We start from the raw sequence: 57,140 nt of genomic DNA, 5'->3' as shown, positions 1-57,140 counted from the left end.
GCCACTTCCTCGCTGACGGCGCCATGGCTGTCGAGCAGTTCCTTTGGCACCCCCAGCATCTCGCTCTTGGACAGATTGGTATAGGTGACGAAGCCGCGCTCGAACCAGGCGCTGGAGCCGGCGATATCGGTGATGGCCTGGGCCACGCCGCCGCCGGTGCACGATTCGGCCGTGGCCAGCAATTGCCCCTTGGCATGCAGGGCCTGGCCGACGTCGCGGGACAGTTCAGAAAGATCGTTGTGCATGGAATTGAACGGAAGGCCGGGGGTATCCACTGTAGCACGGCGGGCCTGGCGGCGAACAGCGCACGTGATATATGAAGTTCCCCTTTTGATAGTGAAACTGCGTACACTTATTTGTATATTTGCCAGCAATTGGGTCCCGCAATTGTTGCTGTGGTCGCTAATGCCGTACAGCAATGTACTGCTGCCCGCTGGATAAACTTTTTATGATTGCTTGTCATGGCGCTTTTGAATCAAGGGCAAGACAACGGTTTTTCCAGACGCCAGCGTATGGCTGAATTGCGGCGCTTGCGCGGCGCGATGGACGCTGCCAGCGATGCCATCTTCCTGGTCGACATGTCGAGCATGGCGCTGGTCGATGTCAACCTTGGCGCCTGCCGCCTGCTGGGCTTTGCGCGCGAGGAGCTGCTGGCGCTGGCGCCCGGCGTGCTGCTGCCGGCGCCGCCCTTGCCGCCGGCCGGCATGCCTGATGCGCCGGGCCATCTGGCGCTGGAGGCCAGCGAATGCGAACTGCTGCGGCGCGACCTGAGCCTGGTGCCTGTCGAGTTGAAATGGCACTGGCATGCGCAGGCCACCGATGATGTCGACGCTGGCGACGGGCCGCTGCTGATTGCCGTGGCGCGCGATATCAGCGAGCGGCGCCAGGTGCAGGAACGCCTGAAACAGCTGGCCCATTACGACAGCCTGACGGGCTTGCCGAACCGCAGCCTGTTCTACCAGACGCTGGCGCAGGCGGTCGAACTGGCGCAGGAAAAATCCTGGCGCATCGTGGTGCTGTTCATCGCGCTGGACCGTTTTAAAAGCATCAACGACACCCTGGGCGCGGCCCTGGGCGACGAATTGCTGCGCCAGTTCAGCAACCGCCTGGTGGCCTGCGTGCGCCTGCGCGATACGGTAGGACGGCTGGGCAACGATGAGTTCGCGCTGATCCTGACCATGAGCCGCAACCAGCAGGAAGCGGTGGCGGTGGCCAACCAGGTGCGCGAAACGCTGCGTGCGCCGTTCGACCTGCGCGGCCATGCGGCAACCCTGACGGCCAGCATCGGCATCGCCATGTATCCCGACGACGCCACCGACCCCGAAACCCTGGTCAGGTACGCCAATACGGCGATGGGCGGCGCCAAGCAGGCCGGGCGCGACGGCTACCGTTTCTTCACGGCCGGCATGAACGTGCAGGTACTGGCGCGGCTGGGCCTGGAACTGGCGCTGCGCCATGCGCTCGAACACGAGCAGTTTATCCTGCACTACCAGCCCAAGGTGGACCTGCGCACCGGCCGCATCAGCGGCGTGGAAGCCCTGCTGCGCTGGCGCCGTCCCGGCTATGGCCTGGTGGCGCCGGCCGAATTCGTGCCGGTGCTGGAAGACACCGGCCTGATCGGAAGGGTCGGCGCGTGGGTGATCCAGGCCGCCTGCCGCCAGATCGCGCAGTGGCGCGACGAGGGCGTGGGGCCGGTGCGGGTGGCCGTCAATGTATCGAGCCGCCAGTTTGCCGAAGGCGATCTGGAAGCCGAAGTGACGCAGGCGCTGGCGCGCTACCTGGTGCCGGCCGAACTGCTGGAACTGGAGCTGACGGAAACGGCGCTGATGTCGAACGCCGAGCGCACCATCGTCGTGCTGGGCAAGCTCAAGAAAATTGGCGTCAAGGTGGCCATCGACGACTTCGGCACCGGCTACTCCAGCCTGGCGTATCTGCAGCGTTTTCCGATCGACAAGCTGAAAATCGATATCGCGTTCGTGCGCAACATTACCAGCAGCCCCAACGACGCGGCCATCGCGCTGGCCATCATCAGCATGGCGCACAGCCTCAAATTGAGCGTGGTGGCCGAGGGCGTCGAATCGCGCCCGCAGCTTGAATACCTGCGGCGCAACCGCTGCGATGAAATCCAGGGCTTTTACTTCAGCCGCGCCCTGCCTGCGCTGGAACTGGGCCAGATCATCGTTGCCGGTGCCGGCCTGCCGCCCGGCCACGACCCGGCCGCGCAACCGGCGCAAACCCTGTTGATCGTCGACGAAGACGTCAATGTGCTGTCGTCGCTGCACCGCTTGTTCCGCCCCGACGGCTACCATATCCTGACGGCCAGCACGCCGGCCGAAGGCTTTGAAATGCTGGCCCTGCACCGCGTGCACGTGATCGTCTGCGACCAGCGCATGCCCGGCCTCAGTGGCACCGAATTTCTCAGCAAGGTCAAGGAACTGTACCCGGAAACCATCCGCATCATCCTGTCCGGCTACACCGGCCTCGAAGCCGTGCTCGACTCGATCAACCGCGGCGCCATCTACCGTTTTTATACCAAGCCGTGGAATGACGCCCAGCTGCGCGACAATATCCGGCTGGCGTTTCAGCATTACTGGATGGTCAACCAGCCGGGGGTGGGGCGTACTGCCGTTCGCCAGGACGGGCGTTCAAGTCAATCGCTGAAATGATCAAACGAGCTGAGCCTCAGATCCAGCGCCGCGCCGTTGGCGTCTACCAGGCGCAAGCCGGGCTCGGCCTCGACGTGCCCCGCGCGCGTGACGGCGGTTTCACATTGATGTGCCAGTGCGGCAATCGCGGCGCGTGACGAGGCCGGCGCCGTGAAGCAAAGCTCGTAGTCGTCGCCGCCGGCGGCCGTGTAGCGGCGGCGCAGGCCGGTTTCCTGCAGTGCCAGGATGGGGCCGGCGGGCAGGGCATCCACGTTCAGGGTGGCGCCCACCTGCGAGGCTTTCAGAATATGGCCCAGGTCGCCCACCAGTCCGTCCGAGATATCGATGGCGGCGTGCGCCAGGTTACTTTCGGCCAGGGCGCGGCCCAGCGCCACGCGCGGCGTCGGTGTGTGCATGCGCACCGCTGCCCTCGCCAGCTGGTCGGCCGACAAGGCATGCTCCATGCGGTAGCCGGCCAGCGCCAGGCGCGCGTCGCCGACGCTGCCGCTGATCCAGATATCGTCGCCAGGCGCGGCGCGGCTGCGGCGCAGCGCCTGCCCGGGAGCCAGTTCGCCAAACACGGTGATGCAGATATTCAAGGGCCCCTTGGTGGTGTCGCCGCCGATCAATTCGCAATCGTGCGCATCGGCCAGCGCAAACAGGCCTTCGGCAAAGCCGGCCAGCCAGGCGCGGTCCGCTTGCGGCAAGGCCAGCGCCAGGGTGAACGCGACCGGGCGCGCGCCCATGGCGGCCAGGTCCGACAGGTTCACGGCCAGGCTTTTATGGCCCAGCTTGCGCGGATCGGCGCCGGCAAAGAAATGCCGGTCTTCCACCAGCATGTCCGACGAGATCGCTATCTGCTTGCCGGCCGAGGGCGTCACCAGGGCGCAGTCGTCGCCGATGCCAAGCGTGGCGCGCCCGGGCCGCTGGCGCACGAAATACTGTTTGATCAGGTCGAATTCGGAAAGGTTGTCTGGCTGGGCCATGGTCGATTGCATTAGTGTGCCGGGACTCGATTATAGGCTGGCCTACAATGCCCATCGTTTCCATTTTTGTTGAGCCGCCATGAGCACTCTCGATATCCATGCCGTGTTGCAGTTGTATCTGCGTGATGGCGTGTTGCGCGACCCCGCCGTGATGGGCTTGCACAGCTTCGCGCGCGAGGAACTCGAAGCGCGCGGTTTTGATGCCTGCGGCAATCCGGCGCAGATCTGCCTGTACGAAGACCAGCGCCGTTTCCGGCGCGCGGGCAGGTCGGTGCTGCTTGCATTCAAAGTGTTTCTCGAGCAGGGCCGCTTGTGCGCGAATGGCCTGGAACTGGGCTATCAGCTAAGGCTGGCGGGCTTGCTGCGCGCCGTGGGCAAGCCAGCCATGCCTGCGTTCAGGGTACTGCTGCGGCGCGACGCGCGCTGTGGCGCCCTGCTGTTCGACAACGGCCTGGTGTTGCAGTTCGCCGCCAATCTGCGCGGCGCGCCACGCCATTATTTCCTGACCCTTGTCGAAGGCCACGTACCGCCACAGGCCGGCAGCGAACTCGACCTGCGCGCGGCCAGCCAGGCGCATGTCGATGCCTTGTACGCCACCCATGCACCGGAGCAACTGCGGCACCTGGTGCGCCGCAATCATGCGCCATTGCAAGAGCTGATCCGCTTGCTGGTCTAGGCTTTTGCCTGCGTCATTCCCTGTAGCAGCTTGGCCAGCAGCTGGCCCAGCTGGCCCTGCTCGCGCGCGGTCAATGCCGCCAGCATGCGCTGCTCGTTGGCGACGTGCAGCAGCACCAGCTTGTCGATCAGTTCCTTGCCCTCGCTGGTGAGCGCCACCAGCACGCCACGCCGGTCGGTCGGGTGTTTCTGCCGCTCGATCAGGCCGGCCGTTTCCAGCCGGTCGATGCGATTCGTCATGCCGCCCGACGACAGCATGGCCGCCTCGTAAAGCGCGGTTGGCGTCAATGCATACGGTGCGCCTGAACGGCGCAAGGTCGCCAGCACATCGAATTCGCCGGGCTGCAGACCATGTTCGGCAAACAGGGGATTGAGCCAGTCGCGCGCCATCAGCTGCGCCACCGTGCCCAGCTGCCCCACCACCTGCATGGCGCGGGTATCGAGCTGCGGCAATTCGCGCTGCCATTGTTCCGCCGCAAACTGGGCCCGCTGGTGTTCCTGCGGAGTGTCGGTCATGCCACCGCCTTTATCTTGACGTCGAGATTGTTTTTAATCTTCATGTTAAGATACTTTTCATCGAGTTAGTTTTGATCAATTATTAAACCATGCGCCTCCCACCGAGGCAAGGACTATCCATGTCATCCCGAACCAACCCGCCGCAGCCCTCTTCCACGGCACTTCTCGTCGTCGCCATCATCTTGCTGGGACTCAATCTGCGCCCCATCCTGGCCGCCATCGGGCCCTTGCTCGGTGTCATCCAGGACAGCACCGGCATCAGCAGTGCCGACGCTGGCCTGCTCACTACGGTGCCGGTGTTTGCGATGGGCTTGTGCGCGCTGGCGGGCGCGCAATTGCAGCGCCGCCTGGGCGTGGTGCGCGGTGTGGGCTTGGGCATCGCCATCATTGCGCTGGCTTGTGCCCTGCGTTGGCCCTTGCACGGCAGCGCCGGCCTGCTCGCCACCGCCGCGCTCGGTGGCCTGGGCATCGCCCTGGTGCAAGCCCTGCTGCCGGCCTTTATCAAGCGCCACTTCCCCCAGCGCGCCGGCCAGCTGATGGGTTTTTATACCACCGGCATCATGGGCGGCGCGGCGCTGGCCGCCGCCTCGGCCTCGCCGCTGGGGCAAATCCTGGGCTGGCAAATGCTGCTGGCGCTGTGGGCGCTGCCGGCCGCCGCCGCGCTGCTGTTATGGCGGCGGGCGGCGGGCAGCCAGCGTGAGGCAGCGAGCGGCGCAGGCGCCAGCTTGCCGGTGGGCAGCGCGCGCGCCTGGCTGCTGATGGTGTTCTTTGGCATCGGTACCGGCGCCTACACCCTGGTACTGGCCTGGCTGCCGCCGTTTTATACCGAACTGGGCTGGAGCGCGGCGCACAGCGGCCTGCTGCTGGGCGCGCTGACCCTGGTGGAAGTGCTGGCCGGCCTGGTGGTATCTGGCATCATCAACCGTTTTCCCGACCGCCGTCCCCTGCTGCTGGCGGTGCTGCTGTCCGTCCTGCTGGGCCTGGCCTGCCTGATCATGGCGCCCACGCTGCTGGCGATCCCGGCCGTGATACTGCTCGGTTGCGGCATCGGCGCGCTGTTTCCGCTGTCCCTGATCGTCAGCATGGACCATGTGACGGAGCCGGCCGGCGCCGGCGCGCTGCTGGGTTTCGTGCAGGGCGGTGGCTACATTATCGCCAGCAGCATGCCATTTATTGCCGGCCTGATCCGCCAGCATTCGTCCAGCCTGGCCCAGGCGTGGCTGGTGATGGCTGCTGGGGTGGTGTTGCTGCTGCTGATCGCGCTGCGCTTTGCCCCGGGTGCTGGCGTGCGCGGGCCGCGCCCCGTGAGCTGATATATTTTGCAGTCTTGTCATCTTGGAAGCCACGCACGCATGGATATCGTCGACCATTATCTGGCAGGATTGCGCCGCGCCTTGTCAGCGACGCCATTGGCACGGCTGGACGCGACCAGCGGCGCCAGCGCACCGCAGCTGCAAACGTTGCTGCAGGCGTTTCCGGAATGCCCTGCCAGCCTGCTTTCCCTGCTGGGCCAGATCAACGGCACCCACTGGGACGATGACGACCACGGCAGCACGGCCGTGCTGATGCTGGGCGCTGACCCGGCCATGGGCAGCTATCCGTATTTTTTGCGTTCGGTCGAGCAGATACTGGAAGACCGGCAGATGTATCCCGACAGCATCGTCGAGATGTATGGCGACCCTCCGGGCGATAATGGCGTCGTGCTCGACAGCCGCATCGACGTGCATGCCAGCGGCACCAGACGGTTGTGCTTTGCGCACTGCATGAACAACGGCGGTACCTCGATGCTGTATCTCGATTTCGTGCCGGCGGCGGGCGGCGTGAGCGGACAGGTGATCCGCACTCTGCACGACCCCGATGAATACCGCGTGATTGCCGCCAGTTTTGACGACTACCTGCAATTGCAGATCAACCAGGAGTATGCCTTTGTCGACCCAGAACAATGATCCCGTCGCGCCGTCGACCGTACTTGAGCGCTACCTGGCTGGCTTGAAACAAGCGCTGCCGCAGCAGTGCATGGCCGAGCTGGCGCTGGCCAGCGGCGCGGGCAGCGAGCAACTGGCGCAGCTGCGGCTGGCCTATCCGCACTGTCCGGCCAGCCTGCTGCAACTGCTGGGCCAATACAACGGTACTTATCACCAGCAATATGCTGGCAAAACGGTGTCGGTGTATATGCTGGGATCTGATGTGTTCGAGTATCCGTATTACCTGAGCTCGGTCGAGCAGATACTCGCAGACCGGCAGCAGAACCAGCGCAGCATTGCCGATATCTATGGCCACTATCTGGAGGAAGATCCTGGCATCGTCGACACGCGCATCGACGCCACGCTTGCACAGGGCCTCCGCCTGTGCTTTTCGCACTGCATGAACAACGGCGGCAGCTCCAGACTGTACGTGGATTTTTCACCCGCGCCGGGCGGCAAGACTGGCCAGATAGTGCGTTTCCTGCACGACCCGGACAGCTACCAGGTGATTGCCGACACGTTTGACGACTACCTGCAGCTGCTGATGGATGGCGAGTATGGCTTCCTGATTGATGATTATTTTGAATGAGATTTTCCCATCACAAAAAAACATTGATATTTGAAAATCGATAGTTTTTCGTGCTGTATTGGTTTGTGCCGGTCCTCGCCTTTACAATGGCGGGTTATGCGCTTTCGTGATATCAGACTATGCTTGCGGAAAATACCTAGCTAATTGAAAGTATCGGTCTGATAAAATCGCGAACACCCCGATCGACCAAACAGGAAGGCAGCACAGCATGGATTCGTCATCTGATAAAAAAGAAGAATTGCGTCAACAATTGCGCCTCGCCGCACTCGAATATCACGAGTTTCCGCGTCCAGGCAAGATCAGCGTGACGCCTACCAAAACACTGACCAACCAGCGCGACCTGGCGCTGGCCTATTCGCCTGGCGTGGCTGCGCCCTGCGAAGAAATCGTCATCGATCCGGCCAACGCCTACAAATACACGGCGCGTGGCAACCTGGTGGCCGTCATCACCAATGGCACAGCGGTGCTGGGCCTGGGCAATATCGGCCCGCTGGCCGCCAAGCCGGTGATGGAAGGCAAGGGCGTGCTGTTCAAGAAGTTCGCCGGCATCGATGTGTTCGACATCGAAATCAACGAACTGGACCCGGACAAGCTGGTCGACATCATCGCTTCGCTGGAGCCGACCTTCGGCGGCGTGAACCTGGAAGACATCAAGGCGCCCGAGTGCTTCTATATCGAACGCCAGCTGCGCGAGCGCATGAAGATTCCCGTCTTCCATGACGACCAGCACGGCACCGCCATCATCGTCGGCGCGGCCATCCTGAACGGCATCCAGTATGTCGGCAAGGATATCAAGAACTGCAAACTGGTGGTGTCGGGCGCCGGCGCCGCCGCGCTGGCCTGCCTGGACCTGATCGTCGACCTGGGCTTCCCGCTGGAAAACATTTTCGTCACCGACTTGGCCGGCGTGGTCTACAAGGGCCGCACCGAACTGATGGACCCGGACAAGGAACGCTTCGCGCGCGACACCGCGGCCCGCACCCTGGCCGAAGTGATCCCGGACGCCGACATCTTCCTTGGCCTGTCGGCCGGCGGCGTGCTGAAACAGGACATGGTCAAAACCATGGCCAAGAACCCGCTGATCCTGGCGCTGGCGAACCCGAATCCTGAAATCCTGCCGGACGACGTCAAAGCCGTGCGTGGCGACGCCATCATCTGCACCGGCCGCTCGGACTACCCGAACCAGGTCAACAACGTACTGTGCTTCCCGTACATTTTCCGTGGTGCCCTCGATTGCGGCGCAACCACCATCACGCGTGAAATGGAAATTGCGGTGGTGCACGCGATCGCCGAACTGGCGCACGCCGAGCAGTCCGACATCGTTGCCACTACCTACGGTTTCACCAGCCTGTCGTTTGGCCCGGAATACCTGATCCCGATGCCGTTCGATCCGCGCCTGTTGATCAAGATCGCACCGGCGGTGGCCAAGGCGGCCGAAGATTCCGGCGTGGCCACGCGTCCTATCCAGGACCTGCAAGCATACGCCGACAGCCTGCAGCAATTCGTGTATCGCAGCGGCACCTTCATGAAGCCGCTGTTCCAGGTGGCGAAGAAAACCGCGATCGAATTGAAACGCATCGTCTACGCCGAAGGCGAAGAAGAGCGCGTGCTGCGCGCGGTGCAAGTAGTGGTCGACGAGAAACTGGCGCGTCCTATCCTGGTGGGTCGTCCTGCCGTGCTGGAAACGCGCATCCAGAAGTTCGGTCTGCGCCTGAAGCAGGGCATCGATTTCGACATCATCAACCCCGATTTCGACGAGCGCTACCGCGATTACTGGACCACGTATTACGAGATGACCAGCCGCAAGGGCGTCACCGAGGAATACGCGAAGCTGGAAATGCGCCGCCGCCACAGCCTGATCGGCTCGATGATGATCCACAAGGGCCATGCCGACGGCATGATCTGCGGCACCTTCGGCACCACCCAATTGCACCTGAAATATATCGACCAGGTGCTGGGCAAGCGCGCCGGCAGCAATGTCTACGCCGCCATGAACGTGCTGATCATGCCCGAGCGCCAGCTGGTGATGGTCGACACCCACGTCAATGAAAACCCGGACGCGGACCAATTGGCCGAGATCACCATCATGGCCGCCGAGGAGATGACGCGTTTCGGTTTGTCGCCGCGCGCGGCTTTGCTGTCGCACTCTAACTTCGGTTCCAGCGACAGCGCCTCGGCGCAGAAGATGCGCGCTGCGCTGGCGATCATCAAGGAACGCGCGCCGGAGCTGGAAATCGACGGCGAAATGCACGGCGATACGGCGCTGGACAGCAAGCTGCGTCACAAGCTGATGCCGAATTCGGACCTGAAACACGACGCCAACCTGCTGGTGATGCCGAACATCGAGTCGGCCAATATCGCCTACAACCTGGTGAAAACGGCTGCCGGCAACGGCATCGCGGTCGGTCCTATCCTGCTCGGCTGCGCCAAGCCAGTGCATATCCTGACGCCATCGGCCACCGTGCGCCGCATCGTCAACATGACCGCGCTGTGCGTGGTCGACGCGGTCGCTCAACGCCTGTGAGCTGAGCGTTCGCGCTGATCGAGAGCCGCCCCATCCGCAAGGAGGGGCGGCTTTTTTACATCGGCGGCATGGTGACGGGCATCGCCGTGGCGAGCGGATAACGGCGCAGGTAGTAGTGGCGGTACAGCATGATCTCGCCCCACACCAGCAGCAACACCGCCAGCGCGAACAGGCCTATGGTGATCTTGAGCGAATTGAAGTAGGTGCTGGACTGGTGCCCGATGGCGTCGATCAGGACCCTCGGCAGGGACTTGTCGAGTTTGCTCAAGTTGCGCAGGTCGGCGCCGGTCAAGGTTTCACCCAGCACGCCGGCCCTGGTAATGAGCTGATCCTGCAGCACCTCGGTCAGCAGCAAGCTGCCGCGGCGCAAGACGAATTCATTGATCCAGCGTTCTTTGCTGCGTTCCCAGTAGCTGCTTGATGTGGGCTGGTAAGCCATGCTTTGCACAAACGGCTCGATCAGGCTGCGCATGCTGACCGGCTGGTCTGGCGCCATCAGTTTTACGCGCTGCTCGAGGTAAATGCGCAGCGCCGGCGCATGGGTTTCGAACACCGGCTGCAGATCGCGCACCAGGGCCTGGTTGACCAGGCGATGCACGCTGTGCACGGCGCCAAACGCGCCGCCGAGGATGGGCAGCGCCAGCAGGATCAACACATAGCTGAACTTGGCCGCCACATGCCAGGCGCGCGGGCGGCGTACCAGCAGGCATTTCCTGGCCAGCTGGTAGCAGATGACGACCGCCACCGCAAAGCCAGTCACGCCGCAAAGCAGCATCCACGGCAGGGCCGTCCACAGCAGTTCGCTGCCGAACGGCAGCAGGCTGCTGCCCCAGTTGGCCAGTTGTGCATTCATGTGCTTTGCCTTGATGATGAATAATCAGGCAAGTATATCTTTTTCGTAATGCAACATCTGCACGCTTGAAGCGAGGTCAGTTGAACGGCGCCAGGTCGAGCCAGACGGCGTAAGACAGGCGCTTGCCATTCCACAGCCCGCCGCCGCGGATCACCGCGTCGCATGAGGTCAACTGGCCGGCCAGGTCCTGGTGGCCCAGGTTGCGGTGCAGGCGCAGCGCATCGCCGTGCGCCAGGTAACCCACCAGCTGGCCATCGATAAAGACGGCGATGGCCTTGTCCTGGAACGGGTTGGCGTCGTCGCACACCAGCAGCGCCAGGCATTTTTCATCGGCATTGCCGGGGCCATGTTCGCCGGCCAGCCTGGCGATTGCCGGCTGGTACATCGCGTCGTTTTCCACTTCCGACGCGTAGCGTCCGCCATCGGTCCAATGATGCGCTGGCGCGCCGGGAGGGATCGCCGGCACGTACTGGCGTATCGACAGCAGCGCCTTGTCCAGCGGTTTGGCCGGTGTGCGGCCGCTGAAGACGTAATACAGCAGGGCGATCACGGTCGCGATGGCAAGCAGGTAAAGCATGGTATCTCTCTGAATTCTAGGGTGGGATGGGCCGCTGGCGGCACCGCGTTGCCGACACTATAGCAAGCCGCCCCCTTGGCCGCCATGCCTGATATTGCTAGCGCTTCATCGCCATCCCCACCGACTTTGGCGCCGTGTGGGTGAAACCGAACTGCGCGTACAGCTGCTGCGCCTGGCCGTCGGCGATCAGGCTGACATACGCGCTGGGCGGCACCTGTTCGTCGATGTAGCGCATGATTTCGCGCATGATCAGCTTGCCCAAGCCACGGCCCTGGTGCGCCGGCAGCACGGCGATATCGACCACCTGGTAAAAGCAGCCGCCGTCGCCGATGATGCGGCCCATGCCGACGATGTCATCGCCTTGCAGCACCTGCACAGCGAACAGCGAGTTCGGCAGTCCTTTGGCCGCCGCTTCCGCAGTCTTCGGGCTGAGTCCGGAAACACTGCGCAGATGGCAATAGGTGGCGACATCGGGAATCGCAAGGCGGGTGGTATAAGGCGTGGACAAGGCGAGCTCCTTGAATGAGTAGGTGAAAGGCAATTATAGATGTGACTATTCGCCAGCTGCCAATTGCGCTATGGTGACGCCATCGACCTCAAGAAAGCACGCCATGTCCGCAGGATTTACCGCCACCGAAATGTCCGTCCTCCACGAGGATGACGCCCTGATCACCACCTTGGGCGCACCTGCCGCCCAAGGCGACCCCGTCTATTTGATGTTCCAGCGCGCCGACGAGTATGACGAACAGGACGTGGCGCTCGGCATGGACGAGCCGTATATCGAATACTGCGGCCAGGAATTTTCCTGGTACGGCCACATGCACGCGGTGATCCTGCACCCCAACCGTTTGTCGGTACAGATGGACGCCGAAGCCGCCATGCAGATGGACGACGACGGCCAGATCGACGTGCGTTTCAACCTGACGCCCGAGCGCTACGCCCAGCTGCAGCAGGCGCTGCGCACCACGTTCGAGGGCTGTGATTACTATCGCGAAGAAGCCTGACACCTTCAGTTTCGTACCACTTCCAGCGAACGGAACAGCCTGTGCAGCGGGCCGTTCTGCGCGCTTGACGCCTCTTGCACCGTTTCCATCAGGGCCGCGATAAAGTCGCCGATGCTGCCGTTGACGGGCGTGTTCCTGCGTGTCAGATAGCTGGTGATATTGTCCGGCATTGCCTCGCGCAAGGGCAACGGCACGATGGCGTGCCGTTCGCGAAGCGCTTCGATCAACGGCCACGGCAGGATAGACAGGATGTCGCTGCCTTCAACCAGGCTCAGCGCCATCATGGCCGAGCGCGCGTAATGGATGCGCCCGGCCTGCCCACTGACGGTAGCGGTCGGCTCCGGCGCGCGATAATGCGAGATGAAAAACTCGCGCAGCGGCGCCTTGTATTGATCGATGTCGTGGCTCAGTATCCACGATTGCCCGGCCAGCGCCGCCAGTGAGCGGGCGTTCTGGCAGGGATGGCCGCTGCGGCACACCACCGCCTGGCCGTAGGCAAACAGCGGCCGGCTGGCCAGCTCGCCGGCACCATCGTCGGCCGGTGCCAGGCCGATCGCCAGGTCGATGCTGCCCTCCCGTAACGCCGCATAGGTGGTGCCCACCGTTTCGTGGAAATGCAGGCTGACATCGGGCCGCTTCTGGACGAAGCGGCGCATGGTGGGCGACAGCAGGGTATTGGCAAACCAGGGCGTGACGCCCACCGACAGCCGGGTTTCCGTATGGCTTTGCAGGCGGTTCAGCTCGCGCATCGCCTGATCCATTTCAGCGACGATCAGCCGCGCCCGCACCAGCAGCGCGCGCCCGCCCTCGGTCAGCACCAGCCCTTGCGACTGGCGCTCGCACAGCCGCATGCCGGCCGTATTTTCCAGTTCCTGCAAACCCTTGCTGACAGCGGCCGCCGACACCCCGAGCGCCAGTCCTGCCAGGCGCAGGCTGCCCTGCTCGGCAATCGCGATCAGGTATTGCAATTGTTGCAGTTTGAATTCAGCCAGACGACTCATGGTTCACCATTAGCACCAAAATAGTGCAAAATTGCTTGAAAATGCACCAATAAAGTGCGTTTGTTTTGAATAATCAACTATTTCACGTCATGTCAACCTTTGCTTGATCCCGCTTCGAGTCAGCTATCCGCGCTGTCCGGATGCCATATTTCCCCTCTGCCCGATGTCGTTCCGGCATCGCCAACGCCATCTTTCCCGCCGCCGCCCCCTGCTGGTGCATGCCAGTTTGCTCCTGAAATGGCATGCATGCTGCAACACCAACATGGACATCGCAGCGCATGCGCCTGCATTGCATACCGATGACTTTAATGGAGACCAGCATGACAGAACACAGCATCGATTCCACCACCCAGCAGCGACTGGTGCCCGGCATTGTAGAGCACTTGGAGGCCAGCGTTGCGCTGCGCCACCAACTCCACGCCCATCCCGAACTGGCTTACCAGGAGTTCGCCACCAGCGACCTGGTGGCGCAGAAGCTCGCAGAATATGGCTACGCGCTGCACCGCGGCCTGGCCGGCACCGGCATCGTCGCAACGTTGAAAAAGGGAACAAGTCCACGCATTATCGGCCTGCGCGCCGACATGGACGCGCTGCCCATCCTGGAACAGACCGGTTTGCCCTACGCCAGCCGCACCGCTGGCGCCATGCATGCCTGCGGCCATGACGGCCATACGGCCACCCTGCTGGCGGCGGCGCGCTATCTGGCGCTTGAATCAGCGTTCGATGGCACCTTGCGCCTGATTTTCCAGCCAGCCGAAGAGGGACTGGGCGGCGCGCGGCGCATGGTCGAGGAAGGCCTGTTCCAGCTGTTTCCCTGTGACGCCATCTTTGCCTTCCACAATATGCCGGGCTTTCCGGTCGGCCGTTTCGGCATGTTGCCCAACGGCTTCATGGCCTCGTCGGACACCGTGCTGATCAAGGTGCTGGGCAACGGCGGCCATGGTTCCATGCCGCACCTGACGGTGGACGCGACGCTGGTGGCCGCGCACATCGTGGTGGCGCTGCAAACGGTGGTGTCGCGTCATATCGATCCGCGCCAGATGGCGGTGGTGACGGTGGGTTCCCTGCACGCCGGCAACGCGCCGAATGTGATCGCCGAAACGGCCGACCTGCAATTGTCGGTACGCGCCTATGCGCCGGAGGTACGCCAGCGCCTGCGCGAGCGCATCTGCGAACTGGTTGAAGCACAGGCCAAAGTGTTTGGCGCGCGCGTCGAGATCGACTACCAGTGGCGTTATCCGGCGCTGCAAAACGATGCGGCGATGACCGGGTTTGCGCGCGCCACGCTCACCGAATGGCTGGGTGAAGACGCCCTGATTCCCGATCTGCAGCCGCTCACCGGCAGCGAGGATTTCTCGTTCATGTTGCAGGCCTGCCCGGGTTGCTACTTGATCATCGGCAATGGCGAAGGCGAGCAGGGCGGCTGCATGGTGCACAACCCGCGCTATGACTTCAATGACGCCATCCTGCCGATCGGCGCGAGCTACTGGGTCAAGCTGGTGGAAAAATTCCTGTCCTGACGGCCGTTGTACCGTTAAACCCGCCCCGTTCATACCTTGTTAAACTGGAAGCCAAGCATGAGTACACACGTCAGCACCATGAACGCCACGGCAGCCGTCAAGCCGCCCTCGAAGGCGAAAAAAATCGCTGCCATCACCATCGGCAACGGTCTCGAGTTTTTTGATTTTTCGATTTATACATTTTTTGCCGCCATTATCGGCCGCCAGTTCTTTCCCGCCACTTCCGAGCTCAGCTCGCTGATGCTGTCGCTGGCGACTTTTGGCGTCGGCTTCCTGATGCGTCCGCTGGGCGGCATCATTATCGGCGGCATCGCCGACCGCAAGGGCCGCAAATATGCGATGACGCTTACCTTGTGGCTGATGGCCGCCGGTTCGGCGCTGTTCATCGTCACCCCGACCTACGCCCAGATCGGTGTTGCCGCGCCGCTGCTGGTGGTACTGGGCCGCCTGATCCAGGGCTTTGCCGTCGGCGGCGAAGTTGGCGCCTCGACCTCGATGCTGATGGAATATGCGAACGACAAGAACCGCGCCTTCTACAGCAGCTGGCAATTGTTCAGTCAGGCGCTCAGCACCCTGGTGGGTGCCGGCGTGGGCTTGAGCTTGACGTATATCCTGACCACCGAGCAGCTTGAAAGCTGGGGCTGGCGCCTGCCCTTCGTGTTCGGCATGCTGCTGGTACCGCTCGGCTATTACATCCGCCGCGTGCTTGATGAAACCGCCGACCCTTCCGCGCTGGAAGCCGACCAGGCGGGTGGCAAGCATGCGCCTTCGGCCCTGGGCGAAATCTGGCGCGATCATCGGCGTGCACTGGTGCTGGGCACGGCCATCATTATCGGCGGTACCTCGGCCAACTACATCGTCCTGCACTACATCACGACGTATGCCAAGGCGGTGCTGCACATGCCATTCGAGCTGGCGCTGTGGGCGTCCTGGATCGGCGGCCTGGCGCAGCTGCTGCTGTGCGGCCTGGCCGGCATTATTACCGACCGCATCGGCCGCAAGCCCGTTGCCACCTGGTCGCGCGTGGCGCTGATGCTGCTGGTGTTCCCTGCCTTCATGCTGATGGACTACAGCCGCAACGCGCTGGGCCTGTTTTCCGCCGTGATCATCATGGTAATTCCGCTGGTATTTACCTCGGTGTCGACCATCGTGCTGATGACCGAACAGTTTCCGCGCCGCGTGCGCGCCACCGGCCTGTCGCTGTGCTACGGCATCGGCGTATCGATCTTTGGCGGCTTTTCGCAATTGATCGCCACCTGGCTGGTAAAAGTCACCGGCTCCAACCTGGGGCCGGCCTGGTACGTCATCGGCACCGGCCTGGTATCGCTGGTGGCCGTCTCCCTGTGCCGCGAAAAAGCCGGCCAGCAACTCGACTAGTTTCCCTCTCATCCAAGAAGCATCGCGCGCAGCCAACCGGCTGCGCGTGGGACCCCTTTACCTTTTTGAAAACCGATGACGATGAAAAAAATCCTGATGGCGGCTATCCTGGGCCACGCCTTTTACGCCGCCCATGCCGGCGCGGCCGACCATTCCAGCATACACCTGTTCGGCGTGGCCGACGCCGCCGTGGCCTACAGCAACGGCGGCGACCATACGGTCAAGCTCAACAGCGGCATGGGCTCGACCTCGCGCTTCGGCCTGACCGGCACCGAAGACCTGGGCGGCGGTTATACCTTGAGCTTCCTGCTGGAAAGCGCCGTGGGTCTGGACACGGGTAGCGCCGGCGGTACCACCTTGCAGCGCGACAGCAGTCTGTTCAATCGTGAAGCCAACATCACGCTCGGCTCGCCTCACACCGGCTACCTCAAGCTCGGGCGCCAATACCCGGCCATGATGTCGCTGGCGCTCGACCCATTCCTGGGCGTGTCCGGCTTTTCGCCGTTCACCTCCATCGTCGGCGGCAATAGCGACCTCGGCAATGGTGCCTCGATGGGGGACTCGCGCATCAGCAACGCCATCTCCTACACCACCATGAACCTCGGCGGCGTCACCAGTCAGGTGCTGTACGCGCCGCGCGAGCGCACTGACGCCGGCTATCACCGGACGGCTGACTACGGCATCGAGGCGCACTTTGCCCGCGGTCCGTTGCTGTACCTGGGTGGCCAATACAATGTGGTCTACACCGACCCCACCGCGCTGGCGCCGGCCGTCAAGAATATCTGGAGCGGCGTCGGCGTACAGTACCAGCTGGGTACCTCCACACTCGGCTATTCGCTCAACGTCATCGCCCCCGAGACGGCCGGCTCGCGGGTCGCGCAAAACCACATGCTCAGCCTGGTCTACCAGCCGAAGCCCCGCCACACAGTGCAGCTGGCGCTGATGTACCGCAATGTGGCCGGCCATCATGCCCTGAACTCATTCACGGCCGGTTTCGGCTACAGCTACAACTTCTCGAAAACCGCGTCCATCTACACCCGCATCGGTGGCGTGCTCAACAACAGCGAAGGCATCTCGACCCTGGCCGCCACGCCGGTCAGCGCAGCCGGCAATGACGTGCGGGTGCTGGCGCTGGGCATACGCAGGCGGTTCTGAGCCGGCGCGCTATCATGTCCTTCCGATACCCATCACGGAAGGACGGTTCAGCACATGGATCTGGCGCAACCAACCCTCAGCGGCAGCATCGTTGCCTTGATTCCCCTGCAAGCGGAGCATGGCCCGGTGCTGCTGCGCGCGGCGCAAGACGGCCAGTTATGGCAGTCGACACTGACCAACATACCCGGTCCCGGCACCATCGACCAATACATCGCCACCGCACTGGCCGGGCGACAAGCCGGCACCGTCATGCCCTTCGTCATCGTGCACCGCGCCACCGGCACCATCGTCGGCAGTACGCGCTTGTGGAAGATCGACCGGGCCAACCGCAAGCTGGAAATCGGCCACAGCTGGCTGGCCGCCTCGATGCAGCGCACCGGCGTCAATACGGAAGCGAAACTGCTATTGCTGACGCATGCCTTCGACATCATGCAAGCTGTGCGCGTGCAGTTCACCACCGACGAGCTGAACGAAAAATCGCGCGCGGCGATCTTGCGCCTGGGCGCGGTACAGGAAGGCATCGTGCGCCATGAACGCATCATGCCGGATGGGCGCAAGCGCAATTCGGTGCGCTTCAGCATGATCGATACGGAGTGGGAGGCGGTCAGAAAGGTATTGGAGCGGCGGTTGGCAAATCACCGGTAGTTTGTTTTCCTTCAAGCGGGAACCCGCTACCGGGCTGTACCGTAAGGCACTTCTTCACAACCGGGAGAGCAAGATGCCTTACATCTATAGCAGAGTCGATGAGCTTGAAAAAACCACGATGGCAGGCAACCATCAATGTGTGGCATTGATCAGGGAGTTTGCCGGTGCGCCGCTAACCCTGGCATGGCGGCAGGGCGAGGCGGTCATGGGAAATCTACTCATCAAGAAAGGTACTGCCATCGCCACTTTTGTGGACGGCAGGTATGCGAATCGCTCGTATGGCAATCACGCCGCAATTTACCTGGGCCAGACACCTGCTGGAATACTCGTGATGGATCAGTGGGCAGGGAAACGGCTGGGTGTCATCTCGTCGCGCAGTTTACGTGCCAAGGGAAAATACAAGAATGCCCTGTATATCGATCCCAGTAACAATGCCGATGCCTTCTTCGTGATCGAATAGGAGCCGCGATGCAGAACCATTGCTTCCAAGTGTGCAAGATCATTCTTGCTGGCACGGCCTGCGGTATTTTTCCTGCATTGGCTGGCGCCGCCTCCTCGCCCATTTGTCCCACCAGTATTCCAGAGACCTCCATCAAGCTCGAACCGATTCCTGCGGGCTGGACCTCATATATCGCCAGCCCGCTCTATCTGAACTCGGCGGCGCCTGTCGACGGACCACCGCAGCGTAAAGGAGAACTGGTTCCCACGGCACAGCGCAAGGCAAAAGGACAAACCATTTTTGCCTATCAACTTGATGGCACTTTTCCTGAGGGGAAATGGCTGCAGTGCAGTTATGGCGAATATGGTCAAGTGGCATTGTCGAAAAGAATCGATGACAGCATCAGGCGTTGCGAGGTCAGCTACAGGCAAGGCAGCAAGGCGGGGCAGAACGAGATTGGCATCGATTGCCGTTAGCGCAACAACAAAAAACCCGCCTTCATCTGGAGATGGGCGGGTCTGAGTGGTGCTGCTGAAACTTGATCTTGGTGCCGGGAGCCGGAATCGAACCGGCACGCTGTTTCCAGCGCGGGATTTTGAGTCCCGTGCGTCTACCTATTCCGCCATCCCGGCAACGCGAGACGCATTATTACTGATTTATCCGGTTCCGGCAAGTTTTTTGCTTGGCCTATCATTTATATCGTTTGCAACCCACCCGTACCAGCCAAGAAAAACGCCGCCTCAGGTGCGAACCTGGGCGGCGTTGTGTCGGCTACAGCAGCTTAAGCCGGGTTATGCACCGAGCTCAGCTGACGCGCGATGATGTCGTGGTTGAGCCAGATGACCGGCGCTTGCGGGTCCGACATGGTGTGGAACATCAGCGGGCCGGTGCCTTCCAGGACCAGCGAACTGAGGTGGTCGGTGATCAGTTCCTTGCGGTCTTTGTGCAGCTTGGTGATGTCGTCGGAGGTGCCGATCATGACTTCGGCCAGTTCCGGCGTGTTGTCCATCGGCCAGGCGGCGAAGTTGCGGAAATGGACGCTGGTGGCGTCGCCGTTGTAGGCGGCGATGCGGTCGAGCAGGTCTTGCAGCGAGGTGCCGTCTTCCAGCAGGGCCTGGCAGGTTTCCCATTGCTGTTCGGCCCAGGCGCCGCCGCCTTCTTTTTTCAGCGCGTCGAGCAGGGGGAACAGCGACAGTTCCACGCCGACGAAAATGTCGGACGAGTTGGTGCGGATTTCCGGGCAGTTGAAGACGGTGGCCTTGATGCCTTTGTCCCACGCGGCCTTGGCGACGTTTTCCAGGCGCATCTTGGCCAGGCCCTGGGTGTAGTTGCTGTAGGTCTGCCACTGGTACTTGCCGTCGATCAGGATCTCGGTGCCGTGGTAGCCGTAGGCGCTGTAGCGCACCTGGCCGCCGGCCTGTTCGATGCGGTTGCGGATGGCGGCGCTGCCGTCGATCAGGTGCTGCAGCGTGTTGGCGGTGACTTCGTCGAAGTTCATCAGGATCAGCTTGCCCAGGTCGCTGTCGAGCAGGGCGCGCGAGGACATGAAGCGCTCGCCGCGGCCTTTGTAGATGCGGTTGGCGATCGCCAGGAAGACTTTCACCTTCGGAATGCCGCCAGCCATGGTGTGGGCGAAGTAGACATTGCTGCCGTCAGGAATCAGGGTGTCGAGCTCGGCCATGGCTTTCGCTACCGAGGCGGTGAAGCGGGCCGTGCCGGCTGCGCGCGAACGCTCGATTTTTTCCCAGTCCAGCTTGTCTTCCTGCCAGCTTTTCAGGCTCAAGCCCGACAGCAGCGCGGTCGGCGTCGGTTCGCCTTCCGGCGCGTCGAGGTCGAAACCGGCCATCAGCGGCACATTGATGATGCGCCCACCCAGGTTGGCTTCGGCTTCGGCCAGCTCTTCCGCGTTCAAGGGGCGCAGCGCCAGGTTTTCATCGCGGCGGCCCACCGTCATGCCGACGATGTTCATGCCTGCCTTGCGCGCCTCGTCCAGCAGGCCATTGACATAGCCCCGGCCGAACAGCTCGCCAAACAGCACAAAGGTATCGCCTTTGCGGAAAATGTTTTTTTGCGGAATGTCTCTTAAGGACGTGATCTCGGTCATGGTGTATTCAATCTAAAAATAACAGGCAAGGGGCAAGCGAGGCCGCCGTGCTTGCAGGTTCAACATCGGTGCAGTATGCGCCACTTCAGCCGTGTCATCCCGGCCGGGGCGCATCTTCTTGTCACTGGTACAGCTCTTGTTCTTTCGCCATGGCGTATTTTACGCCTGTGCAGGCTTTGATGCCGTTGGCCGAGGCCGGGCAGGCGCCGATATTACCTCATGGCCGGGGCAAGGCAAGCAAAATCGTTTCAAAATAGGTTGTGCTGGCGTGAAATCAGCTTGGAAAAGTCGTCGCCAAGGAAGGGCAATATGGCGTCGGCCACCGGTTGCAGCTGCTTGCCCAGGTAATGTTCATAGTCGATGGGCGAGCGCTGCGTCTCCAGCGGTTCGGGGCCGGCCACCGTGATCACATAGCTGATCCAGCCGCCGTTCTGGTATTGCAAGGGGCGCCCTTGCGCCAGGTTGTAGGCGTCGGCCGTGCGCGCGGCGCGCACATGGGGCGGCACGTTGCGCTGGTAGTCGTCGAGCGGGCGGCGCAGGCGCTTGCGGTAGACCAGCAGCGCGTCGAATTCGCCGGCCAGGGTGCGCTCGACATAGTCGCGCACGTAATCCTGGTAAGGCGTGCGCTGGAAGATGCGCAAATACAAGGCTTGCTGGAATTGCTGGGCCAGCGGGGTCCAGTCGCTGCGCACCGTTTCCAGGCCCTTGTAGACCATCTGTTCGCTGCCGTCGGGCTTGCCTACCAGGCCGGCATAGCGCTTCTTGCTGCCTTCTTCCGAGCCGCGAATGGTCGGCATCAGAAAGCGCCGGTAATGGGTTTCGAATTGGAGTTCCAGCGCGCTGTCGAGGCTGAATTCCTCGCGCAGATAGCGCGTCCACCAGGCGTTGACGTGCGCCACCAGCGCGCGACCGATCTTGCCGGCCGCCTCGTCGTCATGCGCGCTATTGAGCCAGACAAAGGTGGAATCGGTGTCGCCATAGATCACCTGGTAGCCCTGTTCGGTGATCAGTTCGCGCGTGCGGTGCATGATGTCGTGGCCGCGCAAGGTGATTGAGGAGGCCAGGCGCGGATCGAAAAAACGGCAGCCGCTCGATCCCAAGACGCCATAAAAGGCGTTCATGATGATTTTCAGCGCTTGCGACAGCGGCCCGTTGCGTTCGCGCTTGGCGACCTCGCGGCCTTGCCATACCTGCTTGACGATGGCGGGCAAACAATGCTTTTCGCGCGAGAACAGCGCGCCGCGATAGCCGGGCACGGGATTGACCTCGCCCTCGCGCGTGCCCACCACCAGCCCCACCGGGTCGATCAGGAAGGTGCGGATAATCGACGGGTACAGGCTTTTGTAGTCGAGCACCAGCACCGAGTCGTACAGGCCCGAGCGCGAATCCATCACGAAGCCGCCCGGGCTGTTGTCGCCCTGCACGTCGCCGAGGTTGGGCGCCACATAGCCTTGCCGGTGCATCAGCGGCAAATACAAATGTTCGAACGCGGCCACCGAACCCCCGCTGCGGTCGGCCGCCAGGCCCGTCACGCTGGCCCGTTCCAGCAAAAAGGTCAACAGTTCGGTTTTCGCAAAGATGCGCGTGACCAGTTCGCAATCCTTGAGGTTGTAGCGCGCCAGGGCCGGCTTGTCTTCGCGAAAGCGGCGGTCGATCTCGGCCATGCGTTGGTACGGATTGTCGATCGATTTACCCTCACCCAGCAGGGTTTGAGCCACGTTGTCCAGGCTGAACGAGGAAAAATTCCAGGTCGCCGATTTCAGCGCCTCGATGCCGTCGATGATCAGGCGGCCGGCGGCGGCGGCGAAATAATGCTCCTGCTTGCCGCCATGTTCGCGCCACTCCAGCTCGGCGCCGCCGCGCCCCAGCAGCAAAGGCACGCGATGGCGCTGGGCCTGCTCGCGCAGCACGCGCAAGTCGAACTGCACCACGTTCCAGCCGATGATGGCGTCCGGGTCGTGGCGTGCCATCCAGCTGTTGAGGCGCTCGATCAGCTGGCCGCGGCTGGCGCAGTATTCCAGGTCGAAGTCGAGTTTCTCGTCGCCGCCGTTTTTCGGCCCCAGCATATACACCTGGCGCTGGCCGCAGCCTTCGAGTGCGATCGAATACAGCTCGCCATGGGCCGTGGTTTCGATATCGAGCGAGGCCAGTTTCAAGGCCGGCCGGTAGCCGGGTGCGGGTTTCAGGTGCAATTGCTGCCCGGCTTCGTCTTCGAAGGCGACCGGCGCCGTGATAAAGCGCTCCATCAGGTAGCGCTCGGGCGGGCGGATATCGGCCTCGTACACGTCCACGCCGTGCGCGCGCAGGTGTTTTTCCAGCTTCAGCAGCTGCCGGTAGTGCTTGCAATACAGTCCCAGCACCGGGCGGTGGTGAAAATCGCACAGGGTCAAGGGCCGCAAGTCGGCGTCACGCTCGCCGCGCAGCAGCAGTTCGGCCTGCTCTTTTTGTTCAAGCGGTATAAAGGCGACCGAAGTCTGCGGCGGCAGGCGTACCTGGCGCGGGCCGGCATCGGTCGCCAGCCAGAGATCGACCTGGGTGCCGTCGCGGCTGTCGCGCCAGTGGCGGGTCAGGATAAAGCCCTGTTGTAAAGATTGCACGTTGACCTTGCTGTAAGAATGGCTCTGCGCCATCGCGCTGGGCTGCATGGTAATCCAAATGCGCGCCGCTGAATATGCCGCCAGGGCGCATGCCGTGCGGCATCGGCTGTTGGGCTCTAGTAAAATAGCACCACTTTCACCGCCTGACCGGCCCGCGTTGCCGACATACCCGCCATGATGCCAGCCGCTACCGCCCCGCCTGTACTCAATCTCACCGCCTGCGACCAGGAACCGATCCGCATTCCCGGCAGCATCCAGCCGCATGGCTTTTTGCTGACGCTGCCCCAGGATGGCGCGCGGCATGTCCTGCAGGCGTCAGCCAATCTGGCGCAGATCACCGGCGTGGCGTTTGAGCCGGCGCTGCAACAGGACTTGTCGGCCATCCTCGGCGAACAGGCCGGCGCGCAGATCGAGGCGGAACTGGCCCAGGGCACGCTGGGCGCCCAGCCGACCCATATGGGCACCATCCGCGTGGCCGGGGCCGGCTACTTCGATGTGCTGGGCCATGTGCATGACCGCTTGCTGCTGCTTGAATTCGAAGCCGTCAGCCGCGCCACGCCGCCCGATTTTCGCTATCTGTACCCGAAGGTGGGAAGCTTCCTGTTGAAAATCAACGATGTGCAGGATGTGGCCGAGATGAGCTTGCTCGCCGCGCAGCAACTCCGCGACGTTACCGGCTTTGGCCGCGTGATGGTGTACCAGTTCGACCGCGATGGCCATGGCCATGTGCTGGCGGAAAGCCGCGACGAAAGCTATGACTCCTACCTGGGGCTGCGCTTTCCCGCCACCGATATTCCGCGCCAGGCGCGCGAGCTGTACATGCTCAACCGCATACGCCTGATCCAGGACGCCAATTACACGCCGGCGCGCATTGAGCCGGCGATGAATCCCGTCACGGGCCTGCCGAATGATTTGTCGCATGCGGCCTTGCGCAGCGTCTCGCCGATACACTTGCAGTACATGCGCAACATGGGCACGCTGGCCTCGATGTCGGTGTCGCTGATCGTCAAGGGCCAGTTGTGGGGCCTGATTTCCTGCCATCACGCGACGCCCTTGCCGGTGGCCTTCGAGCAGCGCACCGTGTGCGAACAGCTGGGGCAGATACTGTCGCTGTGCATCGAATCGCGCACCGACGCCGGCGAATTGCAATTTCGTTTGGAGGTGCGGCGTACCATGGTCAGCATGCTGGCCGGCCTGTCGCAGCAGAATGTCGACTTTGCCGACAGCCTGTGCAGCGTGTTTCCCGAGCTGCTGCGCTTTGCCCGCGCCAGCGGTGCGGCCATCGTGGTGGGCGACCGTGTCATGACGTATGGCAACGCACCGGATGAGCATGAGGTGGGCGAACTGGTGCAGTGGCTGGGCGAAAACGGCCATGGCGAGGTGTTCCATACCGATCATCTGGGCAGCGTCTACCCGCCGGCACAGGCCTATGCGCGCCACGGCAGCGGCTTGCTGTCGATGTCGATCTCGCGCATCCACCCACACTACCTGCTGTGGTTCCGGCCGGAAGTGGTGCAGACGGTCGACTGGGCCGGCCAGCCGCAGGACAAGAGCGGGCAGGGGCCTTTGACGCCGCGCAGCAGTTTCGACAGCTGGCGTGAAACCATCCACGGCATCAGCGCACCCTGGCATGAAGGCGAGATCGAGCTGGCGGTCGAGTTTCGCGGCGCCTTGCTGGGCATCGTGCTTGAGCGTGCCGAGCAGATGGCCGAGCTGGCCGAAGAGCTGGGCCGCATCAACAAGGAACTCGAAGCGTTTTCGTATTCCGTCTCGCACGACCTGCGCGCGCCGCTGCGCCATATCGCCGGCTTTGCCGATCTGCTGATGGAAACGGCGGGCGCGGAAGACCTGGACAAGCGCCGCCGCTTCCTCAAAAACATCAAGGATTCGGCGCGCCTGGCCGGCAAGCTGGTCGATGATTTGCTGAGTTTTTCACAGATGGGCCGCGCTGCCCTCCATCCCAGCCCGGTAAACATGGCGGACCTGGTACGCAGCTGTATCCAGAAGCTGGCGCTCGATATCCGCGAACGCCAGGTCGAGTGGGAGATCGGCGCCTTGCCCACCGTGCGGGCTGATCCGACCTTCGTGCAACTGGCGCTGTACAACCTGTTGTCGAACGCCGTTAAATTTACCAGCCACAAGGAGGTTGCGCATATTGCCGTGACCGCCACCGAGAACGCCAAGGAAGTGGTGTTCCAGGTGGCCGACAATGGCGCCGGCTTCAATATGGACTATGTCCACAAATTATTCGGCGTATTCCAGCGCCTGCACCGCATGGAAGATTTTCCCGGCACCGGCATCGGCCTGGCCAATGTGCGCCGCATTATCGAGCGCCATGGCGGCCGCGTGTGGGCCCAGTCCACCCAAGGCGCTGGCGCCACTTTTTCGTTCAGCATTCCCAAAGACATTGATATTTAAGGTAAGGACAGCCTATGTTAAAACCCATTTTATTGGTCGAAGATAATCCGCATGACCTGGAACTGACCCTGATCGCCCTGGCCAAGAGCCAGCTGGCCAATGAGGTCATCATCGCCCGCGACGGCGCCGAAGCGCTCGATTACCTGCTGTGCCGCGAACAGTTCGCCGCGCGCGAAGCGGGCAATCCGGCGGTGGTGCTGCTCGATCTGAAATTGCCCAAGGTCGATGGGCTGGAAGTGCTGGCGGAAATCCGCAGCACGCAGGCGCTGCGCAGCATCCCGGTGGTGATGCTGACCTCGTCCAAGGAAGAGCAGGATCTGTTGCGCAGCTATGAGCTGGGCGTGAACGCCTATGTCGTCAAGCCGGTCGATTTCGAGGAATTCGTGCGCGCGATTGCCGACCTGGGCATTTTCTGGGCCGTGCTCAATGAACCGCCGCCAGGATCGCACCGCTATATCAAGCCGCAATAAATTCAAGCTGCCATAAACTATGCAGCAGACTTGCTCCGGCGCAGCAAATGCCGGATGCGGTTGCTCAGCACGTCGGGCGTGTACGGTTTTTGCAGCAGGTTGACGCCGGGATCGAGCCGCCCTTCATGCGCCAGCACGCCTTCCGCATAGCCTGAGGTAAACAAGATCTGCGTGTCGGGCAGGTGCTCGCGCACCGCTTCGCTCAATTGCAGGCTGCTGATTTCACCAGGCATGATGACGTCCGTAAACACCAGGTCGATCGGTATGCCCGAGCGCACCAGGTTCAGTGCCGCGCCCGCATGGGGCGCCTGCAGCACGCGGTAGCCCAGCGCCGACAGCAGCTCGACGGTGGAGCGGCGCACCTCTTCCTCGTCTTCCACCACCAAAATGGTTTCCAGGCCGCGGCTCAGTGGCGCCACCGGGGCTTCCTCGACCAGCAGTGCGTCCTGTTCATTGCGTAACAGGAAAATCTTCACACTGGTGCCTACCCCCAGTGCGCTCTTGAGGATGATCTCGCCGCCCGATTGCTTGACGAAGCCATACGCCATGCTCAGGCCCAGGCCGGTACCCTGGCCGGTCGGCTTGGTCGTGAAGAACGGCTCGAAGGCGCGCTGCAGCACGGCCTCTTCCATGCCGACACCGGTGTCGGCAATTTCCAGCATCACATAATCGTCGTTGCCCACTTCCGACAACTGCATCGAACCGGCGTTGATATTGCGGGCGCGCATGGTCAAAGTGCCGCCGGCCGTCATCGCGTCGCGCGCATTGATGGCCAGGTTCAGCAGCACGTTGTTGAGCTGGTTGGCGTCGACCATGGTGCTCCACAGGCCGTCCTCGATATCGGTGTCGATGGTGGCGCGCGGGTCCAGCAGGCGGCGTATCATGTCGCCCATGTCGCGCAGCACCTGGCCCGGATTGATCAGCTGCGCCTGCAGCGGCTGGCGCCGCGCAAATGCCAGCAGATGGGCCGACAGCTTGGCGCCCCGTTCCACGCCGGCCAGCGCCACTTCGATGCGGCTGGCAGCCTTCTCGCTGACGCCGCCCAGCAGCTTGATCAGTTGCAAATTGCCGCCAATAATCTGCAGCACATTGTTGAAATCGTGGGCCACGCCGCCCGTCAGCTGGCCGATGGCTTCCATTTTTTGCGCCTGGTGCAGGGCCGACTGGCTGACGGCCAGTTCTTCCTGGCTCAGCCGCAAGGAGATAAAGGCGGCGTCGCGCTGCTGGCGGGCGATATACGCGCCGCTGTGATAGCGCACCCGGGCCAGCAGTTCGCGCGGGTCCGGCCATTTCACCAGGTAGTCATTGGCGCCGGTGGCAAACGCCTTGACCTTGATCGAAGGGTCGTCCTCGGACGACAGCAGCACCACCGGGATATGTTCGGTGGCGGGGTCGCCGCGCAGCATGCGGATCACGTCAAAACCGTCGGCGCCGGGCATGCGCAAATCGACCAGCACAGTGGTGGCACCCGTTTCGCGCGCCAGCGCCACCGCCATTTCCGAACGCGCATCGTAGCGCAGGGTGACGTCCGCCTCGCGTTCGAGGCCATAAGCGATCAGATCGAGCGCGATGGCCTCGTCGTCGATCAGCAAAACGGAAATGCGCGGAGTTTCTTGAGTCATAAGCAAGCCAGGTGGAAGGTACTATCCAGCTTCCCGAGCCGGCATGCAAATATTTTACATGAGCTTGATTCGTTGCATCGTCAAGCAATGCTGCCGTGCGCTGGTTTTCAGGCAATTGATCATCGAGCCGCGTGTCAAGGGACGTTGCGGCTATAATTTTTGCTCCGAGAGCGCAAAAGCGCCCCTTACCCTGGAGACGGTATGCAAGACATGAGTTATGTGCACGGTGCCCACGAGACATCGTTGATCGGCGCGACCATCGGCGCTTATCTGGACGCCATCGCGGCCCGCCACGAACACAACGACGCTTTGATCGTGGCGCACCAGGACGTGCGCTGGACCTACGGCCAGTTCCGGCAGCGCGTGCACCGCCTGGCGGCCGGCTTGCTGAAACTGGGCCTGCAGCCGGGCGAGCGCGTCGGCATCTGGTCGCAGAACTGCGCCGAATGGGTGCTGACCCAGTTCGCCACCGCCAAGGCGGGCCTGATCATGGTCAATATCAACCCTGCCTACCGCCGCTCTGAGCTTGAATACGTGCTCGACAAGGTGACCTGCAGCGCGCTGATCCTGTCGCCCAGCTTCAAGTCCAGCGATTACCTGGCCATCGTGCAGGATGTGGTGCCAGAGATCGCCACCAGCCGCGCCGGCCAGTTGCAGTCAAACCGCTTGCCGCAGCTGCGCCATGTGATCCGCCTGGGCCAGGACACCACGCCGGGCATGCACAACTTTGACAGCTTGATGGACGGCATCACCGAGGCCGACCTGGCCCATCTGGAAACGGTCAGCGCTACCCTGCAGTTCGATGACGCCGTGAATATTCAATTTACCTCCGGCACCACCGGCGCGCCGAAAGGGGCGACGCTGACGCACCACAATATTCTCAACAACGGTTTCTTCATCGGCGAGGCCATGCGCCTGACCGAACGCGATCGCCTGTGCATACCGGTGCCGCTGTACCACTGCTTCGGCATGGTGCTGGGCAACCTGGCCTGCGTCACGCATGGCGCGGCGATGGTGTTTCCCGGCGAAGGATTCGATCCGAAAGCAGTGCTGGAAACCGTGCAGGCCGAGCGCTGCACCGGCTTGCATGGCGTGCCGACCATGTTCATCGCGATGCTCGACCACCCTGACTTCAAACAATACGATTTGTCGAACTTGCGCACCGGCATCATGGCCGGCTCGCCATGCCCGATGGAAGTCATGACGCGTGTGATCGAGCTGATGCACATGGACGAGATCACGATTGCCTATGGCATGACGGAAACCTCGCCCGTCAGTTTCCAGACCGCGATCGAAGACCCGCGCGAGATGCGTGTGTCCTCGATCGGCCGCGTGCATCCGCACCTGGAAGTGAAAATCATCGATGGCGAAGGACGCATCGTGCCGCGTGGCGAAAAGGGCGAGTTGCTGACGCGTGGCTATTCGGTAATGCAGGGCTACTGGGGCGACCCTGAAAAAACCGCCGAAGCGATCGACACGGCGCGCTGGATGCACACGGGCGACCTGGCCGTGATCGACGCCAACGGCTTTTGCAGCATCGTCGGCCGCTCGAAAGACATGGTGATACGCGGCGGCGAAAACATCTACCCGCGCGAAGTGGAGGAGTTTTTATACCGCCACCCCAGCGTGCTCGACGTGCAATGCGTGGGCGTGCCGGACGCCAAATACGGCGAAGAGCTGTGCGCCTGCATTATTTTGCGCCCCGGCACGCAAGCGACCACCGCCGAGGACATCCGCGCCTTTTGCGACGGCCAGATCGCCTACTACAAGATTCCCCGCTATGTGCGCTTTGTCGAGGAATTCCCGATGACGGTGACCGGCAAGATCCAGAAGTATCTGCTGCGCAAGCAGGTGGCGACAGATCTGGGCCTGGCGGCAGATTGAGAAAGGAAATTGCTTACATGCAATATTTTTTTGCAGTAAAATAATTGAAAATTTCTTAATGCAACGATGGTGCGTGCCCGGAATCCAGCCATCAGCCATTGCTATTGTCGAAAAACCGCCATGAATGTATCGCCACGCCGTTTGACATCTGCCCAGGGCGGCTTTACGCTGGTAGAGCTGATTTCGGTCATCGTTATCCTGGGCATCCTGGCGGCGACGGCGTTGCCGAAGTTCGCCGATCTGGGCAGCGATGCGCGCAGGGCCACCATCAGGGCGGCCAGCGGTGCGCTGGCAAGCGTCAATGTCATGGTGCATGGAAAGTGGCTGGTCACCGGTTCAACCACCAAGACCATCGACATGGAAGGGGTCGCCGTGGCCATCGTCAACGGCTATCCCTCGTCCGCCGCCACCACCGCCACCGCGGCTGGCCTGACTGCCGATGACTGGACCATCATCGTCAACGGCCGCGACCTGATCATCCGCGCCAAAGGGGCTCGTACGCCGGCCAACTGCAAGGCGACCTATTCCGAGGCCGTGGTTGACAACAACGTGCTGACGCCTTCCGCAGTCAAGGTCGTCGACAGCGATTGCTGACACTCATGCTGCGTGTAACTGTGGCAATGACTGCTGCAAATGCTCTTCCAGCAGTTCGAACACGGCATCCTTGGACAGCACATAGCGTTCCAGCAGCACCACCTTGATCGCTTCGATGGCGCCGCGATAGTCGGCGATGGCGTCCAGGGTGTAGCTGTACAGTTCGTCTGCCTTGGCTTCCACCAGGGCCAGCGTGCGCTCGTCGCCGTGTTCGTGTTTCAGCTGGCGGTAGTCCAGCTTGGAGCGCGAGTACATCGACAGTTTGTTGACCATGGTGTCGAGCAGGGTGGTGGCTTTTTCAATATCGTTCTGGCTGCCCACCGAGATGCCGCGCGCGCCATAGAACAGTTCTTCGGCCGCCACGCCGCCGTACAGGCCAATCACGTCGCGTTCCAGTTCTTCCAGTGTACGCAGCGACAAATCGTCGCCCGACGACAGCACATAGCCAAGCGCGCCGATCTTCGAGACGGCTTCGGTACTGATTTTCAGCAAGTGCGACTTCTGCTTGACCTCGGTCAAAGGCATGCCCGCGCGCAAGTAAGGGTCGATCTGCATGAAGAAGTGGCCCAGCTCGTGCAGGGCGATGCGTTCGCGCTGCAAGTGTTTTTCGGCGGTGGCGGCGCGGTCGGCCAGACCAATCGTGGCCCGTTCAAACGCGCGAAACAGCAAATCGGTATCGATCAGCACTTTTTCCTGGATCGCCAGCATGCTGGCGCGCTCGACCACGGTTTCCAGCAGCGCCGGGCTGAGGTTGGCCGTCACTTCGGCCACCTGCGCCAGGTCCAGCTGCGGCCAGTCGACGCAGCCATCGGCTTTTTGCGACAAGAAATGTTTCAGCAGCGCGCCGCGTTCGGCCTTGTTAGGCAGGCGGAAATTGATTTTCACCGGGAAGCGGCGCAGCATCGCTTCATCCATCTGGCTCGAGGCATCGTCGAAGTTCGAGGCGACGATCCAGATCACGCCCGCGCCTTCGCTGCTTTTCACGCCGTCGAGCAAGCCCAGCAGGGTATTGGCCGTATCGTCTTCCCATTTGCGTTCGCCGCGTCCGCGCGGCATGAACAGCGATTGCGCTTCGTCGAGGAAAATGATGCAGTTGCCGCGTGCGCAAGCCTTGCGGTACAGCGCATTCAATGCCTTGGCGCCGCCGCCCACATAGCCCGATTCCAGCGCCGAGCCCGATGCTTGTATCAATGGAATATCGAGCCGCTTGGCCAGGTAGCCAGCCAGCTTGGTCTTGCCAGTACCGGCCGGGCCCGTCAGCATCACATTGAAGGGCTTGTCGATATTGTGCGATTTGTACACGCTGCGGTTGCGTATCATGTCTTCCAGGTGCAGCACTTCCTGCTTGATATCGTCCATGCCGATCAGGTCGTCCAGGCTGCCCTTGAGCTTGCCAGGCGCGATCACGCTGGCGCTCACGCCCATGCCGGGGATGCCGAATTTCAGCACGCACAGCAGCAACAGCACCAGCGCGATATCGACCGCATGACGCTGCAGAAAGGCGCCAGCTTCATCCATCGGGCCATCGTCGCCGTCCTGCAGCACCGCCTTGTGCGAGGCCAGGTAGGCGTCGGTGGCGATGGCGTACGGCAAGCCATGCTTGAGCAGCACCTCGCGTTCCAGGCTCAGGTGCGAGGTGGCCGGGACTTTCACCACGTGAATAGCCGGTGCATCCTTGAATTTGAAGATGTAGCGCGGGGTTTCCGACAGCGGCTTGGCCAGCAGTAAATATTCCAGGCGCGCGCGCTGCGCCGGCAAGGCCGTGATCTCGCCGATATTTTGCGAGCGCAGCAGGGGACTGGCGTCCTGCGCGACGGAATTGGTGAAATACAGCGCGGCGGCGACGCCGGCCACCAGGCAGCTTGCCAGGGCCAGACGGACATAGGTGTTCCGGAGCGCAAGCCGGAGTTGGTACAGAAAGGGCATGAAGGACTCGGATGGTAAGCCGGGCTGGCGGGGCAGGGCAGCGGCAGACGATTGTTTGGAGCGTAGCGCAGGTCGCGGCAGCGTGTCGATTGGACATGCTGCGAGGCAACATACTAGTGCAGACTATAGCGCCGTCCCGAGGCTTTGTGACGTGGTTGCCATAAAAAAAGGCAGGCGAAACAACAGCTTGGCGATGTGCCAATGTCACTGTGTCAAGCCTGCTGCGGCGAAAAAAAACCGGGTTGAAAAACCCGGTTTTGGATATCGTGGGCTTATTTCACCCGCTGGTACAGGCGGAAGCGTTCGGCGTCGTCGGTAGCGCGGCGCCCTTCCCACAGTTTGATCCAGTCGGCGCCATGCTGTTCCTGCAACTGATCCTTGCCATCGCGTTTTCTGCTGCTGTCTTGCAACAGCAGCAGATCGCAGCGCTGCTGTTCCACGCCGGCAAATGGCAGCCGGCCGTAGTAGGCGAATGAGGCGCGTTGCGCCGACCCTACGTTGGTATTGATGCAGGCGTTGCCTGGCGGCAGGTTGACGGAAATCTGGTGCGCCACGCTGGCGTAACTCTTGCTGTAGTTCAGTTCGGGCAGGAACAAGGTCATGATCAGCACCCAGATCAGAATCAGGCCGCCCGACGACAGCACGACGGCGCGCCACAGCACGGCTGGCTGGCGCGAGATGCGCCAGTGCACCAGCGCGATCCAGCCGGCGGTGGCGCAGGCGGCGACAAAGAACGCCGCCAGGCCCAGTTCAGGCTTGAATCCTGGCAACAGCTTCAGGGCGTTGTGGGCCAGCTTCGGCGGCCAGCCGGTCAGGGTGGCAAACCAGAACAGCCACAGCACAAAGGCGCAAATGGTCAGCACCATCACCGAGAACCAGTCGATGGCGTTGATGGCGCCGCGCTTCATGGTCAACAGGCCAAAGGCGGCCATTACGGCCAGCGGCGGCAGCAGCGGCAGCAGTTGCGCCGGGTCGGGATCGGGATGGAACATGGCCAGCAAGGCCAGCATGGCGACAAAGGTCAGCGGCACAACGATGTGCAGCACATGGTGCTGGCGGCGCCAGGCGTACACGGCCCAGGCAGCAAACGGCCAGGCTGGCCAGAAGAACCAGATGCCGACGCGGAAGAAATACACCATGCTCTGGCGGTCCGGCAGGCTGAACTGATGGCAGTTCCAGTCCATCCAGGCTTGCAGTGGTGAATGGCCGTACGGTTGCAACAGTTCACCGGGCAGCAGCCAGGCCATGGTCAGCAAGGCGCCGACCAGCACCGCCAGCGCCAGGTGGCCTACGCTGCGCAGTAGCGGCAGGCGCAGGAATACCGAGCACAACAGTAATGACAGGGTCAGCGCCGCCGGCGTGATCCAGCCGCGCGTCAGGGTCAGGCCGCCCAGCGCCAGGCCCATCAGCACGGCATTGCGCAGCGATGCGCGTTCCACATAGCGCACGGCGCGGTACACCATGTAGGCCATCAGCGACACATACAGCGCCTCGGCCGTGATGTCGTGGCTGTGTTGCAGCAGGCCCAGGCAACCGAGGTAAATCAGGACGGCCGCGTCGGCCAGGGTGCGGCCGAAGTCGTCCGGCTCGGGCTGGCCGCCAAAGGCCAGGCGCAGCGGCTGGGCGTCGGGGCGCCGGCCCAGGTTGAAGGCGGTGTACCAGACCGACAGGGCGCTGATGACGAAGATGCCGATGGTCGACATGCGCGCGGCAAACACTTCGTTGCCGATCCAGCCGAACAGCTTGATGAAAATGGCGCCCAGCCAGAATGCCAGCGGGCCTTCGTCGGGCATCGACATGCCGGCGATATTCGGCCACAGCCAGTCAGCCAGGCTGCCGTGCGCCATGGTCCACATGATGCCGAAGCTGGCGGCGTCATCGTTCTTCCACGGTTCGCGGCCGATCAGGCCAGGCAGGATGTACAGCAGGCCAAGCGCAAACAAGGCCCATCGTGGCAGCGCGAGTGTGGCAGCGGCGGGAAGGCGGACTGGCTTCATCGATGGTGGTATCAGTAAAAAGGAATCTGGGACGCGTGCGGACGCGCCGGGCTAAGCGGCAGTATAAGGTAAAGCGCTGAAAGACAAAAAAGGCAGCCGTGGCTGCCTTTTTGTTGGCAGCCGAAGCTGCCTGTTTTTGCCGCAAGCGGCAAAAATCAGCCTGCTGCGACTGCGGTTTTCGAACCGACGGAACCGAATTTCTGACGGAACTTCTCGACGCGGCCAGCCGTGTCGACGATTTTGTGCTTGCCCGTGAAGAATGGGTGCGATTCAGCCGACACCTCGATTTTCACCAGCGGGTATTCTTTACCGTCGTGGGTGATTTTTTCGCGGGTCTGGATGGTCGAACGGGTAACGAATTTGAAATCGCACGACAGGTCGTGGAAAACAACTTCGCGGTAATCTGGATGGGTATCGACTTTCATGGTCTTCTCTCTAGTTTGGTAGCCAAACAGCACTTCGTCGGTCGTCTTGCTTCTTGACCCGATTGCCGATCACTTGCCAGGTTTAAATAAATGCAACCGTCGATTATATAGCGGTTTGCGGGTGGCGGCAATAAAAAAGCCGCTCAACGAGCGGCTTTATCGGCAGCATTTTGCCACCGGGGAGGGAGAAACCGTAGCGAGCAGGCCTGAGTTGCGATTGAGTAGCGCAGCCGTACTTTAGTACGGTGAGCAACGGAGATCGCAAATCTGGCCGCGCAGTAGGTTTATCCCCCCCGGCGCATCATGTCGAAGAACTCGGCGTTGTTCTTCGTGGCTTTCATCTTGTCGAGAATGAACTCCATCGCCTCGATCTCGTCCATCGAGTACAGCAACTTGCGCAGGATCCAGATTTTTTGCAGTTCGTTCGGCTTGATCAGCAGTTCTTCGCGGCGGGTACCCGATTTGTTCAGGTTGATCGCCGGGTAGACGCGTTTTTCGGCCAGGCGGCGCTCCAGGTGGACTTCCATGTTGCCGGTACCCTTGAATTCCTCAAAGATCACGTCATCCATGCGCGAACCAGTTTCGATCAGGGCGGTGGCGATGATGGTCAGCGAGCCGCCTTCTTCGATATTGCGCGCGGCGCCGAAGAAGCGTTTCGGACGTTGCAGCGCATTGGCGTCGACACCACCGGTCAGGACCTTGCCCGAGGCAGGGATCACGGTGTTGTAGGCGCGCGCCAGGCGGGTGATCGAGTCGAGCAGGATCACCACGTCTTTTTTCATTTCAACCAGGCGCTTGGCTTTTTCCAGCACCATTTCAGCGACCTGCACGTGGCGCGTGGCCGGTTCGTCGAAGGTCGAGGCAACCACTTCGCCGCGTACCGAACGCTGCATCTCGGTCACTTCTTCCGGACGTTCGTCGATCAAGAGCACGATCAGCGTGATGTCGGGGTGGTTCGCCGTGATCGCATGCGCGATGTGCTGCAAGATCACGGATTTGCCGGATTTCGGTGACGCCACCAGCAGGCCGCGCTGGCCTTTGCCGATCGGGGCGATCAGGTCGATGATGCGGCCGGTGATGTTTTCCTGCCCATTCATTTCACGTTCCAGGCGCAGCGGCTCGTTCGGGTGCAGCGGCGTCAGGTTTTCAAACAGGATGCGGTGTTTCGACATCTCCGGCGATTCGCCGTTGACCTTGTCGACTTTGACCAATGCGAAATAGCGTTCGCCATCTTTCGGGGTCCTTACCTCGCCCTCGATCGAATCGCCGGTGTGCAGATTGAAGCGGCGGATTTGCGAAGGGGAGATGTAGATGTCGTCGGTGGACGCCATGTAGCTGGCGTCGGGCGAGCGCAGGAAGCCGAAGCCGTCAGGCAGCACTTCCAGGGCGCCGTCGCCAAAAATCTGTTCGCCGGACTTGGCGCGTTTTTTCAGGATCGCAAACATCAGCTCCTGTTTGCGCAAGCGGGCCGCGTTGTCAATGTCAAGACCGATCGCCATCTCAAGCAGGGCGGATACGTGTAGGGCCTTTAGTTCGGATAAATGCATATATGTTGAGTGTCCCGAGACGGGAGGTAAAGGTAGGGGAGGGAACTGCGTGGCGTTGATTAATTATCAGGGAAGGGACAGCGTATGGTGCTTCAAGCCGCTTCCCGGTCTATCGAGTCAGGCAGCGCTGCGGGCGCAGCGCCACCTATCATACATTAAATATTGCTGTCGACGAAAGCGGTCAGCTGGCCCTTGGCCATGGCGCCGACTTTTTGCGCCGCTGCTTCACCGTTCTTGAACAGGATCAGGGTCGGAATGCCGCGGATGCCGAACTTGGCAGGTACTGCCTGGTTCGAATCGACGTCCATCTTGGCGATCTGGATGCGGCCGGCATATTCCTTGGCCACTTCTTCCAGGATAGGCGCGATGGCCTTGCATGGACCGCACCACTCAGCCCAGAAGTCAACCAGGACTGGCAAGTCGGATTTCAGGACGTCTGCTTCAAAAGAAGCATCGCTAATGTGTTTGATGTTTTCGCTCATATTTTCCTCAAATGAGGGTGGGATCAATAATGCCTGGAATTAACCATACGCTGGTTCGCCATCCACGCTTCCTGGAGTACATCTGGCAGGTGGGGGCGATGGGCACAAATTCAATGTTCTTGGAAGGTGCGACCAGGGGTATGCAGGCGGGGATGGCTGAAATAATAACCCATTTTTTCAAAGTGTGGAGATTATTGCGGAAAAACTTGGCGACTTATCTGCAAGGCAATCATTTGCTGCAGTTCGGTGGTCGCCAGCGGCTTGCGGAAGGCGCCCAGAATACGCAGGCCATTGGCCAGCGCCAGCCGTTCTGCCGCCTGGCGGATGGCCGAATGCAGGCCCGACAGCAGCACCACGCCGCCCTGGAAGCCGATCTCGGCCGCCATGCGCAAAAACTCGATGCCATCCATGTCGGGCAGCGACAGGTCGCAGATCAGCAAGTCGGGCTGGTGCTGGCGCAGCGCGTCCAAGGCGCCCATGCTGCCGGTCTCGCAGCGGATGTCGAAGCTGCCCTGCTGGCCCAGCATTTCGGCCAGCACGTCGAGCATGAAGATGTCGTCGTCAAGCAGCAGTACGCGTAGCAGCGCCGGCGGCGGAAAATCATTATTCATCGCAAATACTTTCGGTCTGGGCGCCAACCTTGCCTGGCTTAATCGTCATTGGCAAAGCTGGTGTTGTGCATGATCTGTTCGGTAATCTGTCCCAGCAGTAGCCACAAACGCTTGAGGATGTGGCGGGCCTGTTCGACTTCCGCCTCGATATTGCTGTGAGGCAAGTTTTCCAGGCTGTTGCACAGCTCGGACATGCCCAGCGCGCCCACCGTGCGCGCCGACGATTTGATGCGGTGACCCAGCTCGCGTACCTGCGCCACGTCGCCACGGTCGAGCGCCACATCGATGTCGGCAAAGCCGTCCTGCGTCGTTTGCAGGAACTTGAAGGCGAACTTGCGCACTTTTTGCGGGTTATAGCCCAGCAGCTTGGCCAGGATCGACAGGTCGATCACCTGCGGGTCGCCGGCCAGGGTGGTCTTGAAGGCCGGTGCGCTGCGAGTGCGCACGGGCGGTGGCGGCGTGTCGCGCGCCGGCAGCCAGCCGGCGATGGTCTGGTACATCATGGCTGGCTGGATCGGCTTGGAAATGAAGTCGTCCATGCCCGCCTCCAGGCAGCGCACCCGGTCTTCGCTGGTGGCTGTGGCCGTCATGGCCAGCACGCGCAGCTGGGCCAGACGGGGATCGGCGCGGATCAGGCGGGTAGCCTGCAAGCCATCCATCAGCGGCATCTGCACGTCCATCAGCACGCAGTCGAACTGTGCCTGGCGCAGCAAATCGAGCGCTTCGACGCCATTGTTGGCCAGGCACACCGAGGCGCCCGCTTCTTCCAGCAGTTCCAGCGCCACCTGCTGGTTGAAGGTGTTGTCTTCCACCAGCAAGATGCGGGCATGCTTGAGCGCCCCCATCACCAGCGCCGCATCGGCGCTGGCGCGCATGGCTTGCGCGCTTTTCAGCATGGTGTCGAGCAGGGCGGGCGCGGCCTGGCTTGATACGCCCAGGCGGGCCGTGAACCAGAAGGTGCTGCCCAGGCCCGGGCTGCTGTCGACGCCGACATCGCCGCCCATCAGTTGGGCCAACTGCTTGCTGATGGCCAGGCCCAGGCCGGTGCCGCCATATTCGCGCGTGGTCGAGGTGTCGGCTTGCTGGAACGACTGGAACAATTTGCTCATTTCATCCTGCGACAGGCCGATGCCGTGGTCGCACACTTCAAAGCGCACCAGGCAATGGCGCTCGTCGCCGACCACCTTGCGCACTTTCACGGTAATGCTGCCCTGTTCGCTGAACTTGATGGCGTTATTGGCGTAGTTGATCAGGACCTGGCCCAGCCGCAACGGGTCGCCCACCAGGATCGGCGGCAGTTGCGGGTCGATCTCGAACAGCAGTTCCAGGTTCTTGCCGGCCGCGCGCGGCGCCACCACCGTGTTGAGGGTCTGGATCACATGGTCGAAGCTGAAGTTGACGTGTTCGATCTTCAGCTTGCCGGCCTCGATCTTGGAAATATCGAGGATGTCGTCGATGATGCCCAGCAGGTGTTCGCCGGCAAAGCGGATCTTTTCCAGGTAATCGCGCTGGCGCGGCTCCAGGTCGGTTTTCAGCGCCAGGTAGGCCATGCCGATCACGCCATTCATCGGCGTGCGGATTTCATGGCTCATGTTGGCCAGGAACTGGCCCTTGGCCAGACTCGCTTCCTCGGCCACCTGCTTGGCCTGGTCGAGCTGCTCGGTGCGCTGCGCCACGCGCTCTTCCAGGTGTTCGTTCAGTTCGCGCAAGGTAATCTCGCTGCGCTTGTGCCAGGTGATGTCGGTCAGGCTGGCCACCACCATGCCCACCTTGCCATATTCGTCGCGGATGGCTTCGGTATTCACCGACAGCCAGCACAGGTTGCCGTCCAGCTGCTGCACCCCCATCACCACGTCGCGCATGGCCTGGCCGGTCGACAGGGTAATGTGCACCGGATGGCTGTGCTGCTCGAAGGTCGAGCCGTCTTCGCGAATCGCTTGCCACAGGCTGTTGCCGGCGCGGCTGGCGGCCAGCATGCGCCCGGCGGCCGCATTGCTTTCCAGAATATGGCCTTCGCTGTTCTGCACCACCAGGCCGTTGGTGACGGCGCCGAACACCGAGGCCATGCGCTGGCTGGAATTGGACAGCGCGATCGAGGCCTGGCGCCGCTCAGTGATGTCGGTGATCATTGCCAGGGTGCCGCCCGGTTCGCCGTGGTCCGACTGGATGCTGCTGCTCGACAGCAAGCCCCACATGCTGGACTGGTCCTTGCGGAAGAAGCGGAAATCGACCTGGTCCGGCTGGCTGGGATGATTGCCAACGCTGCCCAGGCTGTCGAGGCGGCGCTGCATCAGCAGCTGGCTGTCGCGGTCCATGAATTCAAGCAGGGGGCGGCCCAGCATTTCCTGCACCGTATAGCCGAGCATGTGCGCCATCTTCGGATTGACAAAGGTGGTCTGGCCGGCGCTGTTGGTCATCCAGATGCCTTCGGCCGCCGTCTGCACGATCAGGCGGTAGCGTTCGGAGCTGGCGTGCAGGGCCTCTTCGGCGCGCTGGCGCTGCGTCATGTCGCGCAGCGAAACGATGGAATACACCTGGCCGGCCATGCGCAGCGGCGACAGGCTGACCTTGGCCGGAAAGTGCGAACCGTCGCGGCGGCGCGCCATCATCACCCGGCCGGGCAGGCTGTGGCGCGACTGCGCATCGCCGGCCGTCTGGCCTTGCGTGCTGTCCGGCACCAGTTGTTCGAGCGAGGTGCCGATGATGTCGGCCAGCGGGTAGCCGAAGCAGCGCGCGCCGATCTGGTTGGCGAAATGCACGCGGCCGTCGACGTCGGCGATCAGCATCGCTTCGGGCGCCGCTTCGAGCATGCTGCGCATGCGCGCCTGTTCGTCGGCCTTGCGCTCGGCGATGTCGCACAGGATGCCGCTGGCCTGCACCGGTGCGCCATCGGAGGCGCGCGCCAGCACCGCGCCGCGCAGCAGCAGCCAGCGCCATTGGCCGTCGCCATGGCGCAAGCGAAATTCACAACTGACGGGCGCCGGCGCCTGGCCATCGAAATGCTGGCGGAACGCATTTTCCAGGCGAACACGGTCATCGCGGTGTACTTCGGCCAGCCAGCCGGCCAGGGTATGCTCCAGGCTGGCTTTCTTGTCGCCCAGCATGCTGCGATACAGGCTGGACATGGTCAACCGGTCGCCCGTGCTCTGCCAGGACCAGCCTGCCAGCACGGCGCCTTGCAGCGCCTGCGCCGCCGGTCCGCCGCTGTCCTGCAGGCTGCCCATTGGTCTGCCCTGCAGTTGCCGGCGCAGCCGCCAGGCTTGCCATGCAGTAACACCAGCCAGCGCCGTGGCGCTCGCTGCCAGCCAGGGCCATGCGCCCGGGCCCGCGCCGGCATCGCTGGCCGCCGCCGGCGCCGCCCAAGCCAGCGACGGCCAGCCGCAGGCAAGCAGCATCCGGGCGAGCCGATGCTGCGCAAGCCGCCGCAGACGTCGTACGCTGGATATGGTGAGGCTGCGACGCGACAAATGCATCCCTTTCTGCTGCGTGATAAAGCCTGGCTCTGGGGCGATGGTGCGGGCCGGCACACGGCCGGCATCCTGTTCTGGCGGCAACTATAGCACCGAATATTTATACCGACTATCTAACTTCCATTGCTGTGCAAAAGGCAAATTTTTTGTCGAAGAATGATCGTCTTCCGGCCTCAAGTGATAATCCGTGAGAAAAAAACGCTGTAATTCATGCTAGATAGATAGCATCATGATAGTGTCTATTTGATCAGCTGAACGAGCCGGCAAACTGGTAGCGGTGGCCCGGATGCCACATGGTGGCAATCGAGGCTATCTTGTCGCTTGAGCGGGTCTGGCGGCGCAGCACCAGGCAAGCCTGTTTCATGTCGATCGCCAGCATGTCGGCGATATTGCGCGGCGCCGACAGCGCTTCGATGCTATAGGTAGCGCCCTGCAGCGGCGCGGCCGCCATCAGGTATTCATTGGGCGTGATGACGGCAAAATCCTGCGCCATGTAATCGGGCGCGCAGGCCGGATTGACCCAGCGGTCTTCCACCTGGATCGGCACGCCGTTTTCAAAGTGCACGATCAGCGAATGGAACAGCTTTTGCTCGGACGGCAGGCCGAACTGCCTGGCCAGCAGCTCGGATGGCTTGACGTGTTCGAGCACTTGCAGCTTGCTGCGGTGCAAATGGCCGCGCGCGCGCACCTCGTCGGCGATGCTCTTGATTTCCAGCAGCGTGGCCTGGTATTTTTGCTGCGCCACATAGGTACCGGCGCCCTGGCGCCGCGTCAGCACCTGCTCGCTGGTCAGTTCGCGCACGGCGCGGTTGACCGTCATGCGCGAAACGCCAAACTGCTTGACCAGCGCCTGCTCGGACGGGATCACGTCGCCTTCCTTCCAGCGCCCGGCGGCGATGCCGGCCAACAAAAAGTCCTTGATGCGCTGGAAAATGGGCGTATTTTCTTGTGTAATCTGGTCGTCCAATGCAATCTCTCCGAAGCGCAAGGCCGCGCAGCCCGGTGGCGGCGCGATGGGCGATTTTAGCACCGCCGCCGGTCTTCGAATTCAAAAGCAAGAGCCGGAGTGCGGCATGCCGCGCCACATGTCAGCATGGTGACCATTGATCAGGCAAAACAGGGAGTGCACCATGCAACATCCATATGCAAACGACGAAGCGCGCTGGGACGCGGTACGCCAGCGCGACGCCGCCGCCGACGGCGTGTTTTATTACTCGGTGCGCAGCACCGGCGTGTACTGCCGCCCGTCGTGCGCGGCGCGCCCGGCCCTGCGCGCCAACGTCGCTTTCCACGCCAGTTGCGCCGAGGCCGAAGCGGCCGGTTTTCGCCCCTGCCTGCGCTGCAAACCGGGCCAGCCGCCGCTGGCCGAGCGCCAGGCGGCCATCGTCGCGCAAAGTTGCCGGCTGATCGAGGCCAGCGACGACCTGCCGGACCTGGATACTTTGGCGCAGGCGGCCGGCATGAGCCGCTTTCATTTCCACCGCGTCTTCAAGGCGCACACCGGCATTACGCCGAAAGCCTATGCGGCGGCGCGCCGTGGCGAACGGGTGAAAGCCGGTCTGGCCCGGCCGGGTACGGTCACCGATACCCTGTATGCGGCCGGCTTCAATTCCAGTGGCCGTTTCTATGCCGCCACCCCAGCTTTGCTGGGCATGACGCCGGGCGCCTTTCGCGCCGGCGGTAGCGGCGCCGTGATCCGCTTCGCACTTGCCGCCTGCTCGCTCGGCGCGCTCCTGGTTGCCAGCACCGACAGGGGCGTGTGCGCCATCCTGCTGGGTGACGATGCGGAAACCTTGCTGCGCGACCTGCAGGACCGCTTTCCGCAGGCTGACCTGCGCGGCGCCGAACCGGATTATGAACAGACTGTGGCCAGGGTCATCGGCCTGGTCGAAGCGCCCGTGCTGGGCCTGGACCTGCCGCTCGACGTGCGCGGCACGGCCTTCCAGCAGCGCGTCTGGCAGGCACTGCGCGAGATACCCGCCGGCAGCACCGTCAGCTATGCGGAACTGGCGCGGCGCATCGGCGTGCCCACCGGTGCGCGCGCCGTGGCTGGCGCTTGCGCCGCCAATGCGCTGGCGATTGCAATTCCCTGCCACAGGGTGGTGCGCAATGACGGCGCGCTGTCCGGCTACCGCTGGGGCGTGGAGCGCAAGCAGCAGTTGCTGGAGCGCGAGGCGGGCAAATGAAAACGGCGCTTGACTGGCAGGCCATCGAGGACGACCTGAACCACCATGGCTGCGCCGTCTTGCCCGGCCTGCTGGACACCGGCGCCTGCCTGGCCCTGGCGGCGCACTATGATCACCCGCAGCATTTTCGCAGCCGGGTGGTAATGGCGCGCCATGGTTACGGGCGCGGTGAATATCAGTATTTTGCCTATCCGCTACCGGAACCGTTGGCGGCCTTGCGCGCGGTGCTATATGCGCCGCTGGCGGCGATCGCCAATCGCTGGCAGGCGGCGCTGGGGCTGGAGGCGCGCTTTCCGCCGGAACATGACGCCTTCCTGGCGCGTTGCCATGCGGCAGGGCAGACGCGGCCCACGCCGTTGCTGCTGCGCTACGGTGAGGGCGATTACAACTGCTTGCACCAGGATCTGTATGGCGAGCATGTGTTTCCGCTGCAACTGGCCGTGCTGCTATCGCGCCCGCAGGTCGATTTCACGGGCGGCGAATTCGTGCTGACCGAACAGCGCCCGCGCATGCAGTCGCGGGTGGAAGTGGTGCCTTTGCTGCAGGGCGACGCCGTCATCTTTGCCGTCGCGCAGCGCCCCGTCAATGGCGTGCGCGGCAGTTACCGGGTCAGCATGCGCCACGGCGTGTCGCGCCTGCGCTCGGGTGCGCGGCATACCTTGGGCGTGATTTTTCACGACGCCAGCTGAAGGACTGGACTATTTCGGCACCGCATGTTGCTCGCAACTGGTGTCCGTCCTGCTGCGTTCGCCGCGCGGCAGTTGCACCGCGCGCAGGCCACCGGCGCCATCGGCCAGCACGCAAAATTGCGCGTCATACAACGAGGTGGGATCGGATGCGGATGGTGGCCTGCCCATGAAGCCGACGCTGTAAGTCTTGCCTGGCTGTAGCGCCTTGGCCTGGCTGGCTTCAACGCCGGCCGGCACATCGCCATAGCGCAGGCAGCCGTTGTTCGGCAACTGGTAGTCGGGATCGCCGGGCGAGGCGTTCGGGAACGTGACCACCCAGATCGTTTCCCAGTCGCTGGGGCGCTGTTCACTGATGAACAGCCGCTTGAGGCGGGTTTTGCCGCGCGAGCGTTCCTCTTCCTGCGCGATCCTGAAGCAGGGCGCGCCCGCTTCGGTCACGACCGCCGCCGCTCCCATGCGCGAGGTGGCGCTGGCGGGCATGCTGGCCAGCAGCAGGGATATCAATAACAAGTAAGGGTAGATGGACATGGCTGGCCTTTTGTGGTGGAGCGCCTGGGCAGGTTTCTTCTCGCCATGCTGGCATTTCGCGTGATGGGAGTGTCTTCTGGCTGCGGGTGGCGTCGGCAGGATCACCGGGCCCGCCGTTCAGGAAGACAATCTGCATCCTACCTTCTTTCACCTGGCGGCGGCACGCAAGCTGCTGGAGCCTGCGTTAAGATGCCTGCCATCCATGCCACTTCCACGAGATAACGATGACGCAATCCTCGCTTGACACCCGCGCCGCCGCCAGCCTGGCCGCCGCCCTGGTTGCCGATCCTTTCTATCGCAGCGTCACGGTCGCTTGCGGTGACGACGAGGCGGCGCGCCTGGACATGCTGGCCACTTACTTCGAGCTGGCGCTGGTCGAAGGGTTCCAGGCCGGCCGCGTCGACCTGGCCGACAGCGCTGGCAATGGCGCCGCCATCTGGACCACCGATACGCCGCTGCCGCTGCGCCAGGCGGCGCATGCGCAGCGCGAAACGGCCTTGCGCGAGCTGCTGGGGCCACAGGGTGCCGCCAACTTTGCTGCCATCGTCGCCAATATGGAACACGCGCTGGCGCAGCACGGGCTGCAGCACGCCTGGTATCTGTCGATTGCCGGTATCCACCCCGACGCGCAGGGCAGGGGACTGGGCGCCTCGGTGCTGGCGCCGGGCCTGGCGGCGGTCGATGCGGCGGGCGCCGTGTGTTTCCTGGAAACCTATAACGAGCGCAGCCTGCCGTTCTATGGCCGGCTCGGCTTCGAAGTGGCAGGGCGCTATACGGAAGCCGTCACGGGAGCCGATTACTGGCTGATGCTGCGTCAGCCTGTGCATGCCTCAATGCCTGATTGACCATTTTTGGCATTTCTATACACTCGTCTTTTCCTTGAAGACCTGGAGATGGACATGCCGACCCCGCAACTGCGTCCCGTACTGACCGTTTTTGCCCACCTGCTTGCTTGCCTGCTCGCCACCGGCGCGGCGCATGCCGACACGGTGATCGACAACGCCAATGGCTACACCCTGAACGCCGCCGGCAAGCTGCTGCGCTTCAATGCGCTGGCGTTTGACGATGCGGGCAGGATCATCGCCGTCGGCAGCACCCTTGATGTGGCGCGCAAGGCCGCCAAAGGCGCCACGCATATCGACGTGCAGGGCAAGACCGTGCTGCCAGGCCTGATCGATGCGCATGGCCACGTGTTCGGCCTGGGCGCGATTGCCAGCGGCGTGATGCTGTATGGCTCATCTTCGCTGGACGCGGCGGTGCAAACGGTGGGCGAATTTGCGCGCAAGTATCCCGAGCGCAGCTGGGTGATCGGGAATGGCTGGAACCAGGAAATCTGGAAACTGGGCCGCTTTCCCACCGCCGGCGAACTCGATGCGGCGGAAAGCGCGCGGCCGGCGTGGCTGCGCCGGGTCGACGGCCACGCGGGCTGGGCCAACAGCCGTGCGCTGGCGCTGGCCGGCATCACGCGCGACACCCAAGACCCGGCCGGCGGCAAGATCGTGCGCGATGGCGAAGGCAATGCCACCGGTGTGCTGGTCGATAACGCCATGGAGCTGATGGACAAGGTGCTGCCAAAACCGGGCGAGGCGGACAACCGCGCGGCCCTCGATGGCGCGCTGGCGCAACTGGCGCAAGTGGGCCTGACCAGTGTGCACGACGCCGGCATCGACGTGGCCCAGGACCGTTTGTATCGCGACTATGCCGATCATGGCAAGCTGACGGTACGCGTGTACGGCATGATTTTTGACGTCACCGCCGACTTCGACGCGCTGTCGAAAAATGGCCCCCTCGACAGCTATGCGCATGACCTGTACGCGCTGCGCGCCGTGAAATTGCTGTCCGATGGCGCGCTGGGCAGCCGTGGCGCGGCGCTGATCGAACCCTATAGCGATGCACCCGAAACGCGCGGCCTGCTGTTTTACAACGACGCTGCCATGCGCGCAAGAATGGACAAGGCCATGCGCGCCGGCTACCAGGTCAATGTGCACGCCATCGGCGACGCCGGCAACCGCCAGCTGCTGGACGGCTACCAGGCCTTGACCAGGCAGTACAGCAATGTGGGCCTACGCCACCGCATCGAACACGCGCAGGTGGTGCAGTTGGCCGATATCCCCCGCTTCAAGAGCCTGGGCATCGTGCCGTCGATGCAGCCCACGCATGCCACCTCCGACCAGAACATGGCCGAGCAGCGCGTGGGACCCGAGCGCATCAAGGGCGCGTATGCGTGGCGCACGTTCCTGAAACAGGGCTCGCGCATCGCCTGCGGTTCCGACTTTCCGATTGAATCGCCGAAGCCGTTCGAGGGCATCCATGCGGCCGTCACACGGCAGAACAATGACGGCCTGCCGCTTGGTGGCTGGTATCCGCAGCAGGCGATGACGGTGACCGAAGCGCTGCGCTGCTTTACGCTCGATGCTGCCTGGGCCGGCCACCAGGAAAAGGTGATCGGCTCGCTGGAAAAGGGCAAATGGGCCGACTTTATCGTGGTCGACCAGGATCTGTTTACCGTGGCGCCAGCAGCGATCGGCAAGACCCAGGTGCTGCAGACGTGGCTGGCGGGGAAGCGGGTGTTCCGGAAAAAGTAAAACAAAAGCGGTTGACTTGCTTGTATAGACAACCTATGCTTGTCACATAAAAGCGGGCCACGCATGCCCGCTTTCCCCCTTGAGAGGAGACAGCATGAACAAGATGGACAGCGATCCGCGCTTCGACGCCAGCCGCAGCATCCGCGCCCCGCGCGGCACGGAACTGGCCTGCAAGAACTGGCAGATCGAAGCGGCCTACCGCATGGTGCAGAACAATCTCGATGCCGAGGTGGCGGAAAATCCGGCCCACTTGGTGGTGTACGGCGGCATCGGCCGCGCCGCGCGCAACTGGGCCTGTTTCGACCAGATTCTGGTGTCCTTGCGCGAACTGGAAGAAGACCAGACCTTGCTGATCCAATCGGGCAAACCGGTCGGGGTGTTTCGCACGCATGTCGATGCGCCGCGCGTGCTGATTGCGAACTCCAACCTGGTGCCGAAATGGGCCAACTGGGAACACTTCAACGAACTCGATCGCCAGGGTCTGTTCATGTACGGGCAGATGACGGCCGGCAGCTGGATCTATATCGGCACGCAGGGCATCGTGCAGGGTACCTATGAAACCTTTGCCGAGGCGGGCCGCCAGCATTTCGGCGGCGACTGGGCCGGGCGCTGGATCCTGACGGCCGGCCTTGGCGGCATGGGCGGCGCGCAGCCGCTGGCCGCCACCATGGCCGGCGCCGTCTCGCTCACCATCGAATGCCAGCAAAGCAGCATCGACTTCCGCCTGCGCACGCGCTACCTGGACAAGCAGGCGGCTAACCTGGACGATGCGCTGGCGCTGGTCCAATATCATACCGAGCGCAAGGAAGCCATTTCCATTGGCCTGTTGGGCAATGCGGCCGAACTGCTGCCGGAGCTGGTGAAACGCGCCAAAGCGGGCGGCCCCGTGCCCGGCCTGGTGACCGATCAAACCTCGGCGCATGACCTGGTCAACGGCTACCTGCCGCGCGGCTGGAGCGTGTCGGACTGGAAGGCGGCGCAGCAGGACCCTCAGCGCCATGCGCGCCTGGCGCTGGCCGCCGCCGACTCGTGCGCGGCCCACGTGCAGGCGATGCTGGACTTCCACGCGATGGGCGTGCACACGGTCGACTATGGCAACAATATCCGCCAGGTGGCGTTCGATCAGGGCGTGCAGAACGCGTTTGATTTTCCCGGTTTCGTGCCGGCGTATATCCGCCCGCAGTTCTGCGAGGGGCGCGGGCCGTTTCGCTGGGTGGCGCTGTCGGGCGACCCGGAAGACATCTATAAAACCGATGCGAAGATCAAGGAACTGTTCCCCGATCACGCGCAGGTGCACCACTGGCTCGACATGGCGCGCGAGCGCATTGCCTTCCAGGGCCTGCCGGCGCGCATCTGCTGGCTGGGCCTGGGCGAGCGCCATATCGCCGGCCTGGCCTTCAACGAGATGGTACGCACGGGGGAACTGAAGGCGCCGATCGTGATCGGCCGCGACCACCTCGATACAGGCTCGGTCGCCAGCCCGAACCGCGAAACGGAAAGCATGAAGGACGGCACCGATGCGGTGTCCGACTGGCCGCTCTTGAACGCCATGCTCAATACGGCCGGCGGCGCCACCTGGGTCTCGCTGCACCATGGCGGCGGCGTCGGCATGGGCTACTCCCAGCATGCGGGCATGGTGATCGTGGCCGATGGCACCGAAGCCGCCGCGAAACGCCTGGCGCGCGTGCTGGTCAACGACAGCGGCTCGGGCGTGATGCGCCATGCCGATGCCGGCTATGAAACGGCGGCGGCCTGCGCCAGGCGCAATGGTTTGAACCTGCCCATGATGAATGGAACAACATGACACAAATTCTGAAAAGCTGGACCTTGACACCGGGCGCGATGACCCTGGCCGACCTGCGCGCCGTATGGTCCGCTCCTGCCACCTTGAATCTTGCTGCAGAAGCTTATGGCGTGATCGAGGCATCGGCTGCCGCGGTGCGGGCCATCGTTGCAAAGGGCGATGCGGCGTATGGCATCAATACCGGCTTTGGCCTCTTGGCCAAGACCCGTATTCCGGATGAAAAACTGGAGCAACTGCAGCGCAACCTGATTTTGTCGCACTCGGTCGGTACCGGCGAATTGCTGTCCGATTCGGTGGTGCGCCTCATCATGCTGATGAAGATCGGCAGCCTGGCGCGCGGCTATTCCGGCGTGCGTCCGCTGATCGTCGACACCCTGATCGCGCTGTACAACGCCGGCATCATGCCGGCGATTCCCGCCAAGGGCTCGGTGGGCGCCTCGGGCGACCTGGCGCCGCTGTCGCACATGACCTTGGCCATGCTGGGTGTGGGCGACGTGCGCATGAACGGCGTGTTGATGCCGGCGCCCGAAGCGCTGGCGCGGGCCGGCATTGCGCCGGTGGTGCTGGCGGCAAAAGAGGGCCTGGCGCTGATCAACGGCACGCAGGTGTCGACCGCGCTGGCGCTGCATGGCCTGTTCATGGCCGAACGCCTGCTCGAAGCGGCGATGGTCACCGGCGCACTGTCGCTCGATGCGGCCAAGGGCAGCGATGCGCCGTTTGATGCGCGCGTGCATGCGGTGCGCGGCCAGCCGGGGCAGATCCTGGCGGCGCAGATGTACCGCCAGCTGGTGGCGCACAGCACCATCCGCGCCTCGCACCTGGAAGGCGACGAGCGCGTGCAGGACCCGTACAGCCTGCGCTGCCAGCCGCAGGTGATGGGTGCCTGCCTGGACCTGATCGTCAACGCACGCCGCACCTTGCTGATCGAGGCCAATGCCGTCACCGACAACCCTTTGATCTTCCAGGACGACGCCAGGCACCTGGCCGAAATCGTCTCGGGCGGCAATTTCCACGCCGAGCCTGTCGCGTTTGCGGCCGATACCCTGGCGCTGGCGATCGCCGAAATCGGCGCGCTGGCCGAGCGCCGCATCGCACTGCTGATCGACGCGACGCTCTCCGGCCTGCCGCCGTTCCTGGTGCGCGAACCGGGCATCAATTCCGGCTTCATGATTGCGCACGTGACGGCCGCAGCGCTGGCGTCGGAAAACAAGTCGCTGGCCCATCCGGCCAGCGTCGACAGCCTGCCCACTTCCGCCAACCAGGAGGATCATGTCAGCATGGCCACCTATGCCGGGCGGCGGCTGGACGACATGGCGCACAACACGGCCGTCATCGTCGGTATTGAATTACTGGCGGCGGCGCAGGGCATCGATTTCCATCGTCCCTTGAAAACTTCATCGCAACTGGAACACGTGCATCAGCAGCTGCGCCAGAAGGTGCCGTTCTTTGACGCCGACCGCTATTTCGCGCCCGATATCGAAGCGGCGCGGCAGATGGTGCTTGCCGGCGATTTGAGCTTGACCTGCAAACAGCTGTTCGCGCCGCTGTACGCCTGAACGGCGCCAGGAGACCATCATGGATTATCAATTTCACGCCGGCGGCATTCCGCTGCTGGTATCGATGCCGCATGTGGGCGTCGATATTCCCGACGAGATTGCCGCGCGCATGACGCCGCAGGCGCTGGCCAAGGCTGACACCGACTGGCATCTGCGCGAGCTGCATGGCTTTTTGCAGCAGATGGATGCGTCGGTGCTGTCGGCGCGCTGGTCGCGCTATGTGATCGACCTGAACCGGCCGCGCGAAGACACGAATCTGTATCCGGGCCAGGACACCACCGGCCTGCTGCCGATGGATACCTTTCACCGCGAGCCGCTGTATCTGGCCGGCCAGGAACCTGATTTGCAGGACCGGCAGCAGCGCGTCGAGCGCTACTGGGCGCCGTATCACCTGCAGCTGGAACAGGAACTCGAGCGCCTGCTGCGCGTGCATGGCGCGGTGGTGCTGTGGGAAGCGCATTCGATCGCCTCGCGCGTGCCGCGTTTTTTCGACGGCAAGCTGCCCGACCTGAACTTCGGCACGGCCGATGGCGCCAGCTGCGACGCTGGCTTGACCGAGGCGGTGGTTGGCCTGGCGCGCGGCGACCAATTCACGGTGGCCCTGAACGGCCGCTTCAAGGGCGGCCATATCACGCGCCACTACGGCCAGCCGGCGCGCCGCGTGCATGCGATCCAGCTTGAAATGTGCCAGTGCCTGTATATGGACGAAGCGGCGCCGTTTGCGTATCGGCCCGATCTGGCGCAACAGGTGCAGCCGCTGCTGCGGCAGATGATGGAAGCGGCGGTGGCATGGGTGGCGCGGTGAGCCTGTTTGCGCGCAACGCGCTGCTGCCGCAAGGCTGGCGCCGCGACGTGCTGCTGGCGTGGGATGCGCATGGCGACCTGACGAGCGTGATCGATAACGCGGCGCCACCCGATGGCGTGGAGCTGGCCGAATATGTGCTGCCCGGGATGGTCAACCTGCATTCGCACGCGTTTCAACGGGCGCTGGGCGGCATGACGGAAAAGGCAGGAGCGGGGCCTGACAGCTTCTGGACCTGGCGCGACCTGATGTACCGCTTTGCCGGGCGCATCACGCCGGAGCAGATCGAAACCATCGCCGCCCAGCTGTTTGCCGAATGCCTGCGCCATGGCTATACGGCCGTGTGCGAATTTCACTACCTGCAGCGCGATCCCGGTGGCGAGCTGTATGCGCGGCCGGCCGAGACGGCCGAACGGGTAATCGCGGCGGCGCGTGCCAGCGGCATCGGCATCACCATGCTGCCGGTGCTGTACAGCCATGCCGGCTTTGGCGCGCAGCCCTTGCAATCGCAGCAGGCGCGCTTTCGCACCGATGCCGGCGATGTGCTGCGCATCGTCGAGGCTTTGGCGCCGCAGCGCTGCGGCCAGGTAGAGGTGGGCTTTGCGCCGCACTCGCTGCGTGCCGCGTCTATCGCCCAGATCGCGCAGGTGGCGCAAGCCTTGCCGGCCGGGCGCCCGATCCACATCCATATCGCAGAACAGCAGGCCGAGGTGGAGCAGTGCCTGGCGGCGACCGGTCTGCGCCCGGTGCAATACCTGTACGATCAGCTTGATGTCGATGCGCGCTGGTGCCTGGTGCATGCGACGCATCTGGAGGCAAGCGAAGTTGCGCAGCTGGCGGCCAGCGGCGCCGTCGCGGGCCTGTGCCCGACCACCGAAGCGAACCTGGGCGATGGCCTGTTCCCGCTGCCCGAATTGATTGCCGCTGGCGGGCGCTTCGGCATCGGCAGCGACAGCCATGTGTCGCAGTCGCCGGTGGAGGAATTGCGCTGGCTCGAATATGGCCAGCGTTTGCAGCGCCAGCAGCGCAATATCGCGGTGACACCCGCGCAGCGCCAGGTCGGCGACTATCTGTGGCAGGCGGCCTTGCAGGGCGGGGCGCAGGCGGCCGGACGCAAGCTCGGTGCGCTGACGGTGGGCTCGCGCGCCGACCTGCTGGTGCTGGACGATGCGCATGTCAATCTGTGTGGCGTGGCGGTCAGCGATGTGCTGGGCAGCTTGCTGTTTTGCGGCAACGACAATCTGGTGCGCGATGTGCTGTGCGGTGGGCGGTGGCAGGTGCGCGGCGGGCGCCATGTGGCGCAGGACGCGATCACCGCCGCTTACAAGCGCACCCTGGCGCGATTGCGGGCGCTCTGATGGCGACCTTGATTCCGCATGCAAGCCTGCGCGCCGCGCCGTGGAAAAACGGTGGCGGCAGCAGCATGCAAATCGCCATCTGGCCGCTGGATGCGGGCCTGGATAACTTTGACTGGCGCATCAGCCTGGCGACCATCACGGCCGATGGGCCGTTTTCTGTGTTCCCCGGCATCGACCGCAGCCTGGTGCTGGTCGATGGCGACAAGCTGCGCCTGCTGCTGGACGGCACGCGCCAGGTGGCGCTGGACGCCGCCTCGCCGATGTTGTGGTTTCCCGGCGAAGCGCAAGTCGATGCGGCGGTAGAGGGACCCACGCTGGACTTCAATGTGATGACCCGCCGTAGCCGCTGCCGCCACCAGCTCGTAACCATCCTGGCGCCATGCCAGCTGGCGCGCCGCAGCGCCACCACCTTGTTGTTTGTCGCCGGCGACGGCCCGGTACTGGCGCGTGGTGGCCAGCAGGCGTTTACCTTGACACGTCATGACGCCTTGCTGCTCGATGCCGGCGATGCGCTACAGTGGCAGCTCGATGCGCCACATGCCACGGCGGTGTTCCACGTCGATCTGTTCATCTGAGGAGTGGCCATGCATGACTGGGATCTGGTACTGCACAACGTCCATCTGGCCACCATGGAAGATGGCTACGGCGAATCGCGCGACGCCGCCATCGCCGTCAAGGATGGCCGCATCGCCTGGCTGGGATCCGCTGACGAACTGCCAGCCAGCGGCGCGGTGCTGATCGATGGCGGGCAATGCTGGCTCACGCCCGGCCTGATCGACTGCCACACCCACATCGTCCACGCCGGCAACCGCAGCGGCGAATTCGAAGCACGCCTCAACGGCGCCAGTTACGAAGATATCAGCCGCGCCGGCGGCGGCATCATGTCGACCGTGCGCGCCACGCGCGCCGCCAGCGCTGATGAACTACTGGCGCAAAGCCTGCCGCGCGTGCTGTCCTTGCTGGCCGAAGGCGTGACTACCCTGGAGGTCAAGTCCGGCTATGGGCTTGATCTGGAGAGTGAGGCGAAGATGCTGCGCGTGGCGCGCGCCATCGGCAAGCGGCTGCCGGTCACGGTGCGCACCAGTTTCCTGGGCGCGCATGCGCTGCCGCCCGAGTACGCGGGCCGTGCCGACGACTATATCGACCTGGTCTGCCGCCAGATGCTGCCGGCGATCGCCAGCGCCGGCCTGGCGGACGCGGTCGACGCCTTTTGCGAAACCATCGGCTTTACACCGGCGCAAACGCAGCGGGTGTTCGACGCGGCGCAGTCGCTGGGTCTGCCCGTGAAACTGCATGCCGAGCAGCTGTCGGACCAGGGCGGCGCGGCGCTGGTGGCCAGCCTCGGTGGCCTGTCGGCCGACCATCTGGAGTTTTTGAGCGACGACGGTATCGCCGCCATGGCACGCCACGGCACGGTGGCCGTGCTGCTGCCGGGCGCCTACTATTTTTTGCGCGAGACGCAGCCGCCACCGGTCGCCGCCCTGCGCACGGCCGGCGTGCCGATGGCGGTATCGACCGACTGCAATCCCGGCACCTCGCCGATGACCTCCCTGCTGCTGGCGATGAACATGGCGTGTACCCTGTGGCGCATGACGCCGCAGGAGGCGCTGGCCGGCGCCACCATCCATGCCGCGCGCGCGCTCGGCCTGCAGCATGACAGGGGCAGCCTGGCGGTGGGCAAGCGTGCCGACTTTGCGCTGTGGCGCATTGCCCGTCCGGCCGACCTGTCGTATGCGATCGGTTTCAATCCCTGCGCTGGCGTGGTGCACGGCGGCGTATGGCGCGCGCCGGTGGTAAGCTTGCCCGATTGATCATTCGTCCGGGAGCGCCGCGTGCGCGTCATATATTGGTTGGCTTTACTGGTTTTTTGCGGCATGGCGCCGGCGCAGGCGATGGACAGCGGCACCCTGAAGGTCGGTTCGAAGCGCTTTACGGAATCGTATATTTTAGGCGAGATCGTGCGGCAAAGCGCCGCGCCGCAGGTCAAGGCCGAACATCGCCAGGGCCTGGGCAACACCGCCATCGTGCTCGCTGCGCTGCAGGCCGGCAGCATCGACCTGTATGCCGAATACACGGGCACCATCGCCAGCGAAGTGCTGAAACACGACAAGCCGGTCACTTTGGCGCAGATGCGGCGCGAACTGGCGCCGCTGGGCCTGGGCGTGGCCGTGCCGCTGGGCTTCAACAATACCTACGCGCTGGCGATGCGCGGCGATGACAAGACTATCGCCAGCCTGCTGGACCTGGCCGCGCATCCGGCATTGAAATTCGGCCTGTCGCATGAATTCATCGGCCGGGTCGACGGCTGGCCAGGCCTGGCCACACGTTATGGCCTGCCGCAGCGCCCGCGCGGGCTCGATCACGGCATTGCCTATGAAGCGCTGGCGCAAAAACAGGTTGATGTGATCGACATCTATTCGACCGACGCGAAAATCCGCCAGTACGGCCTGCGCGTGCTGGCCGACAGCGAACAGTATTTCCCCCGCTACGACGCCATGCTGCTGTACCGCCTTGATATGCCCAAGCGCTTTCCCGCCGCCTGGCAGGCGCTGCAAAAGCTGGAGGGGCGCATCAGCGAAAGCGCCATGATTGCCATGAATGCGGCGGTGGAAATCGACGGCAAGAGCTTCGCCGTGGTTACCAGCCAGTTTCTGGCTTCGTCCGGCGGCGGCAAGCCGGTGGCCGCCGGCGCGCGCGCCGGGCTGTTCGAGAAGATCATCGGCGACGATTTATGGACCTTGACGCGCCAGCATCTGACCTTGGTGCTGCTGTCGGTGGTGCTGGCCTGCCTGATCGGCGTGCCGCTGGGCGTGCTGGCGGCGTTTCATGCGCCGCTGCGGCAAACCGTGCTGGCGCTGGTGGGGGTATTGCAAACCGTGCCGTCGCTGGCGCTGCTGGCGATGCTGATCCCCATGCTTGGCATGATCGGCATGGTGCCGGCGCTGGTGGCCTTGTTCGTCTACGCGCTGCTGCCCATCGTGCGCAATACCTGCACCGGCATTCTGCAGATCCCTCCTGGGCTGCGCATGGCGGCGCTGGCGCTGGGGCTGACCCGCCGCGACCGCCTGCTGCATGTGGACCTGCCGCTGGCCTTGCCGGTGATACTGGCCGGCGTCAAGACTGCCGCCGTGATGAGCGTGGGTACGGCCACCATCGCCGCCTTCATTGGCGCCGGCGGCTATGGCGAGCGCATTACCATCGGCCTGGCGCTGAACGACAACGACATGCTGCTGGCCGGCGCGATTCCCGCCGCCGTGCTGGCGCTGCTTACGCAGGGCGTGTTTGAACTGGTGGAGAGATGGACCCTGCCAGGCAAGGGCCAGCTGCGTGCTTGATTTGGCGCAATATCGCGCTTGCGTGTAATGCCACACTGAATCTTCCGCGCTGCGTGCATGGCCCGGTCCCACACCTTCAAGGAGATTCGCATGACCCGCCATTTGCTTGCCTGCTGTATTGCTTTCTTTTATAAAAACAGACAGCACCAGGGCGGCGCCGCCCAGCAGCATATCGGCTTGCATGGCACGTTAATTGAACCACGGAAATAGTAACGAACTGCCGATGAAATGTAAGAGCTGGTAAGCAAATGTAAGGGTCGGCCTGAACGTATTGTGCAACGTTTATATTCAACTCCGTTGATTGAATTCTCCCCCTCCCACTTGACAATGGGTTCTACCCCTCGGTGCCGCTAGCCCGAGGGGTTTTTTTTGCCTGGTGGACGCTGACCAGACCTGCTGCGCGTTGGTATAGGCAGCCTGCGATGCTCACCGTACTTGAGTACGGTTGCGCTTCTCAGCCGCCTCTCCCTGCCGCTCGCGACGGTCTGGTCATGCGTCGAGACGTTATTGAGAAATTCCTTGTGGTTTGCCTGCTGATAATTGCGTCAATGCATCCCCCGTCACCCGGCAGATGCGCCAGTCGGGCATCACGTTGGCACCCATGTTCTGGTAAAAATTGATGGCGTTTTCGTTCCAGTCCAGCACCGACCATTCGAAACGGCCGCAGTTGCGCTCGACGGCCAGTTGCGCCAGAGCGACCAGCATCTGCTTGCCGTAGCCCTTGCCGCGCATTGCGGGTTTCACGTACAGGTCTTCCAGGTAAAGGCCCTTGCGGCACAGGAAGGTGGAGAAGTTGTGGAAGAAGATGGCGAAGGTGACGACCTCGCCGTTGTCCAGGCCGACCAGCGCTTCGCAGGCGGGCTGCGGGCCGAAAAGGCTATCGTGAAGCATCGTTTCGTTGGCCAGTATCATGTGTTCGAGTTTTTCAAACACGGCCAGTTCGTGGATCATGCCGAAGATGGCGGCGACGTCGGCCGCTTGTGCGGGGCGGATGGCGAGGGTGGACGAGTTGCTCATGAGGCCTTTGCGGTAGGTGTGGCGGAAAGCGAGGAGGCGATGCGGGTCTTGCGCGCGCCCGAGGTCAGGGCCCAGGCCACGCTCGACAGGCACAGCGCCATGCCCAGCCATTCGATGGCGGCCGGGCGGTAATGTTCGAACTGTATCGACAGCAGCACGGAAATGACGGGCGTGACGACGCCGATATACACGGTCTTTTGCGTGCCGATACGGGCGATCAGGGTGAAATAGGCGCTAAACGCAATGACCGAGCCGAACACCGCCAGGTAGACCAAGCCCATCCAGTAACTGGCGCGCGTGGGCAGGCTCCAGGCCTGGCCCGTGACCAGCGCCCATGCGGCCACCATCAGGGTGCCCCACAGCATGGTCCAGGCCATGGTCAGCATCACATTGCTCGAATGGCTGCGCACCTTCATCACCAGCGCATTGCCTGCCGTGCTGGCGACGGTGGCTGCCAGCGCCAGCATGAAGCCGAGCAAAAAGTGGCCGTTGCCGCCACCGAGAATCTCTTTCAAGGCCGCGTCGATCGACTGGTAGAACAGCAGTACGATGCCGCAGATGGCAACCGCTCCCGCAAAACAGGTACTGAGGGTAATCGGCGTGCCGAAGGCCAGGCGGTTGAGCAGCGGCGTCCAGAACACCATCAGCGCAAACAGCACGCTG

General features: G+C 63.0%; 49 protein-coding genes and 1 tRNA gene (2 of these 50 only partly in view). 28 read left to right on the top strand and 22 right to left on the bottom strand.

The genetic code is table 11. The features are described 5' to 3' along the window. A protein-coding gene (locus AC0Z42_RS10280) for a CinA family protein (protein ID WP_485468116.1) crosses the window boundary here: on the bottom strand, window positions 1-245 show its 5' portion. Its footprint begins 238 nt before the window's first position; the window shows 245 of its 483 coding nt (coding positions 1-245); its start codon is at window positions 243-245; its stop codon lies beyond the left edge, outside the window. Between the two features lie 267 nt (window positions 246-512). Here AC0Z42_RS10280 and AC0Z42_RS10275 point away from each other — a divergent pair, with 267 nt between their 5' ends. After that, window positions 513-2,666, top strand: a complete 2,154-nt coding sequence (locus AC0Z42_RS10275) for an EAL domain-containing protein (protein ID WP_485468115.1) — start codon at window positions 513-515, stop codon at window positions 2,664-2,666. Here AC0Z42_RS10275 and thiL read toward each other — a convergent pair. Then, window positions 2,651-3,631 (bottom strand): thiamine-phosphate kinase, encoded by a 981-nt coding sequence (thiL, locus tag AC0Z42_RS10270; RefSeq protein ID WP_485468114.1) that lies wholly within the window; start codon window positions 3,629-3,631, stop codon window positions 2,651-2,653. The two genes, AC0Z42_RS10275 and thiL, sit on opposite strands and share 16 nt — an antisense overlap. A gap of 79 nt (window positions 3,632-3,710) precedes the next feature. Here thiL and AC0Z42_RS10265 point away from each other — a divergent pair, with 79 nt between their 5' ends. Then, window positions 3,711-4,307 carry a hypothetical protein gene (locus AC0Z42_RS10265; RefSeq protein ID WP_485468113.1) on the top strand — a complete coding sequence of 199 codons (597 nt, stop codon included), beginning with the start codon at window positions 3,711-3,713 and terminating at the stop codon, window positions 4,305-4,307. On the opposite strand, the gene AC0Z42_RS10260 is transcribed toward AC0Z42_RS10265, so the two are convergent. Beyond that, entirely contained in the window at window positions 4,304-4,822 is a 519-nt protein-coding gene (locus tag AC0Z42_RS10260) for a MarR family winged helix-turn-helix transcriptional regulator (RefSeq protein WP_485468112.1), read from the bottom strand. The two genes, AC0Z42_RS10265 and AC0Z42_RS10260, sit on opposite strands and share 4 nt — an antisense overlap. Window positions 4,823-4,941: 119 nt before the next feature. Between AC0Z42_RS10260 and AC0Z42_RS10255 the strand changes: the two genes are divergently transcribed. From AC0Z42_RS10255 to AC0Z42_RS10240, 4 genes are all read left to right on the top strand, one after another. Next, window positions 4,942-6,135, top strand: a complete 1,194-nt coding sequence (locus AC0Z42_RS10255) for an MFS transporter (RefSeq protein ID WP_485468111.1) — start codon at window positions 4,942-4,944, stop codon at window positions 6,133-6,135. Between the two features lie 39 nt (window positions 6,136-6,174). Continuing rightward, complete coding sequence (locus AC0Z42_RS10250) at window positions 6,175-6,768, top strand: SMI1/KNR4 family protein (protein WP_485468110.1); 594 nt, start codon at window positions 6,175-6,177, stop codon at window positions 6,766-6,768. Continuing rightward, a complete protein-coding gene (locus AC0Z42_RS10245) occupies window positions 6,749-7,375 on the top strand; it encodes an SMI1/KNR4 family protein (protein ID WP_485468109.1) in 627 nt (208 codons plus the stop codon). Before AC0Z42_RS10250 ends, AC0Z42_RS10245 begins: the two co-directional genes overlap by 20 nt. A gap of 208 nt (window positions 7,376-7,583) precedes the next feature. Beyond that, on the top strand, window positions 7,584-9,899 hold the full coding sequence (locus tag AC0Z42_RS10240) for an NADP-dependent malic enzyme (RefSeq protein WP_485468108.1): 2,316 nt from the start codon (window positions 7,584-7,586) through the stop codon (window positions 9,897-9,899). 55 nt (window positions 9,900-9,954) lie between these two features. Here AC0Z42_RS10240 and AC0Z42_RS10235 read toward each other — a convergent pair whose 3' ends face one another. The 3 genes from AC0Z42_RS10235 to AC0Z42_RS10225 all read right to left on the bottom strand — a co-directional run bounded on the left by AC0Z42_RS10235 (window position 9,955) and on the right by AC0Z42_RS10225 (window position 11,837). Next, a complete protein-coding gene (locus AC0Z42_RS10235; protein WP_485468107.1) occupies window positions 9,955-10,752 on the bottom strand; it encodes a hypothetical protein in 798 nt (265 codons plus the stop codon). 76 nt (window positions 10,753-10,828) lie between these two features. Beyond that, the gene (locus AC0Z42_RS10230) at window positions 10,829-11,329 is read right to left on the bottom strand and encodes a hypothetical protein (protein ID WP_485468106.1); all 501 of its coding nucleotides are present in this window, start codon (window positions 11,327-11,329) and stop codon (window positions 10,829-10,831) included. 97 nt (window positions 11,330-11,426) lie between these two features. Beyond that, window positions 11,427-11,837: a GNAT family N-acetyltransferase gene (locus AC0Z42_RS10225; RefSeq protein ID WP_485468105.1), complete on the bottom strand. Its 411-nt coding sequence runs from the start codon at window positions 11,835-11,837 to the stop codon at window positions 11,427-11,429. Between the two features lie 103 nt (window positions 11,838-11,940). Between AC0Z42_RS10225 and AC0Z42_RS10220 the strand changes: the two genes are divergently transcribed. After that, window positions 11,941-12,333, top strand: coding sequence for an Imm10 family immunity protein (locus AC0Z42_RS10220; RefSeq protein ID WP_485468104.1), 393 nt, complete (start codon window positions 11,941-11,943; stop codon window positions 12,331-12,333). Window positions 12,334-12,338: 5 nt separating this feature from the next. On the opposite strand, the gene AC0Z42_RS10215 is transcribed toward AC0Z42_RS10220, so the two are convergent. Next, complete coding sequence (locus AC0Z42_RS10215) at window positions 12,339-13,334, bottom strand: LysR family transcriptional regulator (RefSeq protein WP_485468103.1); 996 nt, start codon at window positions 13,332-13,334, stop codon at window positions 12,339-12,341. Between the two features lie 320 nt (window positions 13,335-13,654). Here AC0Z42_RS10215 and AC0Z42_RS10210 point away from each other — a divergent pair, with 320 nt between their 5' ends. The 6 genes from AC0Z42_RS10210 (at window position 13,655) to AC0Z42_RS10185 (ending at window position 18,946) form a co-directional block, all read left to right on the top strand. After that, a complete protein-coding gene (locus AC0Z42_RS10210; protein ID WP_485468102.1) occupies window positions 13,655-14,854 on the top strand; it encodes a M20 aminoacylase family protein in 1,200 nt (399 codons plus the stop codon). Between the two features lie 57 nt (window positions 14,855-14,911). Continuing rightward, window positions 14,912-16,231: an MFS transporter gene (locus AC0Z42_RS10205; protein WP_485468101.1), complete on the top strand. Its 1,320-nt coding sequence runs from the start codon at window positions 14,912-14,914 to the stop codon at window positions 16,229-16,231. Window positions 16,232-16,306: 75 nt separating this feature from the next. Next, entirely contained in the window at window positions 16,307-17,386 is a 1,080-nt protein-coding gene (locus tag AC0Z42_RS10200; RefSeq protein WP_485468100.1) for a porin, read from the top strand. 54 nt (window positions 17,387-17,440) lie between these two features. Next, on the top strand, window positions 17,441-18,031 hold the full coding sequence (locus tag AC0Z42_RS10195; protein WP_485468099.1) for a GNAT family N-acetyltransferase: 591 nt from the start codon (window positions 17,441-17,443) through the stop codon (window positions 18,029-18,031). Between the two features lie 73 nt (window positions 18,032-18,104). Then, window positions 18,105-18,491: a BPSL0067 family protein gene (locus AC0Z42_RS10190; protein WP_485468098.1), complete on the top strand. Its 387-nt coding sequence runs from the start codon at window positions 18,105-18,107 to the stop codon at window positions 18,489-18,491. 8 nt (window positions 18,492-18,499) lie between these two features. Beyond that, a complete protein-coding gene (locus tag AC0Z42_RS10185) occupies window positions 18,500-18,946 on the top strand; it encodes an STY0301 family protein (protein ID WP_485468097.1) in 447 nt (148 codons plus the stop codon). 69 nt (window positions 18,947-19,015) lie between these two features. On the opposite strand, the gene AC0Z42_RS10180 is transcribed toward AC0Z42_RS10185, so the two are convergent. From AC0Z42_RS10180 to AC0Z42_RS10170, 3 genes are all read right to left on the bottom strand, one after another. Continuing rightward, window positions 19,016-19,102, bottom strand: a tRNA-Leu gene (locus AC0Z42_RS10180). Between the two features lie 149 nt (window positions 19,103-19,251). Next, window positions 19,252-20,574, bottom strand: coding sequence for an enoyl ACP reductase FabMG family protein (locus AC0Z42_RS10175; protein WP_485468096.1), 1,323 nt, complete (start codon window positions 20,572-20,574; stop codon window positions 19,252-19,254). 248 nt (window positions 20,575-20,822) lie between these two features. Continuing rightward, complete coding sequence (locus AC0Z42_RS10170) at window positions 20,823-23,219, bottom strand: DNA polymerase II (protein ID WP_485468095.1); 2,397 nt, start codon at window positions 23,217-23,219, stop codon at window positions 20,823-20,825. A gap of 126 nt (window positions 23,220-23,345) precedes the next feature. Between AC0Z42_RS10170 and AC0Z42_RS10165 the strand changes: the two genes are divergently transcribed. Together AC0Z42_RS10165 and AC0Z42_RS10160 are read left to right on the top strand one after the other, a co-directional pair. After that, the gene (locus tag AC0Z42_RS10165; RefSeq protein ID WP_485468094.1) at window positions 23,346-25,589 is read left to right on the top strand and encodes an ATP-binding protein; all 2,244 of its coding nucleotides are present in this window, start codon (window positions 23,346-23,348) and stop codon (window positions 25,587-25,589) included. Window positions 25,590-25,603: 14 nt separating this feature from the next. After that, window positions 25,604-26,059: a response regulator gene (locus tag AC0Z42_RS10160; RefSeq protein ID WP_485468093.1), complete on the top strand. Its 456-nt coding sequence runs from the start codon at window positions 25,604-25,606 to the stop codon at window positions 26,057-26,059. A 17-nt stretch (window positions 26,060-26,076) separates the two neighbouring features. On the opposite strand, the gene AC0Z42_RS10155 is transcribed toward AC0Z42_RS10160, so the two are convergent. Beyond that, complete coding sequence (locus AC0Z42_RS10155) at window positions 26,077-27,681, bottom strand: response regulator (protein ID WP_485468092.1); 1,605 nt, start codon at window positions 27,679-27,681, stop codon at window positions 26,077-26,079. A 201-nt stretch (window positions 27,682-27,882) separates the two neighbouring features. Between AC0Z42_RS10155 and AC0Z42_RS10150 the strand changes: the two genes are divergently transcribed. Together AC0Z42_RS10150 and AC0Z42_RS10145 are read left to right on the top strand one after the other, a co-directional pair. Next, entirely contained in the window at window positions 27,883-29,565 is a 1,683-nt protein-coding gene (locus AC0Z42_RS10150) for an AMP-binding protein (protein ID WP_485468091.1), read from the top strand. A gap of 120 nt (window positions 29,566-29,685) precedes the next feature. After that, window positions 29,686-30,159, top strand: coding sequence for a type II secretion system protein (locus tag AC0Z42_RS10145; RefSeq protein ID WP_485468090.1), 474 nt, complete (start codon window positions 29,686-29,688; stop codon window positions 30,157-30,159). A gap of 3 nt (window positions 30,160-30,162) precedes the next feature. Here the strand turns inward: AC0Z42_RS10145 and AC0Z42_RS10140 are convergent, their stop codons facing one another. The 8 genes from AC0Z42_RS10140 to hutC form a co-directional block, all read right to left on the bottom strand. Then, window positions 30,163-32,085 (bottom strand): AAA family ATPase, encoded by a 1,923-nt coding sequence (locus tag AC0Z42_RS10140; RefSeq protein ID WP_485468089.1) that lies wholly within the window; start codon window positions 32,083-32,085, stop codon window positions 30,163-30,165. 272 nt (window positions 32,086-32,357) lie between these two features. Beyond that, a complete protein-coding gene (locus AC0Z42_RS10135) occupies window positions 32,358-34,082 on the bottom strand; it encodes an ArnT family glycosyltransferase (RefSeq protein WP_485468088.1) in 1,725 nt (574 codons plus the stop codon). 155 nt (window positions 34,083-34,237) lie between these two features. Beyond that, complete coding sequence (locus tag AC0Z42_RS10130; protein ID WP_065309606.1) at window positions 34,238-34,507, bottom strand: type B 50S ribosomal protein L31; 270 nt, start codon at window positions 34,505-34,507, stop codon at window positions 34,238-34,240. Window positions 34,508-34,791: 284 nt separating this feature from the next. Continuing rightward, window positions 34,792-36,054 (bottom strand): transcription termination factor Rho, encoded by a 1,263-nt coding sequence (gene rho / locus AC0Z42_RS10125; RefSeq protein ID WP_034746249.1) that lies wholly within the window; start codon window positions 36,052-36,054, stop codon window positions 34,792-34,794. A gap of 155 nt (window positions 36,055-36,209) precedes the next feature. Beyond that, window positions 36,210-36,536, bottom strand: coding sequence for a thioredoxin TrxA (trxA, locus tag AC0Z42_RS10120; RefSeq protein WP_485468087.1), 327 nt, complete (start codon window positions 36,534-36,536; stop codon window positions 36,210-36,212). A gap of 191 nt (window positions 36,537-36,727) precedes the next feature. Then, window positions 36,728-37,147: a response regulator gene (locus AC0Z42_RS10115; protein ID WP_485468086.1), complete on the bottom strand. Its 420-nt coding sequence runs from the start codon at window positions 37,145-37,147 to the stop codon at window positions 36,728-36,730. 38 nt (window positions 37,148-37,185) lie between these two features. Beyond that, a complete protein-coding gene (locus tag AC0Z42_RS10110) occupies window positions 37,186-40,542 on the bottom strand; it encodes a PAS domain-containing hybrid sensor histidine kinase/response regulator (protein ID WP_485468085.1) in 3,357 nt (1,118 codons plus the stop codon). A 322-nt stretch (window positions 40,543-40,864) separates the two neighbouring features. Then, a complete protein-coding gene (hutC, locus tag AC0Z42_RS10105; protein ID WP_485468175.1) occupies window positions 40,865-41,584 on the bottom strand; it encodes a histidine utilization repressor in 720 nt (239 codons plus the stop codon). Between the two features lie 163 nt (window positions 41,585-41,747). On the opposite strand from hutC, the gene ada reads away from it, so the two are divergent. Beyond that, window positions 41,748-42,803 (top strand): bifunctional DNA-binding transcriptional regulator/O6-methylguanine-DNA methyltransferase Ada, encoded by a 1,056-nt coding sequence (gene ada, locus AC0Z42_RS10100; protein ID WP_485468084.1) that lies wholly within the window; start codon window positions 41,748-41,750, stop codon window positions 42,801-42,803. Next, window positions 42,800-43,492 (top strand): 2OG-Fe(II) oxygenase, encoded by a 693-nt coding sequence (locus AC0Z42_RS10095; protein WP_485468083.1) that lies wholly within the window; start codon window positions 42,800-42,802, stop codon window positions 43,490-43,492. Before ada ends, AC0Z42_RS10095 begins: the two co-directional genes overlap by 4 nt. A gap of 9 nt (window positions 43,493-43,501) precedes the next feature. Here AC0Z42_RS10095 and AC0Z42_RS10090 read toward each other — a convergent pair whose 3' ends face one another. Beyond that, window positions 43,502-44,020 (bottom strand): hypothetical protein, encoded by a 519-nt coding sequence (locus tag AC0Z42_RS10090; protein ID WP_485468082.1) that lies wholly within the window; start codon window positions 44,018-44,020, stop codon window positions 43,502-43,504. A 224-nt stretch (window positions 44,021-44,244) separates the two neighbouring features. Here AC0Z42_RS10090 and AC0Z42_RS10085 point away from each other — a divergent pair, with 224 nt between their 5' ends. The 9 genes from AC0Z42_RS10085 (at window position 44,245) to AC0Z42_RS10045 (ending at window position 55,460) form a co-directional block, all read left to right on the top strand. Further along, a complete protein-coding gene (locus tag AC0Z42_RS10085) occupies window positions 44,245-44,865 on the top strand; it encodes a GNAT family N-acetyltransferase (protein WP_485468081.1) in 621 nt (206 codons plus the stop codon). A 54-nt stretch (window positions 44,866-44,919) separates the two neighbouring features. After that, on the top strand, window positions 44,920-46,605 hold the full coding sequence (locus tag AC0Z42_RS10080; protein ID WP_485468080.1) for an amidohydrolase: 1,686 nt from the start codon (window positions 44,920-44,922) through the stop codon (window positions 46,603-46,605). A 103-nt stretch (window positions 46,606-46,708) separates the two neighbouring features. Then, on the top strand, window positions 46,709-48,409 hold the full coding sequence (gene hutU, locus AC0Z42_RS10075) for a urocanate hydratase (RefSeq protein WP_485468174.1): 1,701 nt from the start codon (window positions 46,709-46,711) through the stop codon (window positions 48,407-48,409). Then, window positions 48,406-49,965, top strand: a complete 1,560-nt coding sequence (hutH, locus tag AC0Z42_RS10070) for a histidine ammonia-lyase (RefSeq protein WP_485468079.1) — start codon at window positions 48,406-48,408, stop codon at window positions 49,963-49,965. Before hutU ends, hutH begins: the two co-directional genes overlap by 4 nt. Window positions 49,966-49,984: 19 nt before the next feature. After that, window positions 49,985-50,770 (top strand): N-formylglutamate deformylase, encoded by a 786-nt coding sequence (hutG, locus tag AC0Z42_RS10065; protein WP_485468078.1) that lies wholly within the window; start codon window positions 49,985-49,987, stop codon window positions 50,768-50,770. Continuing rightward, a complete protein-coding gene (locus AC0Z42_RS10060) occupies window positions 50,755-52,125 on the top strand; it encodes a formimidoylglutamate deiminase (protein ID WP_485468077.1) in 1,371 nt (456 codons plus the stop codon). The genes hutG and AC0Z42_RS10060 overlap by 16 nt, the downstream gene beginning before the upstream one ends. After that, complete coding sequence (locus AC0Z42_RS10055; RefSeq protein ID WP_485468076.1) at window positions 52,125-52,700, top strand: HutD/Ves family protein; 576 nt, start codon at window positions 52,125-52,127, stop codon at window positions 52,698-52,700. Before AC0Z42_RS10060 ends, AC0Z42_RS10055 begins: the two co-directional genes overlap by 1 nt. Window positions 52,701-52,703: 3 nt before the next feature. Further along, a complete protein-coding gene (gene hutI / locus AC0Z42_RS10050) occupies window positions 52,704-53,936 on the top strand; it encodes an imidazolonepropionase (RefSeq protein WP_485468075.1) in 1,233 nt (410 codons plus the stop codon). A 63-nt stretch (window positions 53,937-53,999) separates the two neighbouring features. Further along, window positions 54,000-55,460: a glycine betaine ABC transporter substrate-binding protein gene (locus tag AC0Z42_RS10045; RefSeq protein WP_485468173.1), complete on the top strand. Its 1,461-nt coding sequence runs from the start codon at window positions 54,000-54,002 to the stop codon at window positions 55,458-55,460. A gap of 504 nt (window positions 55,461-55,964) precedes the next feature. On the opposite strand, the gene AC0Z42_RS10040 is transcribed toward AC0Z42_RS10045, so the two are convergent. Together AC0Z42_RS10040 and AC0Z42_RS10035 are read right to left on the bottom strand one after the other, a co-directional pair. Then, window positions 55,965-56,477, bottom strand: a complete 513-nt coding sequence (locus tag AC0Z42_RS10040) for a GNAT family N-acetyltransferase (protein ID WP_485468074.1) — start codon at window positions 56,475-56,477, stop codon at window positions 55,965-55,967. After that, window positions 56,474-57,140 carry the 3' portion of a DMT family transporter gene (locus tag AC0Z42_RS10035; RefSeq protein ID WP_485468073.1) on the bottom strand. 278 nt of this gene lie beyond the right edge of the window, so only the last 667 of its 945 coding nucleotides appear in the window; its start codon lies off the right edge, out of view — the gene reads right to left on this strand; the stop codon is at window positions 56,474-56,476. Before AC0Z42_RS10035 ends, AC0Z42_RS10040 begins: the two co-directional genes overlap by 4 nt.

It is taken from the genome of Janthinobacterium sp. 1L-D-8-B-C4 (genome assembly GCF_057291295.1).
Note: the sequence above shows the minus strand (reverse complement) of the source record. Positions and strands in the feature narration are given on the sequence as shown.

What these genes read in the sequence shown, in the direction of transcription:
- AC0Z42_RS10275 (WP_485468115.1), top strand. Translation starts at nt 513, where the DNA reads ATGGCTGAATTGCGGCGCTTGCGCGGCGCGATGGACGCTGCCAGCGAT.
- thiL (WP_485468114.1), bottom strand. Translation starts at nt 3,631, where the DNA reads ATGGCCCAGCCAGACAACCTTTCCGAATTCGACCTGATCAAACAGTAT.
- AC0Z42_RS10265 (WP_485468113.1), top strand. Translation starts at nt 3,711, where the DNA reads ATGAGCACTCTCGATATCCATGCCGTGTTGCAGTTGTATCTGCGTGAT.
- AC0Z42_RS10260 (WP_485468112.1), bottom strand. Translation starts at nt 4,822, where the DNA reads ATGACCGACACTCCGCAGGAACACCAGCGGGCCCAGTTTGCGGCGGAA.
- AC0Z42_RS10255 (WP_485468111.1), top strand. Translation starts at nt 4,942, where the DNA reads ATGTCATCCCGAACCAACCCGCCGCAGCCCTCTTCCACGGCACTTCTC.
- AC0Z42_RS10250 (WP_485468110.1), top strand. Translation starts at nt 6,175, where the DNA reads ATGGATATCGTCGACCATTATCTGGCAGGATTGCGCCGCGCCTTGTCA.
- AC0Z42_RS10240 (WP_485468108.1), top strand. Translation starts at nt 7,584, where the DNA reads ATGGATTCGTCATCTGATAAAAAAGAAGAATTGCGTCAACAATTGCGC.
- AC0Z42_RS10235 (WP_485468107.1), bottom strand. Translation starts at nt 10,752, where the DNA reads ATGAATGCACAACTGGCCAACTGGGGCAGCAGCCTGCTGCCGTTCGGC.
- AC0Z42_RS10230 (WP_485468106.1), bottom strand. Translation starts at nt 11,329, where the DNA reads ATGCTTTACCTGCTTGCCATCGCGACCGTGATCGCCCTGCTGTATTAC.
- AC0Z42_RS10220 (WP_485468104.1), top strand. Translation starts at nt 11,941, where the DNA reads ATGTCCGCAGGATTTACCGCCACCGAAATGTCCGTCCTCCACGAGGAT.
- AC0Z42_RS10215 (WP_485468103.1), bottom strand. Translation starts at nt 13,334, where the DNA reads ATGAGTCGTCTGGCTGAATTCAAACTGCAACAATTGCAATACCTGATC.
- AC0Z42_RS10210 (WP_485468102.1), top strand. Translation starts at nt 13,655, where the DNA reads ATGACAGAACACAGCATCGATTCCACCACCCAGCAGCGACTGGTGCCC.
- AC0Z42_RS10205 (WP_485468101.1), top strand. Translation starts at nt 14,912, where the DNA reads ATGAGTACACACGTCAGCACCATGAACGCCACGGCAGCCGTCAAGCCG.
- AC0Z42_RS10200 (WP_485468100.1), top strand. Translation starts at nt 16,307, where the DNA reads ATGACGATGAAAAAAATCCTGATGGCGGCTATCCTGGGCCACGCCTTT.
- AC0Z42_RS10195 (WP_485468099.1), top strand. Translation starts at nt 17,441, where the DNA reads ATGGATCTGGCGCAACCAACCCTCAGCGGCAGCATCGTTGCCTTGATT.
- AC0Z42_RS10190 (WP_485468098.1), top strand. Translation starts at nt 18,105, where the DNA reads ATGCCTTACATCTATAGCAGAGTCGATGAGCTTGAAAAAACCACGATG.
- AC0Z42_RS10185 (WP_485468097.1), top strand. Translation starts at nt 18,500, where the DNA reads ATGCAGAACCATTGCTTCCAAGTGTGCAAGATCATTCTTGCTGGCACG.
- AC0Z42_RS10175 (WP_485468096.1), bottom strand. Translation starts at nt 20,574, where the DNA reads ATGACCGAGATCACGTCCTTAAGAGACATTCCGCAAAAAAACATTTTC.
- AC0Z42_RS10170 (WP_485468095.1), bottom strand. Translation starts at nt 23,219, where the DNA reads ATGCAGCCCAGCGCGATGGCGCAGAGCCATTCTTACAGCAAGGTCAAC.
- AC0Z42_RS10165 (WP_485468094.1), top strand. Translation starts at nt 23,346, where the DNA reads ATGATGCCAGCCGCTACCGCCCCGCCTGTACTCAATCTCACCGCCTGC.
- AC0Z42_RS10160 (WP_485468093.1), top strand. Translation starts at nt 25,604, where the DNA reads ATGTTAAAACCCATTTTATTGGTCGAAGATAATCCGCATGACCTGGAA.
- AC0Z42_RS10155 (WP_485468092.1), bottom strand. Translation starts at nt 27,681, where the DNA reads ATGACTCAAGAAACTCCGCGCATTTCCGTTTTGCTGATCGACGACGAG.
- AC0Z42_RS10150 (WP_485468091.1), top strand. Translation starts at nt 27,883, where the DNA reads ATGCAAGACATGAGTTATGTGCACGGTGCCCACGAGACATCGTTGATC.
- AC0Z42_RS10145 (WP_485468090.1), top strand. Translation starts at nt 29,686, where the DNA reads ATGAATGTATCGCCACGCCGTTTGACATCTGCCCAGGGCGGCTTTACG.
- AC0Z42_RS10140 (WP_485468089.1), bottom strand. Translation starts at nt 32,085, where the DNA reads ATGCCCTTTCTGTACCAACTCCGGCTTGCGCTCCGGAACACCTATGTC.
- AC0Z42_RS10135 (WP_485468088.1), bottom strand. Translation starts at nt 34,082, where the DNA reads ATGAAGCCAGTCCGCCTTCCCGCCGCTGCCACACTCGCGCTGCCACGA.
- AC0Z42_RS10130 (WP_065309606.1), bottom strand. Translation starts at nt 34,507, where the DNA reads ATGAAAGTCGATACCCATCCAGATTACCGCGAAGTTGTTTTCCACGAC.
- rho (WP_034746249.1), bottom strand. Translation starts at nt 36,054, where the DNA reads ATGCATTTATCCGAACTAAAGGCCCTACACGTATCCGCCCTGCTTGAG.
- trxA (WP_485468087.1), bottom strand. Translation starts at nt 36,536, where the DNA reads ATGAGCGAAAACATCAAACACATTAGCGATGCTTCTTTTGAAGCAGAC.
- AC0Z42_RS10115 (WP_485468086.1), bottom strand. Translation starts at nt 37,147, where the DNA reads ATGAATAATGATTTTCCGCCGCCGGCGCTGCTACGCGTACTGCTGCTT.
- AC0Z42_RS10110 (WP_485468085.1), bottom strand. Translation starts at nt 40,542, where the DNA reads ATGCTGCTTGCCTGCGGCTGGCCGTCGCTGGCTTGGGCGGCGCCGGCG.
- ada (WP_485468084.1), top strand. Translation starts at nt 41,748, where the DNA reads ATGCAACATCCATATGCAAACGACGAAGCGCGCTGGGACGCGGTACGC.
- AC0Z42_RS10095 (WP_485468083.1), top strand. Translation starts at nt 42,800, where the DNA reads ATGAAAACGGCGCTTGACTGGCAGGCCATCGAGGACGACCTGAACCAC.
- AC0Z42_RS10090 (WP_485468082.1), bottom strand. Translation starts at nt 44,020, where the DNA reads ATGTCCATCTACCCTTACTTGTTATTGATATCCCTGCTGCTGGCCAGC.
- AC0Z42_RS10085 (WP_485468081.1), top strand. Translation starts at nt 44,245, where the DNA reads ATGACGCAATCCTCGCTTGACACCCGCGCCGCCGCCAGCCTGGCCGCC.
- AC0Z42_RS10080 (WP_485468080.1), top strand. Translation starts at nt 44,920, where the DNA reads ATGCCGACCCCGCAACTGCGTCCCGTACTGACCGTTTTTGCCCACCTG.
- hutU (WP_485468174.1), top strand. Translation starts at nt 46,709, where the DNA reads ATGGACAGCGATCCGCGCTTCGACGCCAGCCGCAGCATCCGCGCCCCG.
- hutH (WP_485468079.1), top strand. Translation starts at nt 48,406, where the DNA reads ATGACACAAATTCTGAAAAGCTGGACCTTGACACCGGGCGCGATGACC.
- hutG (WP_485468078.1), top strand. Translation starts at nt 49,985, where the DNA reads ATGGATTATCAATTTCACGCCGGCGGCATTCCGCTGCTGGTATCGATG.
- AC0Z42_RS10060 (WP_485468077.1), top strand. Translation starts at nt 50,755, where the DNA reads ATGGGTGGCGCGGTGAGCCTGTTTGCGCGCAACGCGCTGCTGCCGCAA.
- AC0Z42_RS10055 (WP_485468076.1), top strand. Translation starts at nt 52,125, where the DNA reads ATGGCGACCTTGATTCCGCATGCAAGCCTGCGCGCCGCGCCGTGGAAA.
- AC0Z42_RS10045 (WP_485468173.1), top strand. Translation starts at nt 54,000, where the DNA reads ATGGCGCCGGCGCAGGCGATGGACAGCGGCACCCTGAAGGTCGGTTCG.
- AC0Z42_RS10040 (WP_485468074.1), bottom strand. Translation starts at nt 56,477, where the DNA reads ATGAGCAACTCGTCCACCCTCGCCATCCGCCCCGCACAAGCGGCCGAC.